Source organism: Salipaludibacillus aurantiacus (assembly GCF_900111295.1).
Classification (GTDB): domain Bacteria; phylum Bacillota; class Bacilli; order Bacillales; family Salisediminibacteriaceae; genus Salipaludibacillus; species Salipaludibacillus aurantiacus.
In genome coordinates, this window is the sequence record NZ_FOGT01000009.1 from 1 (window position 1) to 56,276 (window position 56,276).

General features: G+C 42.9%; 64 protein-coding genes (1 of these 64 running past the window's edge). 16 read left to right on the forward strand and 48 right to left on the reverse strand.

The window, feature by feature from the left end; genetic code table 11:
• Positions 1-121 precede the first annotated feature (121 nt).
• Positions 122-715, reverse strand: coding sequence for a trimeric intracellular cation channel family protein (locus BMW59_RS11835; RefSeq protein ID WP_093052218.1), 594 nt, complete (start codon positions 713-715; stop codon positions 122-124).
• Between the two features lie 144 nt (positions 716-859).
• Here BMW59_RS11835 and BMW59_RS11840 point away from each other — a divergent pair, with 144 nt between their 5' ends.
• Positions 860-1,060 (forward strand): DUF2188 domain-containing protein, encoded by a 201-nt coding sequence (locus BMW59_RS11840; protein ID WP_093052221.1) that lies wholly within the window; start codon positions 860-862, stop codon positions 1,058-1,060.
• Positions 1,061-1,119: 59 nt separating this feature from the next.
• On the opposite strand, the gene BMW59_RS11845 is transcribed toward BMW59_RS11840, so the two are convergent.
• The 8 genes from BMW59_RS11845 to BMW59_RS11880 form a co-directional block, all read right to left on the reverse strand.
• On the reverse strand, positions 1,120-1,857 hold the full coding sequence (locus tag BMW59_RS11845; protein ID WP_093052223.1) for a class I SAM-dependent methyltransferase: 738 nt from the start codon (positions 1,855-1,857) through the stop codon (positions 1,120-1,122).
• Positions 1,858-2,004: 147 nt separating this feature from the next.
• Positions 2,005-2,967: a formimidoylglutamase gene (gene hutG, locus BMW59_RS11850; RefSeq protein ID WP_425441274.1), complete on the reverse strand. Its 963-nt coding sequence runs from the start codon at positions 2,965-2,967 to the stop codon at positions 2,005-2,007.
• Entirely contained in the window at positions 2,960-4,222 is a 1,263-nt protein-coding gene (hutI, locus tag BMW59_RS11855; RefSeq protein ID WP_093052229.1) for an imidazolonepropionase, read from the reverse strand. The genes hutG and hutI overlap by 8 nt, the downstream gene beginning before the upstream one ends.
• A gap of 18 nt (positions 4,223-4,240) precedes the next feature.
• Entirely contained in the window at positions 4,241-5,905 is a 1,665-nt protein-coding gene (hutU, locus tag BMW59_RS11860; RefSeq protein ID WP_093052232.1) for a urocanate hydratase, read from the reverse strand.
• A gap of 17 nt (positions 5,906-5,922) precedes the next feature.
• A complete protein-coding gene (gene hutH / locus BMW59_RS11865) occupies positions 5,923-7,437 on the reverse strand; it encodes a histidine ammonia-lyase (RefSeq protein WP_093052235.1) in 1,515 nt (504 codons plus the stop codon).
• A 123-nt stretch (positions 7,438-7,560) separates the two neighbouring features.
• Complete coding sequence (hutP, locus tag BMW59_RS11870; RefSeq protein WP_093052239.1) at positions 7,561-8,004, reverse strand: histidine utilization transcription antiterminator HutP; 444 nt, start codon at positions 8,002-8,004, stop codon at positions 7,561-7,563.
• Between the two features lie 228 nt (positions 8,005-8,232).
• Entirely contained in the window at positions 8,233-8,688 is a 456-nt protein-coding gene (locus BMW59_RS11875) for a spore coat protein (RefSeq protein WP_093052242.1), read from the reverse strand.
• 93 nt (positions 8,689-8,781) lie between these two features.
• Positions 8,782-9,096, reverse strand: coding sequence for a hypothetical protein (locus BMW59_RS11880; protein WP_093052245.1), 315 nt, complete (start codon positions 9,094-9,096; stop codon positions 8,782-8,784).
• Between the two features lie 198 nt (positions 9,097-9,294).
• Here BMW59_RS11880 and BMW59_RS11885 point away from each other — a divergent pair, with 198 nt between their 5' ends.
• Both BMW59_RS11885 and BMW59_RS11890 read left to right on the forward strand, forming a co-directional pair.
• Positions 9,295-9,816: a DUF3231 family protein gene (locus BMW59_RS11885; RefSeq protein WP_093052248.1), complete on the forward strand. Its 522-nt coding sequence runs from the start codon at positions 9,295-9,297 to the stop codon at positions 9,814-9,816.
• Between the two features lie 138 nt (positions 9,817-9,954).
• Positions 9,955-10,935 (forward strand): acrylyl-CoA reductase family protein, encoded by a 981-nt coding sequence (locus BMW59_RS11890; RefSeq protein WP_093052251.1) that lies wholly within the window; start codon positions 9,955-9,957, stop codon positions 10,933-10,935.
• A 23-nt stretch (positions 10,936-10,958) separates the two neighbouring features.
• On the opposite strand, the gene BMW59_RS11895 is transcribed toward BMW59_RS11890, so the two are convergent.
• Together BMW59_RS11895 and BMW59_RS11900 are read right to left on the reverse strand one after the other, a co-directional pair.
• The gene (locus tag BMW59_RS11895; RefSeq protein ID WP_093052254.1) at positions 10,959-11,669 is read right to left on the reverse strand and encodes a YwaF family protein; all 711 of its coding nucleotides are present in this window, start codon (positions 11,667-11,669) and stop codon (positions 10,959-10,961) included.
• Between the two features lie 45 nt (positions 11,670-11,714).
• A complete protein-coding gene (locus tag BMW59_RS11900) occupies positions 11,715-13,142 on the reverse strand; it encodes an amidohydrolase family protein (protein WP_093052257.1) in 1,428 nt (475 codons plus the stop codon).
• 162 nt (positions 13,143-13,304) lie between these two features.
• Between BMW59_RS11900 and BMW59_RS11905 the strand changes: the two genes are divergently transcribed.
• The gene (locus BMW59_RS11905; protein ID WP_093052260.1) at positions 13,305-14,336 is read left to right on the forward strand and encodes an outer membrane lipoprotein-sorting protein; all 1,032 of its coding nucleotides are present in this window, start codon (positions 13,305-13,307) and stop codon (positions 14,334-14,336) included.
• 138 nt (positions 14,337-14,474) lie between these two features.
• Here BMW59_RS11905 and BMW59_RS11910 read toward each other — a convergent pair whose 3' ends face one another.
• From BMW59_RS11910 to BMW59_RS11925, 4 genes are all read right to left on the reverse strand, one after another.
• Positions 14,475-14,984: a type 1 glutamine amidotransferase domain-containing protein gene (locus BMW59_RS11910; RefSeq protein ID WP_093052263.1), complete on the reverse strand. Its 510-nt coding sequence runs from the start codon at positions 14,982-14,984 to the stop codon at positions 14,475-14,477.
• Positions 14,985-15,156: 172 nt separating this feature from the next.
• Positions 15,157-15,339 carry a hypothetical protein gene (locus BMW59_RS11915; RefSeq protein WP_093052266.1) on the reverse strand — a complete coding sequence of 61 codons (183 nt, stop codon included), beginning with the start codon at positions 15,337-15,339 and terminating at the stop codon, positions 15,157-15,159.
• Positions 15,340-15,548: 209 nt separating this feature from the next.
• Positions 15,549-16,256: a Na-translocating system protein MpsC family protein gene (locus BMW59_RS11920; protein WP_093052269.1), complete on the reverse strand. Its 708-nt coding sequence runs from the start codon at positions 16,254-16,256 to the stop codon at positions 15,549-15,551.
• Positions 16,257-16,344: 88 nt separating this feature from the next.
• Positions 16,345-16,548: a hypothetical protein gene (locus BMW59_RS11925; RefSeq protein ID WP_093052272.1), complete on the reverse strand. Its 204-nt coding sequence runs from the start codon at positions 16,546-16,548 to the stop codon at positions 16,345-16,347.
• Between the two features lie 284 nt (positions 16,549-16,832).
• On the opposite strand from BMW59_RS11925, the gene BMW59_RS11930 reads away from it, so the two are divergent.
• Positions 16,833-17,240, forward strand: a complete 408-nt coding sequence (locus BMW59_RS11930; RefSeq protein ID WP_093052274.1) for a VOC family protein — start codon at positions 16,833-16,835, stop codon at positions 17,238-17,240.
• 130 nt (positions 17,241-17,370) lie between these two features.
• Here BMW59_RS11930 and BMW59_RS11935 read toward each other — a convergent pair whose 3' ends face one another.
• The 4 genes from BMW59_RS11935 to BMW59_RS11950 form a co-directional block, all read right to left on the reverse strand.
• On the reverse strand, positions 17,371-18,291 hold the full coding sequence (locus tag BMW59_RS11935; RefSeq protein ID WP_245733086.1) for a superoxide dismutase: 921 nt from the start codon (positions 18,289-18,291) through the stop codon (positions 17,371-17,373).
• Positions 18,292-18,417: 126 nt separating this feature from the next.
• Complete coding sequence (locus BMW59_RS11940; RefSeq protein ID WP_143051234.1) at positions 18,418-18,615, reverse strand: hypothetical protein; 198 nt, start codon at positions 18,613-18,615, stop codon at positions 18,418-18,420.
• Between the two features lie 237 nt (positions 18,616-18,852).
• Positions 18,853-20,262: a Glu/Leu/Phe/Val family dehydrogenase gene (locus BMW59_RS11945; protein WP_093052279.1), complete on the reverse strand. Its 1,410-nt coding sequence runs from the start codon at positions 20,260-20,262 to the stop codon at positions 18,853-18,855.
• Positions 20,263-20,577: 315 nt separating this feature from the next.
• Positions 20,578-22,071, reverse strand: coding sequence for a BCCT family transporter (locus BMW59_RS11950; RefSeq protein WP_093052762.1), 1,494 nt, complete (start codon positions 22,069-22,071; stop codon positions 20,578-20,580).
• A gap of 216 nt (positions 22,072-22,287) precedes the next feature.
• Here BMW59_RS11950 and BMW59_RS11955 point away from each other — a divergent pair, with 216 nt between their 5' ends.
• Positions 22,288-22,629 (forward strand): YuzC family spore coat inner layer protein, encoded by a 342-nt coding sequence (locus BMW59_RS11955; protein ID WP_093052282.1) that lies wholly within the window; start codon positions 22,288-22,290, stop codon positions 22,627-22,629.
• A gap of 67 nt (positions 22,630-22,696) precedes the next feature.
• On the opposite strand, the gene BMW59_RS11960 is transcribed toward BMW59_RS11955, so the two are convergent.
• Both BMW59_RS11960 and BMW59_RS11965 read right to left on the reverse strand, forming a co-directional pair.
• A complete protein-coding gene (locus BMW59_RS11960) occupies positions 22,697-23,404 on the reverse strand; it encodes a hypothetical protein (RefSeq protein WP_093052285.1) in 708 nt (235 codons plus the stop codon).
• Positions 23,405-23,589: 185 nt separating this feature from the next.
• Positions 23,590-24,465 (reverse strand): SMP-30/gluconolactonase/LRE family protein, encoded by an 876-nt coding sequence (locus BMW59_RS11965; protein ID WP_093052288.1) that lies wholly within the window; start codon positions 24,463-24,465, stop codon positions 23,590-23,592.
• A 104-nt stretch (positions 24,466-24,569) separates the two neighbouring features.
• On the opposite strand from BMW59_RS11965, the gene BMW59_RS11970 reads away from it, so the two are divergent.
• Positions 24,570-24,983 carry a potassium channel family protein gene (locus tag BMW59_RS11970; RefSeq protein WP_093052291.1) on the forward strand — a complete coding sequence of 138 codons (414 nt, stop codon included), beginning with the start codon at positions 24,570-24,572 and terminating at the stop codon, positions 24,981-24,983.
• A 19-nt stretch (positions 24,984-25,002) separates the two neighbouring features.
• Here the strand turns inward: BMW59_RS11970 and BMW59_RS11975 are convergent, their stop codons facing one another.
• Together BMW59_RS11975 and BMW59_RS11980 are read right to left on the reverse strand one after the other, a co-directional pair.
• Positions 25,003-25,662, reverse strand: a complete 660-nt coding sequence (locus BMW59_RS11975; protein WP_093052294.1) for an HAD family hydrolase — start codon at positions 25,660-25,662, stop codon at positions 25,003-25,005.
• Positions 25,663-25,706: 44 nt separating this feature from the next.
• Complete coding sequence (locus BMW59_RS11980; protein ID WP_093052297.1) at positions 25,707-26,066, reverse strand: SpoIIAA family protein; 360 nt, start codon at positions 26,064-26,066, stop codon at positions 25,707-25,709.
• 220 nt (positions 26,067-26,286) lie between these two features.
• On the opposite strand from BMW59_RS11980, the gene BMW59_RS11985 reads away from it, so the two are divergent.
• On the forward strand, positions 26,287-27,192 hold the full coding sequence (locus BMW59_RS11985; RefSeq protein ID WP_093052300.1) for a manganese catalase family protein: 906 nt from the start codon (positions 26,287-26,289) through the stop codon (positions 27,190-27,192).
• Positions 27,193-27,286: 94 nt separating this feature from the next.
• Positions 27,287-27,997, forward strand: a complete 711-nt coding sequence (locus tag BMW59_RS11990) for a superoxide dismutase family protein (RefSeq protein WP_093052303.1) — start codon at positions 27,287-27,289, stop codon at positions 27,995-27,997.
• Between the two features lie 656 nt (positions 27,998-28,653).
• Here the strand turns inward: BMW59_RS11990 and BMW59_RS12000 are convergent.
• The 8 genes from BMW59_RS12000 to BMW59_RS12035 form a co-directional block, all read right to left on the reverse strand.
• Positions 28,654-30,255 carry an ABC transporter permease gene (locus BMW59_RS12000; protein WP_093052309.1) on the reverse strand — a complete coding sequence of 534 codons (1,602 nt, stop codon included), beginning with the start codon at positions 30,253-30,255 and terminating at the stop codon, positions 28,654-28,656.
• Between the two features lie 5 nt (positions 30,256-30,260).
• A complete protein-coding gene (locus tag BMW59_RS12005) occupies positions 30,261-31,169 on the reverse strand; it encodes an ABC transporter ATP-binding protein (RefSeq protein ID WP_093052312.1) in 909 nt (302 codons plus the stop codon).
• Complete coding sequence (locus tag BMW59_RS12010; RefSeq protein WP_245733089.1) at positions 31,166-31,804, reverse strand: TetR/AcrR family transcriptional regulator; 639 nt, start codon at positions 31,802-31,804, stop codon at positions 31,166-31,168. The genes BMW59_RS12005 and BMW59_RS12010 overlap by 4 nt, the downstream gene beginning before the upstream one ends.
• Before the next feature lie 160 nt (positions 31,805-31,964).
• Positions 31,965-32,594: a TetR/AcrR family transcriptional regulator gene (locus tag BMW59_RS12015; protein ID WP_093052314.1), complete on the reverse strand. Its 630-nt coding sequence runs from the start codon at positions 32,592-32,594 to the stop codon at positions 31,965-31,967.
• A gap of 41 nt (positions 32,595-32,635) precedes the next feature.
• Positions 32,636-33,043: a hypothetical protein gene (locus tag BMW59_RS12020; RefSeq protein WP_093052317.1), complete on the reverse strand. Its 408-nt coding sequence runs from the start codon at positions 33,041-33,043 to the stop codon at positions 32,636-32,638.
• Positions 33,044-33,070: 27 nt separating this feature from the next.
• On the reverse strand, positions 33,071-33,508 hold the full coding sequence (locus tag BMW59_RS12025; protein ID WP_177174329.1) for a hypothetical protein: 438 nt from the start codon (positions 33,506-33,508) through the stop codon (positions 33,071-33,073).
• 578 nt (positions 33,509-34,086) lie between these two features.
• Positions 34,087-35,148: an acyl-CoA dehydrogenase family protein gene (locus BMW59_RS12030; protein ID WP_093052322.1), complete on the reverse strand. Its 1,062-nt coding sequence runs from the start codon at positions 35,146-35,148 to the stop codon at positions 34,087-34,089.
• Between the two features lie 30 nt (positions 35,149-35,178).
• Positions 35,179-35,703, reverse strand: coding sequence for a DUF4242 domain-containing protein (locus BMW59_RS12035; protein ID WP_093052325.1), 525 nt, complete (start codon positions 35,701-35,703; stop codon positions 35,179-35,181).
• Positions 35,704-35,844: 141 nt separating this feature from the next.
• Here BMW59_RS12035 and BMW59_RS12040 point away from each other — a divergent pair, with 141 nt between their 5' ends.
• Positions 35,845-36,297 carry a winged helix-turn-helix transcriptional regulator gene (locus BMW59_RS12040; RefSeq protein ID WP_093052328.1) on the forward strand — a complete coding sequence of 151 codons (453 nt, stop codon included), beginning with the start codon at positions 35,845-35,847 and terminating at the stop codon, positions 36,295-36,297.
• Positions 36,298-36,320: 23 nt separating this feature from the next.
• On the opposite strand, the gene BMW59_RS12045 is transcribed toward BMW59_RS12040, so the two are convergent.
• The 6 genes from BMW59_RS12045 to BMW59_RS12070 form a co-directional block, all read right to left on the reverse strand.
• Positions 36,321-37,085: an ABC transporter permease gene (locus tag BMW59_RS12045; protein WP_093052768.1), complete on the reverse strand. Its 765-nt coding sequence runs from the start codon at positions 37,083-37,085 to the stop codon at positions 36,321-36,323.
• Positions 37,086-37,090: 5 nt separating this feature from the next.
• Complete coding sequence (locus BMW59_RS12050; protein WP_093052331.1) at positions 37,091-38,053, reverse strand: ABC transporter substrate-binding protein; 963 nt, start codon at positions 38,051-38,053, stop codon at positions 37,091-37,093.
• A 23-nt stretch (positions 38,054-38,076) separates the two neighbouring features.
• A complete protein-coding gene (locus tag BMW59_RS12055) occupies positions 38,077-38,874 on the reverse strand; it encodes an ABC transporter ATP-binding protein (RefSeq protein WP_093052334.1) in 798 nt (265 codons plus the stop codon).
• A gap of 214 nt (positions 38,875-39,088) precedes the next feature.
• The gene (locus BMW59_RS12060; protein WP_245733091.1) at positions 39,089-40,174 is read right to left on the reverse strand and encodes an acyltransferase family protein; all 1,086 of its coding nucleotides are present in this window, start codon (positions 40,172-40,174) and stop codon (positions 39,089-39,091) included.
• A 199-nt stretch (positions 40,175-40,373) separates the two neighbouring features.
• Positions 40,374-41,753 (reverse strand): sensor histidine kinase, encoded by a 1,380-nt coding sequence (locus tag BMW59_RS12065; RefSeq protein ID WP_093052340.1) that lies wholly within the window; start codon positions 41,751-41,753, stop codon positions 40,374-40,376.
• Positions 41,734-42,444 (reverse strand): response regulator transcription factor, encoded by a 711-nt coding sequence (locus BMW59_RS12070; RefSeq protein WP_093052343.1) that lies wholly within the window; start codon positions 42,442-42,444, stop codon positions 41,734-41,736. The genes BMW59_RS12065 and BMW59_RS12070 overlap by 20 nt, the downstream gene beginning before the upstream one ends.
• Positions 42,445-42,602: 158 nt before the next feature.
• On the opposite strand from BMW59_RS12070, the gene BMW59_RS12075 reads away from it, so the two are divergent.
• Positions 42,603-42,959 (forward strand): hypothetical protein, encoded by a 357-nt coding sequence (locus tag BMW59_RS12075; protein WP_093052346.1) that lies wholly within the window; start codon positions 42,603-42,605, stop codon positions 42,957-42,959.
• Positions 42,960-43,018: 59 nt separating this feature from the next.
• Here the strand turns inward: BMW59_RS12075 and BMW59_RS12080 are convergent, their stop codons facing one another.
• From BMW59_RS12080 to BMW59_RS12130, 11 genes are all read right to left on the reverse strand, one after another.
• Positions 43,019-43,354 (reverse strand): hypothetical protein, encoded by a 336-nt coding sequence (locus BMW59_RS12080; RefSeq protein WP_093052349.1) that lies wholly within the window; start codon positions 43,352-43,354, stop codon positions 43,019-43,021.
• A gap of 166 nt (positions 43,355-43,520) precedes the next feature.
• Positions 43,521-43,850, reverse strand: a complete 330-nt coding sequence (locus BMW59_RS12085) for a four-helix bundle copper-binding protein (protein ID WP_093052352.1) — start codon at positions 43,848-43,850, stop codon at positions 43,521-43,523.
• A gap of 360 nt (positions 43,851-44,210) precedes the next feature.
• Positions 44,211-45,653: a sensor histidine kinase gene (locus tag BMW59_RS12090; protein ID WP_093052355.1), complete on the reverse strand. Its 1,443-nt coding sequence runs from the start codon at positions 45,651-45,653 to the stop codon at positions 44,211-44,213.
• The gene (locus BMW59_RS12095) at positions 45,625-46,341 is read right to left on the reverse strand and encodes a response regulator transcription factor (protein ID WP_093052358.1); all 717 of its coding nucleotides are present in this window, start codon (positions 46,339-46,341) and stop codon (positions 45,625-45,627) included. Before BMW59_RS12095 ends, BMW59_RS12090 begins: the two co-directional genes overlap by 29 nt.
• A gap of 165 nt (positions 46,342-46,506) precedes the next feature.
• Positions 46,507-47,877: a cell wall-binding repeat-containing protein gene (locus tag BMW59_RS12100; protein ID WP_245733093.1), complete on the reverse strand. Its 1,371-nt coding sequence runs from the start codon at positions 47,875-47,877 to the stop codon at positions 46,507-46,509.
• A gap of 415 nt (positions 47,878-48,292) precedes the next feature.
• A complete protein-coding gene (resA, locus tag BMW59_RS12105; protein ID WP_093052361.1) occupies positions 48,293-48,823 on the reverse strand; it encodes a thiol-disulfide oxidoreductase ResA in 531 nt (176 codons plus the stop codon).
• A gap of 141 nt (positions 48,824-48,964) precedes the next feature.
• The gene (locus BMW59_RS12110) at positions 48,965-50,215 is read right to left on the reverse strand and encodes an MFS transporter (RefSeq protein ID WP_093052364.1); all 1,251 of its coding nucleotides are present in this window, start codon (positions 50,213-50,215) and stop codon (positions 48,965-48,967) included.
• Between the two features lie 191 nt (positions 50,216-50,406).
• Positions 50,407-50,634, reverse strand: coding sequence for a sulfurtransferase TusA family protein (locus BMW59_RS12115; protein ID WP_093052367.1), 228 nt, complete (start codon positions 50,632-50,634; stop codon positions 50,407-50,409).
• A 54-nt stretch (positions 50,635-50,688) separates the two neighbouring features.
• The gene (locus tag BMW59_RS12120) at positions 50,689-51,822 is read right to left on the reverse strand and encodes an MBL fold metallo-hydrolase (protein WP_093052371.1); all 1,134 of its coding nucleotides are present in this window, start codon (positions 51,820-51,822) and stop codon (positions 50,689-50,691) included.
• 49 nt (positions 51,823-51,871) lie between these two features.
• Positions 51,872-52,267, reverse strand: a complete 396-nt coding sequence (locus tag BMW59_RS12125; RefSeq protein ID WP_093052373.1) for a DsrE/DsrF/DrsH-like family protein — start codon at positions 52,265-52,267, stop codon at positions 51,872-51,874.
• A 47-nt stretch (positions 52,268-52,314) separates the two neighbouring features.
• The gene (locus BMW59_RS12130; protein WP_093052375.1) at positions 52,315-52,887 is read right to left on the reverse strand and encodes a sulfurtransferase TusA family protein; all 573 of its coding nucleotides are present in this window, start codon (positions 52,885-52,887) and stop codon (positions 52,315-52,317) included.
• Positions 52,888-53,347: 460 nt separating this feature from the next.
• On the opposite strand from BMW59_RS12130, the gene BMW59_RS12135 reads away from it, so the two are divergent.
• The 5 genes in view from BMW59_RS12135 to BMW59_RS12155 are tightly spaced (at most 34 nt apart) and all read left to right on the forward strand, a layout consistent with a single transcriptional unit that may run on beyond the window.
• The gene (locus BMW59_RS12135; protein ID WP_177174330.1) at positions 53,348-54,076 is read left to right on the forward strand and encodes a hypothetical protein; all 729 of its coding nucleotides are present in this window, start codon (positions 53,348-53,350) and stop codon (positions 54,074-54,076) included.
• A complete protein-coding gene (locus tag BMW59_RS12140; protein ID WP_093052381.1) occupies positions 54,064-54,807 on the forward strand; it encodes a cytochrome c biogenesis CcdA family protein in 744 nt (247 codons plus the stop codon). Before BMW59_RS12135 ends, BMW59_RS12140 begins: the two co-directional genes overlap by 13 nt.
• A gap of 19 nt (positions 54,808-54,826) precedes the next feature.
• Complete coding sequence (locus BMW59_RS12145) at positions 54,827-55,420, forward strand: redoxin domain-containing protein (protein ID WP_093052774.1); 594 nt, start codon at positions 54,827-54,829, stop codon at positions 55,418-55,420.
• Positions 55,421-55,454: 34 nt separating this feature from the next.
• Complete coding sequence (locus tag BMW59_RS12150; protein WP_093052384.1) at positions 55,455-56,135, forward strand: response regulator transcription factor; 681 nt, start codon at positions 55,455-55,457, stop codon at positions 56,133-56,135.
• Positions 56,095-56,276: the beginning of a sensor histidine kinase gene (locus BMW59_RS12155; RefSeq protein ID WP_177174331.1), read on the forward strand. Its footprint extends 937 nt past the window's final position; the window shows 182 of its 1,119 coding nt (coding positions 1-182); its start codon is at positions 56,095-56,097; its stop codon lies beyond the right edge, outside the window. Before BMW59_RS12150 ends, BMW59_RS12155 begins: the two co-directional genes overlap by 41 nt.

A 56,276-nucleotide genomic window follows, 5' to 3' on the forward strand; every position in this document is an offset into this window, starting at 1 on the left:
GCCCCACGGAAAGCGTCCGCCGGTAGTGATGAGATCGTGAGATATCTTACTTTTCTTTTAAAAAAGGCTGTTGAGAATACTTTCTCAACAGCCTGGCGGCCTCTTTTCAGAGGCCGTTTTTTTAAATCGAACGGTTTGGGAGCCGCCAGCCATAATACACTGAGCACAGTCTCAAGGCAACGACAAGAGCGACGACTGCAAGCAGTTCCACTGGTCCTGTCAGCCAGCCCAAACCCACAGTAATACCCGGAAGCAGCGTCCACGCAATATAAATTTCCTTCTGTAAAAACAAAGGCTTTCTGCCTGCAAGCATATCGCGGATCATCCCGCCCCCTGTTCCTGTAAGGGCAGCTGCCGCAATACATGCACTGAGAGGATGCCCCATGGAATAAGCGTAGAGGGCTCCCTGGACTGAAAAAGCCCCCAGTCCAATCGCATCAAAAAAGACGCCGCGGCGGAGCAACGTCCAGCGCACAATCCGCGGGAACACAAAAGCTATTGTCATAACAACAAACGCGACGGTAAACAGAGCCCCTTGATCCCAAAGTTCGGCAACCGGCACGCCAATCAGCAGGTTTCTCACTGCCCCTCCTCCAAATGCCGTAATAAAACCCAGTATATAAACACCCATTAAATCATAGCGTTCTTCCATCGCTACCAGAACACCGCTCAAGGCAAAAGCGATTGTACCAATGACATTTAATAATTCCCACACATTTATTCCCTTCTTTCACTGCCATCCAATTAAAATACTAATCAATTTTAGAGTACGCGGTTAAAATGATCAAGTGATAGTTTACGTCCTCCTGTAAATGGGAATTGAAAAATACAGTTAAATGATATAAGGAGTGTTGAACCAATGAAAGAATACACAGTAAGACCTAATAAAGATGCAGACGCATGGTTTTTAAAAATTGAAGATGTGGCGCCAGAGCAGGACTTCGATAAGAAAAATGACGCCATAGAGGCAGGCGAAAAAGTGGCACAGGAAAATAAACCAAGCCGCCTGGTCATTTATAACCACTTAAATGAAGTTGAAGACGAAAAGAATTTTAAATAGTTACTGAAAAATGACCGCTCTGGGCGGTCATTTTTTTCTTTGCCTTTCGCCGGAATCTGTCAGTCTTTTCGCAGTACTGCCACTAAAGCCGGAGAGTCTTCTGTGAATGTGGTTTTATTGAAACTGCCGTACACCTTAAAACCGTTGAAAGGCGACGCTTCAACTAACGATTTAAAATCTTCTTCCTTTAAAGGCAAAAGAGACGTCTCACTGCGGTACACCTTCTGCCCGCCGTTTTTCTCAACCATCAGTTTCATTTGAAAGAGGAACTCCTGAGCATTCCAGTCGTAAAACCTCTCAAAAATAATTCCTTTTTCCTTATTTCTTATCACGGGCAGCTGACAGATTTCCCGGGCAAAAATCCTGTCATAATTAACTGTTTGCAGGATAAAAACACCGCCTTTATTTAATCTCTCATAGACTCCTTTAAGTACATTCACCATTTCAGTCCGGCTTTCTATATGGACAAACGAGTTTCCTATACAATAAATCCCTTCATAACCTGGGCCCGGCAACTCGCCAAGCTCCTCCATAGCCATTTGTATAACTTTCATTGGAAGGTTATTCCGCTCATTCTTATCCCTCAGTATTTTCACCATGTCTTTGTTCATATCTACCGCTGTTATGTCGTAACTTGCTTCAGCAAGAAGGATAGCCTCTCCTCCGGTGCCGGCGGCTAAATCCAGAATGCGTGTGCTCTGTCCGGCTGGTATCTCCTCTTTTATAAGCGAGACTGCTTCTTTTTTCGGTTTGAAAATATCATCATAATAAGTGCTTAATACATCATAAAATTCCATGAGAATTCCCTCCCTCGTCCTTATTTCACCACGTGGCGGGATATTTTGCTGTGAGGCAGGTCACTCCCCCGTTTTACAGCAGGTTTTAAATCCGTTGCCCCTTCCGAAGTCTCTTAACGCAAAAAGCTGAGGTGTGTTACCCCAGCTTTATTTGTTTTCTTTCATTTTAGCTTTTAAAAAATAGAGAATCACATGGGCCGCGAGCCGGCTTGTCATGTCCCTGAAATCGACGGTCGGATCAATTTCTACGACTTCGATCCCTTTCACCTTTGGTTCTGCGCCCAGAAAGGATACCGCATCGAACAAATCAACCGCATCCATCCCGCCCGGTCCAATGGCCGGACACCCCGGGGCCTGAGCCTGGTCAACCACGTCCATGTCGACCGACACATAAATCGCATCCACCCGCTCCCGCATGCGTTCCACCGCTTCAGCAAGTAGACCGGTTACAGGCTTGTCACGGACATCTTTCATTGTATATATGGCAACTCCCTTTTCCTCCGCGTATGCTCTGTACGCTTTACTGTTTGAAAAATTCCTAATGCCTACTTGCACCAGATTTTGACCTTCAATCGTTTCAGTCTCCAGCAGACTGCGAAAAGGAGTGCCATTCGTCGGGCCGCCGTCCTCCAGATTCCTGACATCGTGGTGGGCGTCAAACTGGATCACCCCGACAGACCCTTTATGTTTAGCAAATGCCTGAATACTCGGAAAAGAGACAGAGTTGTCTCCTCCGAGTACGATGGGCAGCCATTGCGGATTACTTTTATACACATGGTCAAAGGCTTCAAATACACGGCGCTGAGACTCCTTAATATCTGTCACATGCATGACAACATCGCCTAAATCACTTATAGTCATCCTACTGAGATCGGTATCGTCTTCAATCGCATACGTACTGAATCCTCCCAGTGCTTTACGGATTGTCCCCGGAGCAAAAGAGGCGCCTGAATGGCTGATAGATGATTTAGATAAAGGGGCGCCGATCAGCCCTGCTCCAGTAATTTCTCCATTGTCTCTGTCTGCCTCTTTAATGATTTCCGCCACTTTTGTTATCTCTGTATCTTTAAAAGGCGTGCCGGCTTTTTTCAAAAAAGGGTAATCAGTCACTAATCTTCCCCCTTTGGTAAACGACCTTGCCATTCTTCAATACGGTATTTACATGATTCACCCCGTAATGATATGGAATGTATTTATAATTTGCCGCATCCCAAATAACGATGTCTGCGTTTCGTCCTTCTTTCAGCTGCCCGGCCTGTTCCGTTCTTCCAATGGCATGAGCCGCGTTGACTGTCACAGCGTTCCAGATTTCTTCAGGAGACATCTTCAGCTGCAGGGCGGCTATTGTCATAATAAGCTGCAGGTTTTCTGTCGGCGAACTGCCCGGATTAAAGTCAGTGGCCAGAGAGACAATGACGCCTTCTTCTATCATTTTCCTTGCTCTTGCATACGTGTGCTTTCCTAAATAAAAGGTCGTCCCCGGGAGAAGGACAGCAACTGTGCGCGACTCAGCCATCTTCCTGATCCCTTCATCGGTTGAGCCTACTAAATGGTCAGCGGAAACAGCTCCGAGTCCTGCGGCCATCTCTGTCCCCCCGAGCGGATCGATTTCATCGGCGTGAATTTTCAGTCCAAACCCGTACTCCTTTGCTTTCCTTAAATACTTTTCTGACTGCTCCACTGTAAATACGCCTGTTTCGGTAAAGATATCAACGAACTCAGCCAGTTTTTCGTCTTTGACTTGCTGAAGCATGCCCGACATCTCTTCTAAAAAAACGTCCGAATTATCTTTATGTGATTTTGGAATAGCGTGAGCTCCTAAGAAAGTGGAAACGAGATCCACAGGGTGCTTATCCTGCAATTTTTTAGTCACATAGAGCTGCTTTAGTTCAGTGTTAACATCAAGGCCGTAGCCGCTTTTAACTTCTGCCGTTGTCGTTCCTAACGAAAGCATCCGGTCGAGGTAAAAAGAAGATTTACGGACAAGCTCCTCTTCTGAAGCGGCCCGTGTCGCTTCTACGGTAGACAGAATCCCTCCGCCCTGTTTCAAAATATCCAGATAGGGCACACCTTGCTGTTTAAGTGCCATTTCATGTTCCCGGGAACCGCCGAAAACTGCATGTGTATGGGGATCAACCAAACCCGGGGTAACAAGTTTTCCCCCGCAGTCAATCGTCTCACTGGCCGTCAGCCCTGCCGCTTCATCAGCCGTGCCTGTAAACGCCACTTTGCCGTCTTTAATGCCTAAAACTGCCCCTTCAATTACTTCTAATGTCTGCATCTCTTTGCCTGCTTTAGGCCCTGAAGAAGCCATCGTTAATAACTGGCCGATATTCGTCACCAGCACATCCATTGTTTCAGCCATATCTATCGTCCTCCCGTTTTATTTGTCATCCATAGGAATGGATACATTCTTCTCTTTTGCGACCTCTTTTGCTTTGTCGTAGCCTGCATCGGCATGACGGATAATCCCCATGCCAGGGTCTGTCGTCAGGACTCTATCCAGCCTCTGGCGGGCTAGATCTGTGCCATCGGCAACCACTACCATGCCTGCATGAAGAGAATAGCCCATCCCGACACCGCCGCCATGGTGGACAGACACCCAGCTTGCACCTGCAGACGTATTTATTAAGGCGTTTAATACCGCCCAGTCGCCGACCGCATCACTTCCGTCAATCATGCCTTCTGTTTCCCTGTTCGGGGAGGCAACTGATCCGCAGTCAAGATGGTCACGGCCGATCACGACCGGTGCTTTCAGTTCACCTTTTCTGACCAGTTCATTCATCGCCAGCCCCATTTTACGGCGGTCTCCGTATCCGAGCCAGCAGATCCTTGATGGCAGTCCCTGAAAGGCTACTTTTTCCTGTGCCATATCAATCCAGCGGCACAATGCCTTGTTTTCAGGAAACAGCTCTTTAATTAATCTGTCAGTCCGGTATATATCTTCAGGGTCGCCAGATAACGCCACCCAGCGGAAAGGCCCTTTCCCTTCGCAGAAGAGCGGGCGAATGTAGGCCGGCACGAACCCTGGAAATTCAAACGCTTCTTTCAGCCCTTCATCTTTTGCTTCCTGCCTGATGTTATTTCCGTAATCAAACACGACGGCTCCCCGCTTTTTAAACTGGAGCATCGCTTCCACATGTTTTTTCATACTGGCCTTTGCAAGTGTTGTATACCGGGATGGATCATCCTCACGCAGTTTGCCTGCTTCTTCTACAGAGAGACCTTCAGGTACATACCCGTTTAAAGGGTCGTGAGCAGAGGTCTGGTCTGTGACGATATCTATCGGATAGTTTTTTAAGAGGAGCTCATGGTGGACTTCTGCCGCATTGCCAACCAGTCCGATCGACAACGCCTCTCCTGCCTTTTTGGCCTCAGCGGCCCATGCCATAGCTTGGTCCAGTGAATGCGTCATTTTGTCACAATACTTTGTTTCAAGACGCTTTTTAATCCTGTTCTCATCTACATCAACCGCTATCATTACCCCGTCATTCATCGTTACCGCAAGCGGCTGTGCCCCGCCCATTCCGCCAAGGCCGGCTGTCAGCGTAATAGTCCCTTTCAGACTTCCTCCAAAATGCTGGCGGGCTAATTCTGCAAACGTCTCATATGTGCCCTGTAAAATCCCCTGTGTTCCGATGTAAATCCAGCTTCCAGCCGTCATTTGCCCGTACATCATCAATCCTTCTTTTTCAAGCTTATTAAAGTGATCCCATGTCGCCCATTTTGGCACAAGAACAGAATTAGACAGCAGGACCCGTGGGGCCTGTTCATGAGTACGGAATTTCCCCACCGGCTTGCCGGACTGGATAAGCAGCGTTTCATCTGCTTCTAAAGCTTTTAAACTCCTCACTATTGCATCAAATGACTCCCAGTTTCTTGCTGCTTTGCCTATCCCGCCATAAACAACGAGATCTTCAGGTTTTTCTGCCACTTCAGGGTCAAGGTTGTTATGAAGCATCCGGAGAACGGCTTCCTGTTCCCAGCCTTTACACTCTATTTCAGTTCCTCGTTTTGCATGGAGAACACGTTTTCCCGTTGAATTCATCTGTTTTCTCTCCTTTATTAAATTTGTTTAATTCTCCCCGGCTCGAACACCATCTTTTCCTCTTTCAGCCAGGATGACATAGCTTCTATATCCTTTGAAAAGACCCTGTCTTTCCGGATGGAAGGGACGATTTTTCTTCCATCATCAAAAAATTTTTTCGTGAGGATAGCCATCTTGTCTGTTCCTCTGTATTCGACGGCCTGCATTGAACAGATGGCTTCAATAGCCAGTACACGCCTCGTATTTTCAACGACCTGGTAAGCATGCCTTGACGCAATCGTCCCCATACTCACATGGTCTTCCTGGTTTGCGGACGAAGGAATAGAATCCACGCTCGCAGGATGGGCCAATGTTTTATTTTCGGACACTAGAGACGCGGCAGCATATTGCATAATCATCGCTCCAGACTGCAATCCCGGCTCCGGACTTAAAAACGGCGGCAGATCGTTTAACTGCGGATTGACAAGCCGTTCAATCCGTCTTTCAGATATATTGGCAAGCTCCGCCACCGCAATTGCCATAAAATCCATAGCAAGTGCAATCGGCTGCCCGTGGAAGTTTCCGCCTGAAATCACTTTTTCCCCGTTATCAAAGATCAACGGATTGTCTGTCGCCGCGTTCATTTCTATTTCGAGCTTCTCTTTTACATAATTGAGAGTCTGCCATGTTGCTCCATGTACTTGGGGAATACAGCGAAGCGAATAAGCATCCTGGACTCTTACTTCTCCTTGATTTGTTATGAGCCTGCTGCCTTCCAGATAACCGCGCATTCTTGCCGCCACATCCATTTGTTCCTCATAACCTCTTGCTTTATGGATGTCTTTATCGTACGCATCCCTTATCCCTTGCAACCCTTCCATTGTTACTGAAGCAATCAGCTCGGCCTGAAAGGCAAGTGTTTCCGCCTCCATATAACCGACGACTCCCATAGCCGTCATGGCCTGTGTGCCATTAATTAAAGCCAGCCCTTCCTTTGCAGTAAGCCGGATCGGGAAGACTTCTTCTTTAGTAAGAACATCCAGCGCAGGCAGCCTCTCGCCTTTGTAAAATACTTCGCCTTCACCTAACAACACTAAGGCCAGATGAGATAAAGGAGCCAAGTCTCCACTCGCCCCCAGAGAGCCTTTTTCAGGTATAACCGGGTGAATCTCTTTATTAACAAGGTCAATCAGCCGTTCAATGACAACAGGCCGAACACCGGAGTATCCTTTTAACAATGCATTGGCTCTCAGCAGCACCATCGCTCTCGACACCAGTTCGGGAAAGGGGGCTCCTATACCGCACGCATGTGAATGAACGAGATTCAACTGAAGCTCTTCTGTATCATTTTTATTTATAAAAACATCGCTGAACTTGCCAAATCCTGTTGTAATTCCGTAGACCGTTTTCCCTTCGCGTACAATCTTCTCCACGGCCCGTCTGCTCTGCCTCACTTTTTTCATGCTTTCTTCAGAGGCTGCTACTTGTTCTTTTTTATAAAGAATCCTTTTCATCTGGGTAAAATCAAGCGTTTCTCCTGTCAGTGTGATCATTATTCCGCCTCCTCGCTTCCTTGCTCTAATGTACAAAAGTACACAAAAAGGGGGCTGCATCAAAAAACGTTGACGTTTTTTTGATACAGCCCCCTGAACTCTGCTAATTACTATAGGCTGTTTCTATATATGATTTATGCCCAAACCAATTGTCTCGTGTTCTGCCCCTTTCATAGGGGCTCCGATCGTGCCGTAAAGAGAGACTGCAATCCATTCCCCTTCTTCACTGCTGTCATAAGGCTCACCGCGAACAATAGCAAAACTTAAACCGACTGTACGAAGAACTGAGCCGAGCTGCACCTGTCCTCTCGTCACCCCATGCAAAGCTTCGATAATCGCATGATAAAGGGCATGCCCTTCCCTGTATACACCGGTTTTAACAATTTCATTTTTCCTCGCTGCTGTTTCGATCGCAGCAACTACTTTACTTGCTTCCATTGAGCCTACTTTGCCGGTACACGTCGTCCAGCCCAGCTCTTTAACAATTTCTAACGTTCTTTCCTTATCGTCATCAAGCAGCATCATCACTGCCAGACGCCCTATCCTTCTCTCTTTATTTAATGACATTCAACCCCATCTCTTTCCTGCCTTCTAATAGCTAATATCTGAAAGGTCTCACTTACTTTTATTGTAAGCGCTTACCGGAAAGGAGTCAATTATCATTTGCTGGTTCATTTAGATCCAGCCTTCCGGGCATATGTGCATTTTTAAAATATAAGGTGACTTTCATGCCCTTAACAGAATAAAGATAACTATAGCCCTGATAAAAGCTATAGTTATCAGTGAATGGGGATATTATAAGATGTCAAGCTTGGCAATCAGGGCTATAAGAAGCTGTAATAGAACCTGAATATTTACGGCTGCCTGAGTGTCCGTCGTCTTCACGTCCACATTTCTTGAGTTTTCAATGACTGTTTTCTGGAAAGACAGCTGCTTTGTTTTAGCTGTCTGCAACAGATCCTGAGTCACCTTTTCGGCTTTACTGCTGTCTGCAATAGAGATATGAATAATTAGTGCTATTGCCGCCTGCAGCGCTGCCTGAAGAGAAACAGCTGCTTTTGTATCTGTGGTTGAAACTGTGATGTCACAGGAATCTTTGACAAAAATATAATCTTCAGAGACCTGTAATGTTTTATTAACCTGGTCCCCGCTTTGAGTGTCATCATCCTTCATAGGATGGCATCGCTCAGGATCAAGCGCAGACCACTTAACTGACTTGTCATTTCCTGAATAATGAATTTCCTGATTCATTTTTTATATTCCTCCTTTCTGTTTACTTCAATGTATTCGTTTTATTTCCATCTGATTGGACAAACTGACTAAGTCAGGTTACTCAATTTTGATTTAAGGTAAATATTTTTTAATATTTCTGGGATCGTTTTTACTCCTTCTTATTATTCTGCTTTTTCTTTTTGGTTCTGGCTGGTGAACAGGTTCTGATGATACAGAAGGTCTGCTCCCGGTTTTTTCTGTGTTCCCTTCTGTTACTTTTTGTCTGCTGTTTTCCAGAAATGCGTTTGCCTCTTCCGTTAACTGATCTACTACTTCTCTCAATTTTTTCCTGTCTTTTACAGAAAGATCTGCACCTTCATCAATTTCATGTTTAGCAAAAACCCGGTCAACCATGAGTTCAAGCAATTTTTCCTGAGATTTGTTCATTTTTATCATCCTTTTTTAATCTTTTAATATTACACTATGTCCAAAGTGATTTACTGTGTTATGGAGGATGCGGATTTTTCCATTATTAAAGGTAAGGAACCATTTTTTTCAGCGGATAAGACGTCGGGGAAATCACAAGATAATGGTGTGGTCATACGAAAGACGACCATCATTTGTAAAAGACTGAGGAGGATGAATATGGGAATCTTAAGCGGAAATCAGCAGAACGAACCATTGCATTACGGTGAAATATTTAGTACATGGACATATTCTCATGCCATGAAGGCGGCCATTGCCACTTATCAGGTTTACGAAAACCATTGCGGTGACGTCGACCTTAAAAAATTTATCCGTGATGTAATCAATACAGCACGTGATGAGGAAACACAAGTTGACCAGGTTCTTAAAGCTAACGGCATCGGACTGCCTCCAAGCCCTCCTGAACGCCCGCAGGCGTCTGTAGAGGAAATTCCTCCAGGAGCGCGTTTTAACGATCCTGAAATTGCGATGCACATTTCAACAGACATGGCTGCCGGGCTTGTATCCTGCAGTCAAGCAATGGCTCAATGTACGCGTGAGGATATTGCCATTATGTTTGGCCAGTTTCACCAGCAGCGTTCTCAGCAAGCTCTTAGACTCCTCAAACTCAACAAGGAAAAAGGCTGGTTAGTACCTCCGCCATTAGAAGTGGAAAGACCACATCAAATGCAAACCACCTGATTTTCCTCCTCCCGTTTCATGCGGGAGGACTTTTTTATAAAAAGTGTACATATTGAGAAAATGCCATTATTTACTGGACATGCCTTCTCTCCGCCTTCACAATGAACAGTAAAGACACTTTAAAGGAGGAACAAACAGATGACTGACCAGTTTAAAGCTTTTTTAGCAAATGGGAACGGTGAGGGAGAGATTGTAAGCCGTACCTTTGACGATCTGCCTCAAGGAGAAGTGACAATCCGGGTACATTATTCCGGTGTAAATTATAAAGACGGCTTAGCCATGAATGCTAAGACAAAAGTCGCTAAAGGCTATCCCCTTGTGCCTGGTATTGACTTAGCGGGTGAAGTCACGGCGTCTGAAGACCCTGCTTTTACTGCGGGCGACCTTGTGATTGTGACAAGTTATGAGCTCGGCGTTGGGCATGATGGAGGGTACAGTGAATATGCCCGTGTGCCTGCTGAATGGGTCGTTCCTCTGCCTGAAGGGCTGACCACAAGGGAAGCTATGATTATCGGTACAGCCGGATTTACTGCTGCCCTGTCTGTCCACAGGCTTGAAGAAAGAGGGCTGACTCCTGAAGACGAACCTGTATTAGTGACAGGTTCAACAGGCGGAGTGGGCAGTATGGCCGTGGCTATGTTAAGCAGGCGGGGCTACTCGGTAACAGCCAGTACCGGAAAAGAAACAGAACATGACTATTTAAAAAAATTAGGTGCAAAAGACATTATCAGCCGGGAAGAAGTAACACCGGAGAAACCACGGCCATTACAGGCACAAAGATGGGCCGCAGCCGTAGACCCGACAGGCGGAAAACCTTTGGCTTCTATTTTAAGTGCCGTTAAACAAGGCGGGGCTGTCGCGGCAAGTGGCCTGACAGCAGGAACAGAACTTCCTGCCACAGTCATGCCGTTTATTTTAAGAGGGGTAGACTTGCTTGGAATTGACTCAGGATTCTGTCCTATGGAAGTTCGAAAAAAAGTCTGGGAAAGAGCAGCCACCGACCTGAAGCCTGATCATCTGAACGAAATTGCCTCAGAAATCAGCTTGGAAGAATTATCAGGAGCTTTGAAAGACATCCTTGAGAATAAGGTAAGAGGACGGGTATTAGTTAAACTTTAACGGATATGCGAAGAGGACAGCCTTTAAAAGGCTATCCTCTTTTTTTCTCCGAATAAAAGCCATAAGACTGTAAAAAAGATCAAGGCTGCTGCCTCCATTCCTAACAGGTACCAAGGGTGAGGGCCGAGAAAGTCCAGAAGACTTGCGCCTGATGGTTTTCTCATAATAAACCAGTAGTTCCCTCCTGTCGCCAGGTTAACTGCATAAATAACCGGCAGAAGCACATTTAAAAAAATTAAGGATTTCCATACACTTTTAAACGTTAAGGAGTATTTTTTCATCCATAAAAAATAAAATGCTGCCCAGATCACCATCATGTGGGTGTAAAAGAAATGCCAGAAACGGAAATGGGGCCAGCCGTAATCCAACACAGGTGTCACAAGCGCCTGAAGCGCCCCGCCGATCCCTGCCATGAACACCAGCTCAAATAAATGCCTGTTTCCCGTCAACAGCAGAACAATAACGAGGAGTACACTGATGTTGCTCAGTTCAAGAGGAAGTGCGTGGCTTACATTCCAGTTGCCAATACTTATAAGCCATCCATGATAGCCTAACTCAAAAAGGACGAGAGAAAGGCCGAGAGCTATCTCTGTTTTCCTGTAAGATGCAAAAAGTTTTGAACGGCCTGCTGCGTATAATGCCGCTGTTATAACGAAAAGAATGACAATCATTATTCCGTGCTGCAGTGAAAACATTGTAAACGGCGCCTCGGCAGCATCTCCGCTAAACCACATAGCTCTAATCCTCCTCTGCTGCTAAATCTGGATGTCGGGCAAAAACTACAGCTCACCGCGCTCCATCATTGCTACCAGCGGAGAATGTTGAGCTGTGAATTGGGAGGCTGCCCTTTCGCTTAAACCCTCCGCTGCCTCATTTGCCTCTTTTATCTTCGCTCGTTCATTCAAAGTGAGAATTTGACGGTCTTTCATTATAAACTTTCCATCGACCATCACATCTGCCACTTCACTTCCATTAGCTGAATAGACAAGGTTAGGTACAATATTTCTAACCGGCTTGCTGATAACAGGAGACATGGCAGGTGATTCGAGGTCGATAAAGACTAAATCCGCTTTTTTCCCTTCTTCAAGAGAGCCGGTTTCATGGCCAAGTCCAATCGCTTGGGCAGCCTCAATTGTTGCCATCCTTAGCGCTTTAGTGGCTGTAAAAACAGCCGGGTCTTTTCTTTTCACTTTATTTAAAATGGCTGCAAACTTCATTTCGTTAAACATATTGTTACAGTTATTTCCCGGAGCCTGGTCTGAGCCGAGAGCAGCAAGGCCTCCTGCTTCAGTAAATTCCAGCACAGGCGGGACGATCCCATCAATAATTCCGATGCTTCCAGAACAATTAACCATAGAAGCACCTGAGGCTGCGACCATTTCAGTCTCCTTTTTTGTAGCTTCTGTTAAGTGAACAGCTAATAAGCGGTCATTTAAAAACCCTTCTTCATGCAGGAAAGGTATCGAACGTTTCCCGTACCTTTTTTCCATCTGTAAAATTTCCCGGTCACCCTGACATACATGCATATGCAGCTTTGTATCGTATTTCTCTGCAAGGCTCTTCGTTTCTTTAAGCAAGTCAAGGCTCATCATATCCGGCCCATGGGGACCGAACAGGCATGTCACTTTTCCATTGGCTGCCCCGTGCCATTTATCCATTAACTTAATATTATTTTGAAGTTTTCTTTCCCCGATCGCAGGGTCAAACGGATAAAGTTCTCCTGCCGGAAGATCACCAATATCTTTGGGAATTTCATTGACCATTTCAGCAACCCTCGCCTTGGCGCCAATCTCAGCATAGTTCTCTGCAAGCTCATTCATATTTGAATCATAATCACAAAATGTAGTGGTACCTGCTTTCACTCCTTCAATGATATTTAGCATAGAACCTTTAAGATGATCGTCATCGGTCACATGCTTCATAAACGGCCAGAGGCCTTCCTCCATCCACCCCGTAATATCCTGCGCTACTCCCCGAAGTATGGCAAGGCCTGTATGAATGTGGGCGTCTATGAGTCCCGGCATAATGAGTTTCCCTTTAGCATCCACTTCTTCTTCAGTCTGGCAAACCTTCATCACTTCTTCGTGTGTGCCTGTTTTTATAATACGATTCCCTTTAACAGCAACTGCCCCGTCTTCTATCATTCCAACTCCCTCGCCTTTCATCGTCAGGACATAAGCATGAGTAAATACGACATCTGCTTTCATTTTATCCTCCTTAAAACTAGTATTATTTTCCTTTAAATTTTCGTTCCACACTACTTTTATTCCTGTTTTTTTGTAAAAATAATGTTCTCACTGCTTTAATCAAGTATAATAAGATTACTAAACAATGAAAAACATGTAACAAAGTTTTACAGGGGGATAACAATGAGAAAAAGGAGTTTGTCTTTAGCCGGCTTACCGATTGTACTCTTATTGCCAGGGTGTGCCGTTGAAGACACAGACCACATAATTGAAAATGCTGTGGCCGCTCAGGAAAATCTGGAGAGTTATTATGCTGAAGTAGTCAGTACTTACTCATTTGAACAAGAGGAAAACACAATAAATTATCAGGAGTGGCATGTGAGGCCTGAAAAACATCGCATGGAAATGGATGACGGCTATATCTATGTATCTAACGGTGAACAGTCCTGGTCATATAATGAAGAGGAAAACACGGTTTCGGTATTTGAGAACTTAGGGGAAATGACAGAGGACCTTCCTGACGAGTCAGATATGATGCGTGAGATGCTGACAGAGATGATGAACTCCAACAAGGTGAAGGCTGAGGGAAAGGAGACGGTTGCTAACCGTCCCACTATCCACCTTTCTTTAAGCCCTAAAGGAAATGAAGCTGCAGAAAAGATGAACGGCCACTATGAGATCTGGATTGATGAAGAAACGTATATGCCTCTAAAAATGGTCTGGGAAGACGAGAACTTTCATTCTGAAACTGTTTATGAGCATATAGAATTCAATATTGATCTGGAAGAAGACTTATTTACTTTTGAAATTCCTGAAGGAGCCGAAATAGAATCTGTCGATCACACACCAGAATCCCTTACTCTTGAAGAGCTTCAGAACGAAACAGAGGACGAGATTCCTGAGCTGACTGAAATTCCTGAAGGCTATGAATTTCAGGACGCCATGCACTTTAAAGATTTCGGTGAAAGCATGATAGAGTATATGAACGATTCAGGAGAATACTTAATTTTATCTGTATCTGAAGAAAAACGCGGGATAGAGGAAGAAAAGGAAGATGAACTGCTGGAAATAGGCCGGTACGTAGGGACCTACTCAGATATGTATGATATGCAGTTTCTTTCCTGGAACACCGGTAAATTCCATCTTGAACTCATCACATCAAGTGAAGAACTATCTAAAGAGGATCTGCTCGGGATCGCGGAAAAAATTGAGTAGCAGAAAAAGGCTTTACTATAAGGCTGCTAATTAAATCATTGTACCGCCCCTCCTTATTTCCGTTAGGAATTTGGTGGGCTTTTATTTTTGGCAAAAAAAATCCCCAGCCGGTAAGGCTGGAGACTGGTATATTTCCATTTATTTTAACTGGTTTAAAGACTCTCTGTTAAATGCTTCAAGGTCATCAGGGGTACGGCTTGTTACGAGGTTGCCGCATACAACAACTTCTTCATCAAACACATTAGCCCCCGCATGGCGTAAATCCATTAATATAGACTTAAAGCCTGTCACTTTTCTGCCGCGAAGGACGTCAGCTGTAATCAGCAGTTGAGGCCCATGACAAATGGCGAATACAGGCTTGTCCTTTAAAATAAAATGCTTTGAAAATTCTACGAAACGATCGTCAGTCCTTAATAGATCCGGTGAAAAGCCTCCTGGGATAAACAGAGCATCGTAATCTGAAGGATCAGCATCTCCAATTCCTACGTCAACTGTCTCTTTCGCTTCACCGTTTTTGCCTTCTACTTCTTTCCCCTGTTCAGGGCCAATCACTGTAACTTCGTGACCTTCACCCTTCAAGGCATCTAATGGGGAAGTATATTCTGAATCCTCAAACATACTTGTCATTACACATGCTACTTTACTCATATCAGACAGTCACCCTTTCTGTAAAATTCATCAATTAATGTATACCCTTAGGTTTTTAACGTAAAACGTTACTGAACTATATTATTACCTTGGCTTACCGCCAGGCTTATAACACAGCAAAACTTTCTCACATATAAAAGAACTGCTTGTCAGCAGCTCTTTTATAACACAGTTATTGGCACATCATCATTTTAATTGAACAGTCAGGATATTTTTGCTTCATATTTTCATAATAATAAATACGGCTTTTTTCGGATTTAAAATTAATTTCCAATAATTGCTCATCATTTTTTTTCTCGTCTAAAGGCTTTTCATTCCCGTGCCGGTCTAACACGATCACTTTATATTTTTTCACGAATGACCCTCCCTTGTATTCTCTTTGTAATATTCTTTTACCCCGCACCTATGAAAATTAATCTCACACTGTGAAGATTTTGTAAAAAATATAATAAAAACTAAGGCTTATAGCCGATAGATCTGGCGAAAAGCCTTAGTTTCTCCCTGTACTTTAATCCTTTAAACGAGATAAATGGGTAAAGATCAGCCTTAATACCAGGCTGGTCTTCAGGAGGGTTTATTGACTGAAGAGGTAACAAATACAAAGTAACCGATATCTTCAGCGAAATTCCAGTCTACAAATGTTTCAATAATCTTCCGGTTTAAAATTTTTTCAAGTTTTTCCTGGTCAATCAATCTTTTTTCCATCGGGCGTTTCGTTAATTTCAGTTCTTCGGTAAAATTATTTTTAATCAGTTCTTTTTCAACATTCACTAATATTCCCGATCTTTTAGTAACGATTGTCCTGTCGTTTAACCAGTAGACTTCTGTTTTTTCGGGCATCTTCTGGCCTCTTTTACTTGCTTCATTTATCTCTTTATAAAATTTTTCCTCCAGAGAAGAAGCCAAGCCGGAAACATTCGGTTCTTTTTCCCCTTCAGGCAGCCAGCCGAATATCATGCCTGACCGGTTTTCAAGGTTCCAGTCGTAATGAAGATCCTTCACATTAATGTCAGCTATCTCTTTCAGTTTAAATATAATATCGTTTAACAGTTCCTCCATTAACAAATCCCGCGTTTCTTCTACCCTTTTTCTTTCACCTTTCTCAAGAAGGACCCGCTCCATGGACGCCAGGAAATCACGTAAATAAATCGTAATAAAGGGAGGTTTGATCGTTACGAAAACAGACGTCGGACCTTTTCCGAACTTGTCCCTGATCAGCCTGCCAATGTAACTTGAGATTTTAGAGTACGTCTGAGAGTTGTTTGTTGGCATAATATCACACCCTTTATTATACTTATCTGTTGTTTTACCTTATTATAACTTAATTTACGGTCTTTAAACAGTCCTTCTGCATCTTCAATCAATCTATAAACTCTGGTTTAACGGCCTTCAAATGACAGTGCCTGCATTCTTCATATCCGTCTTCTGAAATTAATTTTTCAAGGTATCCTGCGTTATGAGTGAATTCCCTTTTTTCTACTTGAGTTTCGTGAAAGCGGCACTTGTCATTAGCGAAAGTTGTTCTGTGAATAAGTTTCTGTTTGTGGTCAATTAAATAATTCATTTCTGCTCCCCTTTCCGAAAATAAAAAAGCCGAAAAGGATGCACGTCACGTGTACATCCTTTTCGGCTTATGTACGGCTCTTTGGTCCGAAGCATTTCCACCTGTCTATTTGTATCTATAGAATATATAATAATATCGAAAAATCTATTCCCGGAAACCCTATTGTTTTCCAAGCAAAGACAATTTTACTATAATAGATAGACAAGTTCAAGCAATTAACAGACTGATAAACTAACAGAAGTATCCCTTATGAAAACAAACTCACAATTAAAGGAGCTGATAAGATGATTAAAGGGCTTGCACATGTCGCCTTGACTGTTGAAGATATGGAAAAATCATTACATTTTTATACCGACATCCTCGGCTTGAAGCACGCGTTTCAAGTAAAAGATGATAAGGGCCAGCCATGGATTGAGTACGTTCAGACCGGTCCCCGCCAGTTTATCGAACTTTTCCACGGTGGAAAAAACAAGCACGAGCCGGTTGACCGGGAAATTGGCGTTCATCACCTATGCCTCCGGGTTGAAGACGTTAACCTTGTCGCGGATGACCTTGAGGCGAAAGGGGTCTCCTTGGATGTAAAACCTAAACGGGGAAAAGGCGGAAACTATCAATGCTGGGTGAGGGACCCGGACGGAAATAAGATAGAATTTCTTCAGCCAGATGCGGATTCTCCACACATGGCTGACTGATTTTATATGATGGCGCCCCCCCTGACGGACGGAAATCACTCTTTTTCTGAAAAAAAAACAGCCGAACAAAATTCGAAAATTTTGTTCGGCTTTCTTTATGATTACTCTTCTTTTCTCCCAGCCTGTTTGATTAATACGGTTCCCACTTAACTTGGCGTGCCTGCTTAAACCTTGCAGCAACATTATCCCAGTCAATGACTTTCCAGAAATTATCCACGTATTCTCCCCGGTTATTTTTATATTGTAAATAATAAGCATGCTCCCAGACATCAAGGCCTAACAGCGGGATCATATCCTGCTGACTCAGCAAATGATGGAATTCTGCCTGCAGAATTTCCAGACGACGGGCTCTCGGTGCCCAGACTAAAAGGGCCCAGCCGACTCCCTGTACTTTATTTGCTGCTTCGCTGAAATGCCTTTTAAAAGCCTCAAAACTTCCAAAATCCTGTGTAATTTGCCTGAGGAGCTGACCAGACGGCTTCCCTCCTCCTGCAGGACTCATATTTTTCCAGAACATCGTATGAAGATAATGACCCGCTCCATGGAAGGCCGCTTCTCTCTCCCAATGCCTGATTAAATCAAAATCATCTGTTTCACGTGCTTTTTTCATTTCCATCTCTGCTTTATTTAACCCGTCTACATAGCTCTGATGGTGCTCCTGATGATGCAATTTCATAATTTCTTCCGCAATTACCGGTTCTAACGCATCGTAGCTATAGGGCAGGGGCGGGAGCCTATGTTCTCCAGGCGGAATTCTTCGATTATTTCCGCCAGTCACTTCAGCTCGGCTGTTGCCGTATAAGGACCGCCAATGTTCGTAAGATTGGGAGAGACGGCTGACTTGCTGTGTGAAAACGTGTTGGAGCTTCTCGTTTTGCTCATCTTCCAGAAGTTTCCCTCTAAATTTTTTTAAAGTTTCCAGCTCCTCCATAACCTTTTCTTTTTCATGTGAAAAAGGATCTTCTGACCGGGTACTCACTCCTTTTTCCAGCCTCGTCATCCATTCATCAACTTCACTAACATATAAATTCCAATTATTATTTACGTCCACTCATTTCACTCCTTCATTTCCTGATAAATTGCCCATCCTTCTTATTCAAAGATATCCTATGAAGGAGCAAAGTTTCGGGTGCCTGCCCTCACCTGCCTTTAAACGTCCACAAAAAAGACCGAAGCCTCAGCTCCGGTCTTTATCTGTAGATGAACGGTCTTTCGTCTTGTCTTTATTTTTGCCTCTCTGCTCTTCCTCTTCGTATTTTATATCTTCGAGAGGAAGTTCATCGATCGGCATCTGTTTCTGATCCCGTTCCATTTGCTTTTCTTTATTGCTCTTAAAAACACTATCTTTTTCATTCTTTTCGTGTTTATCCGGCATGCTGACCCTCCTGTCCATTGTTTCTTTTTAAAGAACAAGAAACACAATCATAATCAACCGGTATCTTTCTTAGTTAGAGCAGGCTTAATAAAAGACTCACTACTACAATTGCACCTATAATCATTAGAATAGTCCGTAACATATTTTCAGCTCCTTCTTAATTGATCATGTTAATTAACCGGTTCCCATTACAGAAAAAAATTAAACAAATCTAATGAATTTCTTTATAATTTAACCTTAATATAGCTTCCCGTGTTTATATAAAAGAAGAAATAATTGCTTTAAAGCCTTTAAATAACACGTATTTCTGATTCCAGGGAGTCTGTCGTTAAAATAATCGGGAAATACTTTTTCACAGCTTTTAGACATCTGATCGTACATTTCAATCAGCACTTCATCTTCTGTATAAAACTTGGTAATCCGGTCCTGCTTCCATTCAAGGTAAGAGACCAATACACCTCCTGCATTAGCAAGAATATCAGGAATAACAACCTTGCCTGCTTCGTGTAAATAACTGTCGGCTTCAGAAGTAATAGGTGCATTGGCTCCTTCCACGAGAATATCCGCTTTTACTTCCTTCATATTTTTCTCTGTTATTTGATCTTCAATAGCCGCTAATATAAATACGTCCATATCAAGTGTAAGGATGTCATCCCTGTTAAGAAGGGCGGCCTCCACTTCTGCCTCCAATAGTTCCTCTTCTGTTGCAGGCAGCTGATGATGCTGCCGATGATAGGCGAGAAGCCTGTCTATATCAAGCCCATTTTTATTATATAAAGTGACAAGATGATCGCTGACCGCCACTACATGGTGGGCGGAATGACGGCAGTGATAAGCCATGTAAGCTGCCACTCCTCCAACATTCCCGAAGCCTTGCACTGCAAGCCGGACCGGCTGCCTGTTTTTATGCTGTTCGTAAATTCGTTTCAGAACATTAAATTGCTTCCTATGGACTCCGTCTTCAAGTTTCAATTCCTCTTCCTGCTGTTTTCCGGCCCATTCATTTACAAGCCATAAATAAGTATGATAAACCCCTTTCCCGGTTGCTTCCCTTCTCCCAAATGCCCCGCCATTCTCAATACTTTTACCTGTAAACGCCCCTAAGTAGTTCTGCCCGGGGTGAATCGTTTTATATTCTCCTATCATCCAGTCCATAACTCTCTCATCAGTCCCCATGTCTGGAGCGGGGATATCCCGTGTCGGGCCTATATCCGGGGCAAACCGCTGGACGTACTTTCTCGATACCATATTTAATTCTCTTGGTGAAAAATCCTTTGGATTTATATCAACTCCGCCTTTTGCTCCTCCATAAGGAAGGCCGTGGAGCGCATTTTTCAAGGTCATTAGAACAGCCAGGTTTTCTACTTCTTCTTCATTTACCCCTTGGCTGAACCGGATCCCTCCTTTATAAAATCCGGCAATGTTATTATGCTGGATTCTGTAAGCAGGAATTCTTACAATTTCCCGATTATCCTTAGGGACTCTTATATAACTTTTAATTATTTTATCTGTCGTGGTGAGAACTTCTTTTCCTGAATCAAAGACTTTTTGGCGGCTTTTCCCTTTTTCCTCAGTGAGAAATTCTTCCTCTTTATACAGCTGATCCATTATGGCTTCAATTTTATTCTGGGTATCCTTAATGGACATAGACTCATTCCTTTCTATATATTAGTAAGCGCTATCATTTCTTTTTTCCGCGTTTACAGGAAATTTAAACCAGACAATTAAGCATTTCGGACACTATCAAGGGGCTGGGTAAAAATAAAGACAAAGACGAACAATAATTTTAAGAGATTTTATAAGGTGGGTTACTAAAAGGACAAGCCCCTGGGCAAGCGTACGCATGGCGGACTGAAATCACTTCTTTTCTCAAAAAGAACAGCCGAACAAAATTCGAAAATTTTGTTCGGCTGTCTTTTTGAGTACTATTCTTTTGTCCCAGCATCAGGTATGCTTATAACCTTATCTATTTGGAGAAAACCCCTGGTCCCGGGCCATTGCTCCTGCCACTCTCGGTGCAAGCCAGAGCATTGGCAGCAGAATAAGCGAAACAGGAACAGCCGTAAAGACGATAAAGGACTGAAGGGCCTCGATACTCCCCTCGCCGATAAATAACAATACAGCAGCCACAGCACCCATAATAACGGCCCAAAAGACACGCAGAACACTTGAAGGGTTTCCCCCTCCGGTTACCGCCATAGAAATGGTATAAGACATTGAGTCACTCGTCGTGGCAACAAACACCACCGTTACGAGCAGGAAAGCTGCGGCAAGGGCTGTTCCAAACGGAATTTGCTCAACAATAGCAATCATTGCCGCCGGCATCCCGCCTTCATTCAATGGATCCGAAACAGAACCGGCATTTTTAAGTTCATAAAAGATACCAGAGCCTCCTACTACAGAAAACCAGAAGTTGGTTACAATCGGCGCGATGATAGCAACAGCTGTAACAAGCTCGCGAATCGTCCGTCCTCTGGAGATCCTGCTGATAAAGATAGCCATCATCGGCCCGTAGCCTATAAACCAGCCCCAGAAAAAGATTGTCCAGAAAGACAGCCATTCACCGTCGCCCCGGTACAAGCTGTTTACAAAGAAGTCGCGCATATACAATCCAAATGAGCCAATAAATGAATCGAAAATAAATGCTCCAGGTCCTAATAAGAGTACGAGTACAATGAGTATAAAAGTAAAAATGATATTAAATCTGCTTAAGATTTGAATACCCCTGTGTACCCCGGTCACTGCTGAAATCGATGCAATAGCAATAAGTCCGAATATAATAATCAGCTGAGTCAGAAAAGTATTAGGCACTCCGAAAAGGACGTCCATCCCGTATGCAGCCTGCAAACCTAAGAAACCAATTGGCCCGATCGTTCCTGCAGCAACTGCAATTATTGAGAAAGCATCCACCATCGTACCGAAAACACTTTTCTGCATTATTTTCTCACCGAAGATCGGGTAAAGGAGCGTCCGCGGTTTAAGCGGCATGCCTTTATTAAAGTGTCCGTACATAAGCACAATAGCGCTCAGGGTACCTAAAATTGCCCATGCTAAAAATCCCCAGTCTAAAAACGATTGTGTGAGTGCTGGAACGACCGCTTCTGAAGTCCCCGCGCTTACATCGTCATACATAGGAGGTGTGGTTAAAAAATGGTACATAGGTTCAGCCGCTGCCCAAAACACACCACCTCCCGCAAGCAGTGTACACATAATAATTGAAATCCATTTAAATGTACTCAGTTCCGGCTTGTCCAGGTTACCCAGTTTAACTTTTCCATTTTTAGAAAATGCTATAAATAAAGCAATTAGAAACGTAAGCAGCATTAACACTTGCCAAAAAGCTCCGAAATAATCTGTAGAAAACTGAAATGACGCGTTTACTATGTCCCCTACTAACGTGGCATTTATCACAGAGGTAATGACAAAGACTAGAAGCAGCCCTCCGCTAATGGCCATAACCGGCCAGTCAATTTTATTTTGTGTATCCAAAATTAGCCTCCTAAATAATATATTAATAGTTTAGTTTTAATAGTGTTTTTAGCACACAAGTCGCAATTATAACAGAGTGAATACAAAAAGCAATGGAAGTAACTTGAAGAATGAGGAGGCCTGTAATAATGCACACTTCCAGGTTATTGGGCATAGGGTGGGATAAAAAGGGGGCGATGTGCGATGTATTGGCGTAATAATCATTGGAGGCAAAACTGGACCAGGCAGTATCCGCCGGTAGACCCGTCCTTATTCCACCAGTCCTTACAAACGTATGCTTCTCTTACTGCTCGAGGAAACCTGTTAATTGAACGATTACTTGCATCTCCGGAGAGAATGCAGCAATTAATGGAAGCCGCGCAGGCAGGCCAGGACGACACAGTCAACCGGATCGTTCATGCAGCGGCAGGCACAACAGACATAACCACCTCATACACACCGATGTCTGTTACTTTCAATTTAACTGCGGATACTCCACAACTCTCTCCCTGCTGCCGCATGACCATGAACCTTAGGTGGGGATAAGCAAGGGGCCGCCAATAAAAAAGAAAGCCACCCCTTAAGGGATGACTTTCCAGAATAAGGTTTATTCTTACTGCTCATTTATACCCATAAAGACATCAGTCGAAAACTCAACCATCCATTCATCAGGTTCAGAGAGGGCGACCTCTGTCCCTTCATATTCTCCCAGAAGGTCCCACGATCCAGTCACGAAAATCTCAGCCACAGTCCCTGCTCCAGCCGTGTCTACTTCTACGTTATCTGTATTCCACTTCAGGATCCCGTCTTCTTCCATTGCCGGCTCTACATCAGAGACATCTCCGAATGTCGGGTATCTTTCTTCATCTTCCAGATCTCCTTCTAATTCATATTGGAAGCTGACCTGAACAGCACTAATTTCATCTGTTTCAACACCAGGCGCCTGATAGAGCCCGGATGCCGAACCGGATTCCTCCATTTCCCCTTGTTCAGGCGATTCTATAAACTCCAATCGTTCTGTATCCTGAGCCGTGGAAATGACTTCAAATGCTTCTTCTAATTCATCAAGAGAGACATTTTCCGCTTCTCTGTCCTGTTCGTCTGACATCTCTTCTGCTTCATCAGTCGATACAGTGAGGCCATAGTCGCCAGCAAGTTCGTCAACTTCTTCCGAAGCGGTGCTCTCATCATTGTTTTCATTATTCAGCAGGTTATTATTCTCGCCGTTTTCTCCGCCTTCTCCGTTATTGTCTGTTTCGCAAGCCATTAAAACGAGCGGAACAGTCAACGCTAATCCCGCAGTTTTCATATAAGTTTTCATGTGCAACACCCTTTGTAAGTAATAGTTCTTCACCTATGCTTTAACCCAATAAGCAATCAATTAATCATGTTTTTAATCTCTCATTTACTAATTTGTTAAAAAGGGAAAAGCCCAACAGCTATTAAATCATAACTAAAAACGGCGGTCAATCCGCCGTTTTTCTTCTGCCTTTAAAAGCTTCGCACTTAACCTTGGAACGTATATGACGGGGCACCTTTTACTCCGGGTTTTATTCTGAATATTCCGCCAGCATGAGGCTGTCTGTCCAATTCCTCTTCAGTTAATCCTTCCCTTGCTGTTGTAATATAAAGTTCATCGAGATTTTCTCCTCCAAATGCGCACGAGGTGACATTGCTGGCAGGCATTAGAACTTCAGAAAGACTATCGCCATTATCCGGGTTAAAACGTACAACCTTTCCTCCATGGAAAAAGGCGATCCATAACATGCCTTCTTCATCGATTGTCATTCCGTCAGGACTGCCCATATCTTCCGGTATAGTAATAATCGTGCGTTCTTCATCAATGCTGCCTGTTTCCCCATCGAATTCATAAGATCTGATTTTTTTAGATTTCGTATCAATATAATACATTTTACTTTTTTCAGGATTCCAGGCTAAACCGTTAGAAACAGTGACATCGGAAATCATAAGATTGACTTTTAAGTCATGGTCCAGCCTGTAAAGGTTGGCTTCTCCAGGTTCACCCTCCATTACCATTGTTCCTGCCCAAAACCTTCCTTGAGGATCGCACTTCCCGTCATTAAACCGGGTACCCTTAAGGTGGGCCTCGGGGTCCTCTACAGGTGTTAGTTCTTTAGTCTCCTTACTATACGTATAAAAGCCGCTTTCCATAGCCAGAACCAGTCCGCCATTTTCTCTTGGCACAACTGCTCCGACCTTTTCCCCAACATCCAGACTCTCATTTCCCCCTGTTTCCGGGTCGAACGCATTAACCGTATGACCGTTAATATCTACCCAGAGAAGCTTTTGGGATTTTGCATTCCAGCTTGGACCTTCTGCCAAGGCAGCTTTAGAATCCAAGACTAATTCCGGTTCAAACAATCTAATTCACCTCTTAGTAATAATTTTTATTGTAGTGCTTTTCGCTTTCTTGTTTTGCACAAAAAATAATAGGGTAGCTAAAAGCTGTAGAAAGGAATGATAGTATGTTTTCTACTCTTTTAATTAGTTTCACTCTCCTATTTCTAATAGCAAATGTCTATTATTTTTTCACTAATAAATCCTATAAAAAGAGTTACATGGATTCCGCTCTTTTATTTAAACTTTTTTTAATACTTACGACTCTGACATTCGGTTTTGCCTGCCTTTACTATTTACTGTCTTTAGAACAGCCGATCCTAAGGATAAATGACCCGACAGATGAACTGGTCGATATGACGTTTGGAGACGCCCTGTATTTCAGCGGAGTCACAATGCTTTCTGTCGGTTACGGTGACCTTGTTCCAATTGGAAGTGCCCGTTTTTTCTCACTTATTCAGGCCGCTCTTGGATTACTGCTTCCTGCTTCTTACTTTTTAAAAGCGATGAACAATTCGAATTCGGAAGAGGAGGATGGATAATTCCTCCCTTCCTTAAATGTTAACGGGTATCTTCAATATGAAACTCCTGCTTAATATACTCGATAAAATCAGTCACTTGACTGAAGTTTTTATGGGGACTGTCAGAAAATGTTTCTGCCTGAAAGTAAGGCAGCCACTGAACTCCTATTGTGAACACTCCAGCTTCTATCCCTGCTTGTATATCTGCGTCGCTGTCTCCCGCAAAAAGTGCCTCCTCAGATTTTACGCCTAATTGTTTTAAAGCTGCGTACACCCCTTCAGGAGCCGGTTTTACTGCTTCTACGTCCTCACCTGTGATGAAAACATCGAAGAAATCACTCATATGAAGAAGTTCCATAGAAAGATGCAGGCTTTTGGCGGCCTTTCCTGTCACAATTCCTAATTTCATATTATTCTGTTTTAACAATTTTAATAAATCATCAATGTCTGAGTTTCTCTCTACGTATTCGTCATGCTTTTCTTTATAGACCGAATAATACAAGTCAATGGCTTCCTCTTTATCCGGGTGGCTTAGATTGTCTCTGATAATGTCTGTTTCGGGCGGCCCAAACATATCTTTAATTTCTTCTTCAGAAAGCTCTTTTCCATCAAATTCCTTAAACACGCGGTAAAAAGAGTGAATACATAATGGAAGAGTATTAGCTAAAGTTCCGTCAAAATCAAATATAAATGCTTTCATAACCATCACCTTCCGATAAGTTTATACGGAGTCAGAAAGCACCTTTAGTCCTCTCTTACCCATGACCTGGCCATCTCTTCTTCGTCTTTCGCAAACTGGCGTACATTAATGCTGGTCAGTTTATCAGCAAATTTTCCGATATATTCTGCGGCATCATAGTCAGTCACCAATGCGTATTTTTCTATTTGCGACATATGCTCTTTCGCGAATTTAAGCCTGTCATCGATCGCCGACAATTCTGTATGCGGCATATCCTTAAGACGCACAAGGAATCTTACTTTTCCATACTTCCTGATACATTGCCTGACTTCGTCCAGTACCTGTTCATTCTCTTCCTCTGTCAATTTATCGATCACTTCATATTCGAGAATATTTTCACGCGATGTCTCAAGTTTTCTAATCATCTTAACACCTCCATAAGGTCTCTATAAAGACTCTATTACCAAAACAGTCTTCTGGGAAACTTTCGAATAAAAACCGAAGCGGGAAGCAGTTTTCTACAAGTATTAAGACATGGGTAAATTGGTTTGTTTTTTCTTTTTTTCCTGTAATCAGTTTTAGGAAATCCCTGGCAGGGAAGCGCTTTTAATGGGTGCACCGAATCTATTATAGGAGGTTTTCACTTTGTTTAAACGAATTGATAAACTGCAAATCAGCCTGCCCCAGCCAAGCAAGCCCGATCCTGAAGCAGCAGGTGTTGTTCAGGAGTTATTAGGAGGACGGTTCGGTGAAATGTCAACGTTGAATAACTACATGTTCCAGTCGTTTAACTTCCGGAGCAAAAAGAAGCTGCGGCCTTTTTATGAATTAATCGCTAGTATTACCGCAGAAGAATTAGGACACGTGGAGTTAGTCTCTAATACCATTAACCTTAACTTAAACGGATCAGTTGGAAACGGAAACACAAATCCGGACGAGACTCCTCTTCGAGAGGCATTAGGTATCCCGAATATGTTCCAGTTTTTGCTGGGGGGACAAAATTCAGTGGCAGCTGATTCCGCGGGGAAACCATGGTCAGGAGATAATGTGTTCTCCAGTGGAAATTTAGTCAATGATTTACTCCATAACTTTTACCTTGAATGCGGTGCACGTACACATAAAATGCGCGTCTATCAAATGACTGATAATGAAACAGCCCGTGAGCTCTGCGGCTACCTGCTCGTGCGGGGAAGTGTCCATGCAGTGGCATATGCCAAAGCTCTTGAAAAAGTGACAGGAGTGGACGTACAAAAGATGCTTCCTGTGCCTGATTTGGATAACTCTAAGTTTGACCACGCCAGAAAATTTGAAGAAGAAGGTTCCCACCTTAAACTATATCGATTCAGTGACCAGGACTACGGATTGCTTAACAGAATTTGGACGGGCCCTACTCCGATCGGGCCTCCAGGTGAACTGGAAGTCGTCGATGGAACACCTGAAGGCGGCGAAATTCCTGACTTGGAGCATATTCCTGAAGAATTTGCACCAGGTTTTGATGAAGAGCAGTTCAGAGAATTGTCCAAACGTCTTCAATATGAAGCCGGCATGTAAACTGACTGAAAATTAATAAAGGACTGCTTCTTTAAAAGAAGCAGTCCTTGCTGGCTTTTAAAACAGCTTTTTTAATAAGAAAGGAGTTTTAGTTATGAAACATTACACATATAAAATGCTTACACCTCTTTTAGGCGCTGTGTTACTGGCAGGCTGCGGAGAAAACGGCGAAAACCAGGAAACTGCAAACAATGCTGCGAACAACAGCCCTGACAATAATACCACAGGAACAATTCAGTCCCAGAATAATAACGATGAGAATAATAACGAAGATAACACTAATGAAATCAATGGTAACAATGAAGTAGATGAGGAATCAGAGGCCGCGGCTCAAGCTGAAATGAATAATACGGATGGTGAATTTTTGGGAACCATTCTTTTTTACGAGGATGAGGACCGCTTACGTGTTGAAGCAGACGTAGAAAACCTTGAAGAAGGCTATCATGGTTTTCATATTCACGAAGAAGCGATTTGCGAACCTGATGAGGATGAGCCTTTCTCATCAGCAGGCGGGCACTATAACCCTGATGGTGGGAATCACGCCGAGCATGCTGGAGATATGCCTTCCCTATATGTGAACGAAGATGGGACCGCAAAGATGTCTTTCAAAACAGATAAATTCACTGCTGATCAGATCCTTGAAGATGAAACCGTCGTTATTATCCATGAAGACCCTGACAATTTTGGTCACATTCCTGAACGTTACCAGTCAGAGGAAAGCGATGAACCAGGTCCGGATGAAGAAACTCTTGATACCGGCGATTCTGGTGCCCGATCTGCGTGCGGAGTGGTAGAAGAGGGATAAGAGCATCAACCAGCTTTTCACAGGGAAAGCTGGCCTCTTTTATTTCTCCCTGTATTGATTTTCGAAAGGATTAGACATTTCCCGGGAAATTACTTACCGCTTCAACATCGCCCGACTTTTTGTGAAAGCTGAAACTGGATTTTTCTGCATTAAGCATCTATTTGCTTACCGAGTCAACAAGCCTTCTCAGGAATATGTCTGGCGGCGAGCAGGATGTACTCAGAGCATAGGTATATATTCCAAATGTCGTGCGGGTGAAGAACTCACAGGAGGCGATTCCTGCGATAGATCACTGTCTGGTATGCTTTAAACAAACGTTCATTTAAATCTGTTTTCCTAATTTATGTTATGATAATTCCATCTCTGGCTGCATATTATCCGGCTGGAAAGGACGGATGTTAAATGAAAAATTACCACTGCTGTGCCACCTGTATTCATTTTGCAGTTTCGAAAACGCCACAAGGCACTAAATATTATTGTGCCAGATTAGGATTTAAAACAAAGTCCCACTACCAGTTCAACTGCTGGGAACCAAAAGACCATATTAAAAAATTAATAGAAAAGGAGCGTCCTTCTAAGTAAAAAGCACGCTCCTTTTTCAACCTATTTCCCTCTTTCGTTAAACCATTCTTCCGCAAAATCCACCGACTCTGGTTTTATCCATGGATATCCCGTTTTAAATACCCAAAGAAACCGGCAGCGCCAATAGTAACGGCCACAATTATCATGACAGCAGCAGACATAAAATTGAATTCATCCACCGGCATCCCCGGAACATGGTCAAAAGGAGTTAACCCTGTGAGCCAGCCAGGCATCTGAAAAAGGTCTCCAAAATATACTGTCATAAAGGAAAAACCTAAATAAAGCCAAATCAACCCGGTGTATTTCGGCAAAAAACCGATCAATAAGGCGGTGACTGCGAGCATTACCCACACTGCAGGCAAGTAGACCAGACTGGAGGTTATAAATGGAGCTAATTCGGCCTCTTCAATGACTGCTACTCCCATACTTCCCATAGCCAAGCCAGATACAAGGAGTAAAAAGACACTGCTAAGCATTGCTAATAATAAATAGCTTCCCATCATTCTTATTCGGGAGACTGGCAAACTGAAAAGAGACTCGAGCCGCTGATTTTTTTCTTCTCCTTTCAGTTTCAGTATCATTAACAAGGCAGGAATAGTAATAATAATAGCCATTACTGCCATTAACACAGCCAGAAACTGGTCTGTTAAACTGACGCCTTCCATCACAGGAAGAAATTCTTCCATAAACTCAATATCTTCAAAGTAGATTTCAGTTTCACCTAAAACCGATCCATAGGTGACAGCTAACACCACTATACCTAATGTCCAAAAAACCAGCGAGCTGCGCTGAAGCCTCAAAGCAAGGCCAAACGGGCTGCGAAGAAATAGAGAAGCCGTCATCCTGCCAGGTTTGGACGGAAAAAAGCCTGCCCCCACATCTCTAATTGTATTTAAGTAAAAGGCTAAAACAGCTATACATAAAGTGGCAGCGAGCGTTAATATGATCGGCCACCAGTAGTTATTTACGTAAGTTTCAGTTCCAAGCACCCACCCGATTGGGGAGAACCAGGACAGCGTTTCATTACTTACATCGCCGGCTGCCCGAATAAGATAAGCCCCACCGAGTACAGCAATTGAAAGTCCTATCGTCCCCCGGGTGCTTTCCGTTAACTGGGCGCACAAGGCAGTCACCGCTGCAAAAAACAGTCCTATTGCTCCGATTACAGCGCCATATAACAGTGATCCTTCCAAATCAAGGCTCTCTATTCCGGTAGAGAATAATCCTAATCCAACGGCAACAGCCATAATACTATTCAAAACAGCCATCACTGCCATAGAAGCCCCCATAGTTGAAAGCCTGCCTGAAGGCAGAGAGAGAATCATCTCTGTCAGTCCTGCTTCTTCGTCGGCCCGGGTATGTTTTGCGACTAGAAGGATATTCATCAGACCAGCAATGATGGTCGTCATACCAAGCATTTGATGAGCCATCATAGCCCCGTACGTATAATCATCCAAGCCGTACCCTCGTCCGACGAGGGCTGTAACAGCGGGGTTAACCATTGATGCTGCCAGCTGCTGACGCTCGGCAGCTGTGCGGTATAAATCCGGGAAAGCCACCGCTACAGCCAGTGTAAATCCAACGATCCCCACAATCCACAACGCCATTTTAAACCTGTCTTTTTTAAAAATAAATCTGGAAAGTGTGGATATGTTCTTAAAAAGCCGGCTTTTCATCAGGTTCACCCTCCCTCTCCAACAGGACCGCTGTTTTCCCCTTTATAGTGGCGCATAAACAGGTCTTCAAGTTTCGGCGGCGCGCTCTCCAGCTTTAACACACCGTATGAACTGAGATAGCTGATGACATCCTCAAGTTTTTCAGAATCCACCTGGAAAGTAGCAGCCCGGCCGTTTTTCTGCAAATTATGAACTCCTGGAATTTTAACCAGGCCAGGCGAAGGTTCTCTCGTTTCAACGTGAAGCTGCGTTCTTGTTAAATGACGCAGTTCTTCCAGAGTACCTGATTCAATCATTTTTCCTTCGCGGATAATACCTACTTTGTCACAAAGCCTTTCTACTTCTGAAAGGATATGGCTGGAAAGTAAAATACTTTTACCTTCATTTTTTGCTTCCTTAACACATTCCTGAAACACCCGTTCCATAAGAGGGTCCAGTCCTGAGGTAGGCTCATCCAGTATATAAAGATCGGCTTCTGAAGAAAAGGCTGCTACAAGCGCTACTTTCTGCCTGTTCCCTTTAGAATACGTCCGGCATTTTTTTGAAGGATCCAGTTTAAACCGGTCAATAAGCTCTTCTCTCTTTCTCCTTTGGCTGCCCCCTCGTAATTTAACGAACAGGTCAATAACTTCTCCCCCTGTTAAATTCGGCCAGAGATTGACATCCCCGGGTACATAAGCGATCCGCTTATGGATTTCCACAGCCTCTGACCAGGCATCCATTCCGAATATTTCTGCTTTCCCTTCTGTTGCTTTTAATACCCCCAGCAGAACGCGGATTGTCGTTGACTTGCCAGCCCCATTAGGACCAATAAAGCCGTAGACTTCCCCTTTATCTACCTCAAGGTTAACACCATTTAATGCTTTAAATTTGCCGAAATTTTTAGTAAGGCCTTTTGCGCTGATTACACTCATTTTCCCTCCTCCTTTTTATAAAAAGCACTTTTCAGCATATCCAGATACTTATAAAACTCCTTAAAATACGGTTCCATATTAAGTTCAGAGAAAGACTGCCCTTTCAGAGAAGCTTTCAATTCTCTTTCATAGCCTTCTATCACCCAGTTGATCATTTTAAAAGCTTTTTCCACATCTGTATTTTCCCTGAATAATGAATAATCGATATTACTGTAAATCTTTTCGTAACCTTCTTTTTGAAGCTGGGTATATTTCGCCTGTATATCTTCGGGCAACTCTTTAATATCTGCTAAAAAAAACGTACCAAGAAAGTTCAGTACATTCGGATGTTCAGCAAACAGTTCCATTTTCAGTTCTCCTGCTTTTTTAAAGCGTTCAATAAAATCCCTTTCAGTGATGTCTATCTGCTTAAGGTAGTCATTGATCGTTTTGTCTAAACAGTAGTGAAGTAAATAATGATAAAGGTCTTTTTTAGTATTAAAATAATGGAACAGCATGCCTTTGCCTATTTTGGCATGTTTGACAATTCTGTTCGTTGAGGCCCGCTCAAAACCATGGTCAGCAAACTCATTTAAAGCCGCATTTAATATCCGCTGCTTTTTCTCTTCCTCCAGGCTTTCAAAGAGGTGTGTCACTCTTTAATCAGCCCCCTCTCCTTTAACGATTATCATTTAGACCAATGTGGTCGATTTAAGTATACCTCTGGACGACCAGGATGGTCAATATCAATTTGTGTAAATATTTGTACATTTATTTAAGGCACCAGGGCGGGAAACCCTGATGCCTTTTAGTCTGTTACATTTTTCCTATGCCATACTGAAACAGCTTAATTGTCTGCTCGACTATATGATCATACTCTTCATCTTTTATTTTACTCAAATCCTCATACTGATTTCGGAAATATTCGCCGAATGAAAGTGAAACTGATGTTAAGATGTGGGCCATAAACCGGACATCTAGGTCAGAGGATAATTCGTTTGCAGCCTTCCGTTCATGGAGAATCTTTTCCAAAAATACGTTACTGGCATTGATACCTTCTCCCATGACACCTTTTTTGACTGCCTCATCTGCGCTTGCCATGAACCGGTCATAGATCACCGCCTGCTTAGGATGGTCTCTCAGAAAAGCCAGTCCCCCTTTGAGCAATTTCCTGAGAAGGGCAAAAAAATCACTTTTAAATTCATCCGCACTTATTGTTTCCAAATAGGTCAATTTTTCCTGTCTCATGACATCTATCATATATTTAAACATATCCTGCTTATCATTAAAGTACTGATAAAAGCTTCCTTTAGCAATTCCGGCACTCGCGACGATTCTGCTGATACTTGCATTCTCATACCCATGCTCGTAAAATTCATCAATCATCACGTTCAGGATCCTTTCTTTTTTGTCCTTAGAAAGGTTCATAAACGTTTTCTTTGGCATCTTATTTCCTCCTATTTATTTTGATCTAAATTTCGCTTATCTTAATAAACCATTAACCCCAGCCATAGAAACAGGAAGCCAATCACTGCTACAAACAGATCAACAAACCATAGTTTTTTCCCAGATTTGTCTATAAAGGCTACAAACTTGGGCGATGTGTGCTCCCAATTAAATAAAAGGGTTACTGTTTTTAAAGAAGCCAGTGTGATAAAAACAGTTAAAATCCATCCGTATGCGATATATCCGGTTAAAGTGGCGTACCATACTAATAAAAACAGAGCTACCGCATAAATGAGAAGCCCTTTTACAGGTGTGGACCATTTTTCCTGTGAGTAATGTTTTTTGGCCCAATCATACAATTGCTCATGATAAAAAACGCCAAAGAATACTTTTATAAAGGCTGAAAAAGCTAATATGATGCTGACGAACGCAAACACATTTAAATCCATTATTCTCCCTCCTCCATAAAAAAACTATTAATAGACCCAAACACCTAACACGATTAAAAGCACTCCAAGAACGGTAGTAAAGATATTAATTTTAATAATGATTGTTCTGTCTTCTGTTAAAGCTTTTATGGCGAATGCCCTGAATTGATTGTAATTAAAAATGACTTGCCACACTTTCACCAGTGTCAGACTAATGATAAGAGTAAAGGCAATAGAAAAGCTGACCTCTGTGGTGACCTGCTTGTACCAGGTAACGCCTGTGATGATCATCGAAATAAATCCTCCCAGCCAGACCCACTGAGGCCTTTTTTCGGTATAAACCCGGTTTAGTTCAAACTGATTCCATTTTTCAGGGATTACGTGCATAGTCAGCCTGACTGTAATTAAGATTATCCCAAAAACGATACTGCCTGCCTGGAAGTAATTCATATCTACGCCGCCTCTCATATGTGACCATAAAGTCATATGACTCTATAGTCACATTATAAATTACTGTCTCACACTGCTCAATAGCTGTTAACCGAAGTTTGTTACAAACTTCAAAACTTTATTAAATAACTTGGCTGACTCCCAAGTCCTGTTGACAGCTTTATTACTTTACTTCTATAACAGATTTAACTTTTATAGCGCACGAAAAAACTGAGGCTGCCCCAGAAGTTTTTTTATTAATTCCGGTATTATACTCTCTTCCATATTTTAATTAGAATAGGAAGAGTTTAAGTTTATTGATAAATATTCCATTATAAAAAGGCCACTCACCTGCCGTGCCGTCTGCTGAGTGGACCTTATTTTCGATATATCGTCCGCTCGACTGCCTCAGCAATGCCTGAGCAGACCTTATTTCCGTTTTATTATCCACTCACTTGCCGTACGGCTTTCTGAGTAGGTCTTATTTTCGATATATCATCCGCTCGACTACTTCAGTTATAGCTGAGTGGGTCTTATCCTTATTCTTACCCTTATCCTTATCCGCCCGCTCACTTAATAAAAGGAAAAAGGGCTGTCCTCAAAAGTTTTCCTTTTGGGACAGCCCCTTCAATTAGTTATAAGGTTGATAGCATTTTTTCGAGATGTTTGACTGTTGGTGTAAGGTTTAGAAAGAAGTAGGTTTCACGGAGTCTGCGTGCGTCCGGGCTCGTTTTTAAATAAGCGCCTCCACCAGTATGAAGCATCGCTGTATTTACAGCCTCGAGGGTCAAATACGCTGTATCTTTTCTGATTTTCAGCATATCCTCCCACCGCAGCTCATCTTTTGAATGAGAAAAAATAACTTCCAGTTTGTCTTCCTGTCCTTTAAGTCTCTCTGACACATCTTCTGCCTGAACAGGTAAATAACTGTTGCAGCCGCTTTGTTTAGACTCGCATCTTTCAATTGATGATACGGCTGCCTGAGTGACGCCCAGGCCTAATGGAATCTGGTAAGCTACGAAATAAGGGCGAATCTGCTTCACAAATGAATCTGCGTCCTCGGAAAGAATTTGGGTTTCAGGAATAAACACCTCTTTGAAAGAGCATGAGTAAGTCGCGCTGCCGTTTATGCCAAGGTAGGATACTTTTTCTTTCAGTGTCAGACCGGCCTGGCTTCCGGAAATAAACAGCATAACACGGCGGTCCTCATCTGTATCGGCAATCACTCCAAACCAGTGACCGGGCCCAAGGTTGGAAACGGCAGGCAGCACACCGGAAAGAAGGTATCCTCCGTCTGTCGGTTCAGCTTTTAAATGAAGCTTTTCAAGTCCGGCATAATACTTCATAGGATTTGACAGTCCTGTACCGCCCAGTATCTCTCCATTTTCCAAATCCGGCAGCATCCGTTCTCTAAGTTCACGATTTGGAGTATGGCGGAGGTAAGTGAGTGCGGCTAAATGGCACCATAAATTAAAGCCTGTCGTCATACAATACTCTGATATTCTCTTTACTACCTTCATTTCCTCGAAAGCCTGCTCTTTAAGCTTACCTTCTGAAGAGCGCAAAAATCCTTTTTTACCAATCGCCTGCAAAACGCCTTCCGGATAAAGGGCCTGCTCATCTATTTTTCTTACGAGCGGTTTTAAGTCATTATCAAGCAGCGTATCCAGTTCGTTCTTGTTGCCGGTAATCACCACTTCTTTCCCTCCTCGCCAACAGTCTTCAATTTATTTTTTCTTGAGTTGTGTGATTTGGTCAATTGGTGCTTTGACCGCATCACGGGCCCGAACAACCGCTTCATCGTCCGGCGCATCATAAAAGCAAAGGCATTTTGACATATCTTCACACACATACGTGCGGGAGAAAGAGACTTCAGGAACTTCCGCATAATGAACGGAATTCTTTTTCTTTCTCTCCAGGTACTGGTCCATTGTTAAGTTCTCCGGGAGGTTCCATTCAACGAGATAATTAATCTTCTCTTTTTGCTGTTTTGCTTCCTCCAGATCCTGCCCTACAATTCTTACTTCTTTAGTTAAGGCTACAGGCAGGCCGAGCAATTCCAGCGATGCTTTTAAAGACGCTTCTTTTTCCGCTTCAAAAATAAAGAATGCCCGCGTAAAATCACTTGCTACTTGAACTTCAATCAGTTCACTCGTTTGAAGCTGGCTCTGAAGCTGCTCCACTTTCTTTTCAAATGATGCCTCATCCTTAATTGATTCATTTAAAGTTGATTCCACTAAATACAGTCCCAACTGAATCCCTCCTGAAAAATTATATTTTCGAACTTTTAAGTTATTTTATTATACTAAGTTTAAAAAATCAACTTAGTTGTTTAATTTAGTCATGTTACGTTATAATATCCACAGACTTTTCCTTAAGGAGCTATGATCAAGATGAAAGAACGTTACAAACTGCCATGTAATATTGCTCAAACTCTCAATATTGTCGGGGACCGCTGGACGTTGCTGATCCTCCATGACATTCTTATCGGCCACCAGACATTTAATGAACTGAAAAAAAATCTGGAAGGCATTTCAGCCAACTTATTATCAGACAGGCTGAAACATCTGGAAAAAGCCGGGTTGGTCGAGACCGAAGTTTATACAAAGCACCCTCCCCGCTACCAGTATAAATTGACCGAAAGCGGCAGAGACCTCGAACCTGTATTTGATGCTTTGCTCTTATGGGGCCGCGATCATCTGGATCACTGCTACAAGAAAATGGTTCATTCAGACTGCCAGCATGAAGTCGAACTTAGCTATTACTGCCCTTCTTGTAAAAAAACAGTTGATAAATCGGAAATCAACACGATCTCCACTGTAACCTCTGACCTCTACACCCGCTGACAGTGACGGGTGTTTTTTATATATTAATTGCTTTGCACGCCCCACTGTTTACCGACCCATTTTTCAAACAGCCCTACGGCCTTATCAAGAAGAAGCCCAAGGACACCGATAAAGATAATTCCTGCCAGTACAAGATCCAGGTCCAAAGCATTTCTTGAATCAACAATCAAGTATCCCAGCCCTGACTGGGCTCCGATCATTTCTCCAGCCACAAGGAAAATCCACGCCGTGCCTACCGCTATATGGAGACCATTTGCAATGAAAGGAAAGGCAGCCGGAAAAATAATTTTATAAAGCAGAGACATTTCTTTTATTTCAAGGTTTTGAGCAAGCTTCAAATATGTCTTATCAATTTTTTTAACCGCCGAAACGGTCGAAAGCAAAACAGGAAAAAAAGCAGCAATAAATATGATAACGATGGCCGGCATATTGCCGATTCCGAACCAAAGCACAATAAACGGTGACCAGGCTACAGGAGCCACAGGCCTGAGCACTTGTACAATCGGTTCAAAAACTCTCCAAAGTTTAGTCATCCGGCCCAGCACCAGCCCCAAAGCAATAGCTACCACAACGGCACTCAAGTAACCTGTGAAAAAACGAAACAGGCTGACCCTGACGTGCTCAAATAAGGTGCCGTCCTGTATAAGGGTAATGATCCCGTAAAAAACCATTAAGGGGGACGGCAGAAGCGCCTCAGGATAATCCCCGATAAAAATAACGAGCTGCCAGACGGTTATCACTAAAACAAAAGCTGCTGTTACATAGAAGGCTGTCGATAAGTATTTCATCTGCATCACGTCTCTTCTTCAAAGTAAGATTGGTCTACAAAATCCTCGTATGAAGGCGGGTCATCAGCCAGCCCCATTTCTATAAGGCGTTCTCGCAAAAATTCATATTCTGTCTCGTAAATTCTTAAGTTATCGTATGAAATCCAGTCTAATGAAAGTTCGAGGGCCTCATCGGTGACATTTAAATAATTTTTATGTGCGGCCAGTGATTCTTCGGTCTGCTCTCCCGCTCTTTCCCCGGCATCCAGGTAACCTTTCACAAACTGCTCTGCCAGTTCAGGGGAATCTTCCATAAAATCATCACGGAGCACAAGCGCGCAGCATAAGCAGTTATTCGGACAAAACTCGTGTGACTGGTGAAGCACATGTCCTGTATCCAGCGTGACGCCCAGCGCTCCGAAAGGCTCCGCTACAATATAACTGGAAATCCTTCCTTCCGACAGCGCCGAAGGCATTTCAGGAGGCGGCATTTCTACGACATTCACGTCCTCATAGTCCATCCCTTCGCGCTTTAGCATTTCATCAAGGAGCAGGTTATGGGCAGATAGGGTGTGGGGGATAGCGACAGTCTCTCCTGCCAGGTCAGCAGGACTTTCGACATCATGCGCCGCCATAATGGCATTGCCTTCCCGGTGTCCTAAAGCCACTGCACTGATTCCGATTCCCCTTTCTTTCGCTTTCATTGCAAGTTCGAACAGGACTGAGGCCCCATCAATTCTGCCTGCATTCAGCGCATCCATTAATTCAATCCAGCTTCCAAACCTTATAAGTTCAATTTCAGCTCCGTCTAAATACTCCTCTTCAAATTCCTTTGTAAAATAGAGAGGCGCTGCATGAGTAATCGGTAGATGCCCGAGTCTGATAACATCGTTTTTATTGTCATCCGGCCCAGATACAGGCGTGGCACAAGCTGACAGAAACAGAGAACTTATCAGCATATAACTGCTGAGTGTATGAGATTTTTTCATGCTTCCCCTCCTTTAGGAATTGTTTAAATATTAAAATCAAGCTGGTCCTGTGTGTAACTGAAATTGAATTCATCCAGTATCCATTTCCGGTAATATTGGAAATCGCTATGTGCCCTGTCCCTTGGTTTAGGGAGTTTTACTGTGATTTTTTTCCTTACTGTGCCGGGGTTGGCGTCCATAATGAAAACCCGGTCTGAAAGATACACAGCCTCATCAATATCGTGAGTCACAAGAATAATATTAGTTCCTTCCTGCTGCTGGATCCGGAGCAGTTCATCCTGCAGATAATATCTGTTAAATGTATCTAAAGCCGCAAAAGGCTCATCCATTAATATAAGTTCCGGACGAATTGACAGAGCCCGGGCGATGGCGACTCTCTGCTGCATTCCGCCTGACAGTTCAGAAGGAAACTGATCCATGCTTTTCTCAAGGCCGACGAGTTTAATATATCTAATGGCTCTTTCTCTGCTCTCTTCTTTAGAAAGCCCTTCCGGTTCAAGGGCAAGTTCTACATTTTTCAAAACCGTCCGCCAAGGGAGCAACGCATAATATTGAAACAGCATGATCGCTCGTCTGGACGGTTTCGTCACCTGCTTGCCATCAAAGAACAATTCGCCTCCAGTAGGACTGTCAAACCCTCCGATCAAGTTTAGCAGCGTGCTTTTACCGCATCCGCTTTGGCCTAATATAGACACGACTTCTCCCTTCCTTATGTCAAAATCAATGCCGCTCAACACTTTCTTTGAATCTCCCTGTTTTGAAAATTCTTTTTCCACGCCTTTTAACTCAACTAAAGGGTTATTTTCAGCAGTTACACTCACTTTTTCGCCCACCTTTGTAAGAACATTAAATTTATAATTCTTACCTGTTTACTATGTTTTAATCATTTTATGATACTTAGTTAAAAAAAACAACCTAAAATGATAATTATTTTTAGAAATTCTGTCTATTTCGACGAATGGAACTCAAGAAAGTCCTTTGCGTGGATTACTTACACAAAAAACCCCGTAAATTAATTACGAGGTTTTGATCAAACTAAAGATTTAACTGAAAAATTTTATTTCTCCTAATAGAGGGTTGCTGCCTGGGAATCGGCAGCGTTTTTCCTATTAAATAAGGGCTTAGTGCTGCGGAAGAGGTGAGCTTCACGACCAGCACCGACGCTGCAATACTAAAGGCTACTGCCATAATAAAGTACAGGACAGGATGGACATTTGCCAGTGGAGGCAAATAGTAAAGAAATACAGTATGGAGCAAATAAATATTAAAAGAATATTTACTTACCGACAAAATTAGTGGGGGAGTTCTCTTAAGTTTATAAGTCAGCAGTAATATAACCGCAATTAAAGCGGGCGTATACAGCAGATAGTCTATTCTTTTAGAGGAAACGACTGTGAGAATGTCATACCTTACCAGGAAAAAGACAAGACCTATACTTAAGAAAGGCAACCCGTAAATAATTTTTCTGTACTGAAGAAGCTGCTCCATTACTGCATGATAATGCCTTCCACAATAGTAACCTAATGTAAAATAAAAGAGCCATCCAAACACCGGGAGCCAGTGGCCCCGCTCCCAAATATATTCTCCCAGAAACATCGCCGGTGGAGAAGTCATATGGAAAAAACCAAGATATATGACGTTAATGACTAAGGAAAAACCAATGACTTTAACCGGAGATGACCTTTCTAAAAAGCGTTGGGCAATCATATGCATGAGATAAAACTGGAAAATTATTAATATAAAATAGCCTGTATAACCGCCTATAAAGAGATTTAGTGCCAGTTGCCGGGTGAAAGCCTGCAACGTATCTGCCGTTATAAAAGCAAATACCAGGCCCATAAAGGCAAACGGAGCTAGCAGGAATTTGACCCTTTTGATCAAAAAACCTTTAGGCACCCCATTCGGATACGAATGAGCTAAAAGAAATTCCGAAATAAATATAAATACCGGCGTACCAAAAAAAGCGATAAACCTAAACGCAATCAGTAAATATTCTTCATATTGGCCAATTGAATATTCATAGTTGGAAAGCGTTGTGTTCACAGCATGGGTCACAACCACTGCCAGACAAGCAAGCGCCCTCAACCAGTATATTTCTTTTATAACCTTAGATTCTTTCACATAAATACTTCCCTTCTTACATAAGAGCATGCCTATAATCATTCGTTCTATAAGAGATATTTTAGGGGCAAAGTCAACAAAACTTTCCAGTCAGGCTGAAGAGTCTGTTCTGATTTGAATCTATTTTTCATCTACAGGCACGCTCATCCTGGTTGCGTAGTTCCCGGGATATCTCTTCCAGACTTGAAGCTCTTTGCTTTTACCTCTGGTCCTGATTTGGGAAAGATACAGAAATAGTTGTCCCTTTTCCCGGCTCACTTTTAACGTTTAATTTTCCCCGGTGAGCTTCAACTAACGCCTTAACAATGGAGAGGCCGATGCCAAGCCCGCCCCTTTCACGGTTTCTGGATTTTTCGCCGCGGTAGAAACGCTCGAATGCGTTTTGCAGTTCTTCTTCCGACATCCCTTTTCCCTCATCCATAATATTAAAGGTAGTAAAGTTCTCATCCTGGTCAACTGTTATCTCTACTTTTTTTCCCGTATCCGTAAATTTCCATGCATTATTTAAAAGATTGGTCATTATTTGAGTAAACCGATCCGGATCGGCAGCAAACACGTACGACTTCTCAGTGTCCACTTTCAGGTCAATTCCTTTTTCCTCAAAAGAAGGGTTAAACCTCTCGTATAATGATTTAAGAATTTGTGCTGAATGAAGCTTTTCAATATTAAGCTTTAACCTCGGGTTTTCGGCAGCATGTAATTCTTCCATTTCATTTACAAGCCTGACGAGACGCATTAATTCCAGATAACTTTGTTCCAGCCGTTCAGGCGTGACTTCCAAAACCCCGTCACGAAACGCCTCAAGCTGGCTTCGGAGTGTAGACAGCGGGGTACGCAATTCATGAGCAAGGTCACTTGTGAACTGCTTCCGCAGCTTCTCGCTTTTCTCAAGAGACCTTGCCAGTTCATTCACTCCTTCAGACAAGTCTCTTATTTCCTGTATACTGTGGTCAGTTGAAAGGGCCAAAGCATGACGGTGATTTTTCAGCAGTTTCATGGCACCGCCAATTTGTTTAATTCCTTTGGATAACTGTTTTGAAAAAATAAAGCTGAACAGAACAGCTAAGCAGGTCATAACAACTAAGGCAAGAAGTAAATAACGACTGAAATCAGCAAGAAACTGATTATCAGTACCCGCAAATGTCGCAGGGTAATAAACGAACATTGTGCCGATCGGTTCGCCCTCAGCAAACAGCTCAAAGCTTTCTGAATCCATATGATGATCACCCATCATCACTCCACTACTCTCGCGCCGCATTTGTCCCCTCTGATGCTGATTCATATGGCTGCTGTCTATTAATAGCTCCTCTTCAGCAGAATAGACCTGAAAGTGAATATCTTCATGCATCGTCAAACGATGAAGAGTCATTTGAGACTGGTTCGTAAATGCCCCATTTTGGATATAATCATTTTCTACTTGCTCCACTGCCTGGATAATTTGTTCTTCCCGGCGGGTTTCCACATAATCACTGAATGTCTCCTGAAAGCCGAAAAAAACAGCAATCCCGACAAATAAGATTCCTCCGAGCGACAATACTAATGAAAAAACCAGCAAGCGGCTATACAGGGTTTGAAACATCGCGTTTCCCTCCGAATTTATATCCCATGCCGAATACTGTGACTATATATTCTGGTTTCCTTGTGTCCTTTTCAATTTTTTTTCGTAAATTTTTAATATGGACGTCTATGCTTCGTTCATAACCTTCATAAAAACGATCCTCCTGAATTTTTTCCAGCAGGTCTGTTCGGCTGAATACTCTTCCCGGCTCTTTAGCCATTGCTGTTAATACGTGAAATTCCAAAGGTGTCAATGTCACTTCTTTATCATTCACGGTAACTAGTTTTTTCTTATCATCAATGACTAACATGCCGCCATTATATGACTGGACACTTTTCTTACTCGACAACCCGGCGCGCCGCAGAATAGCTTCCATTCTCACTATTACTTCTTTCGGGCTGAATGGTTTAGTCACATAATCATCCGCTCCGAGTAATATCCCCTGGATCCTCTCATCTTCAGCAGACTTGGCACTGAGCATAAGGATTGGCGTATCAGTGTGCTGGCGGATACGGGTACATATTTCTTCACCTGATAAATCAGGAAGCATTAAATCCAGGATGAGAAAGTCAGGCTGAATTTTCCAAAACAAGTCCAGGCCTTCTTTTCCATTTGGTGATGAAACGACATCATATCCCTCTTTTTCCAGATAAGCCGTTAACACATCAACCATCATTGGTTCATCTTCAATTATCATTACTTGAACAGGCATAGTGCCACTCCTCTTTTTATATTGAAAAAATTATAGCACAGGTTCTTGCTCCTTTTCGTATTCCCTGGAAAAACTCATAACTTCTTCATAACTTCTTTATTAGCTCCTCATAAGTGCGGTTTATACTGTAATTAGAAAGACAAAAGGAGGAGATTCAAATGAAAAAATGGTTAATGGCTGCTTTGGCAGTACTTGTCCTTACCGCAGTAGGCGGAACGGTTATGGCCTCTGGGGATAATAACTGGAATTTCGAAGACCACCTTCCATTTATGCAGGAAAGACATCCTGATTTAACAGATGATGAACTGGAAGAGAGGTTTAACCAATGCCAGCAACGGCATGAAGAAAGAGGTTTCGGCCAGCGTATGATGCATGGGATGATGCATGGCGGCATGATGGGTCAAGGAAATGGTCCGGGCCCTGGGAATGGTCCTGGTAACGGTCCTGGGAATGGTCCTGGCAACGGAAACGGCCAAGGCCCGGGGAATGGATTCAATAACGGAAATAATGATTAATACAGCGGCTTTTAAGAGTGCTTTCAATGAGAGAGCACTCTTAATTAGGTCATATCCTTCTATTTGCTGATGATTTTGAATACTATTCCATTAAAATCCTTAAAGACGAATACTCGGAGAATATCCCCTGCTGTTAAGTCTGCAATCCTCTGAATTTCACTGGGGACACGAAACCCTCCGCTTTTATTTATTATCATCCGATTTTCCATTGTGTCTTTAGTATTCCGCGATACAACAATCTCCCCCAGTGCTTCCCTAAAGCTGACAGACACTTCATCCCCCGGGAATAAAGCCGTTTGTTTACGCACAACAGAAGGAATTAACACCGTCTGGTTCTTTTTAAAGGTACAAATAAAATGAGAATCAATTAATTCAGTTTCATATTTAGCAATCATTTAACACACCCCAATGACTACACTTTTCCATTATTTTAAAGGTAACAATTGAAGAAAGTTTGAAGTTCCATAATATGGGGGGTCAGACCCGCAAAATATTGGAAATTAAATTTGCCATGATAAAAGGGATGGCTGGTCAGCCATCCCTCAGCATACAACTTTTTCATTAAGACGCCAGTTTACGGCACTCGTCTGCACATTTGAAGCAGGCTTCTGCACATTTTTGACAGTGATCATGGTCATGTTTTTTACATTCATTTCCGCAAGCTTCACAAATCTTGGCACAAACCTCTGCAAGTTCAGTAGCAAACGGGGTTCCCCGGCTAAGAGCTTGTTCAAGAAAACTGCAAATATCAGCACATTCACGGTCAAGACGGATACATTCAGTCATCATCTTCACATCATCTTCTCTAAGACAGGCATCGTAACAATGGTTACATGCCTCCGTACATTCATGTAACGTTTTAATTAAATCAGCATGTTGTTCATGGGACATAAATGGAACCTCCTTTAAAATGTGTTCATTACCCCATTACCTATATACTTGGATATTAAACGGATCAGGATTAAATTAGGAGGTTCGTCGGTAATAGCATTGTATAGGGGGAGACCGAAAGTCAGGGGAGCCTCCCGAGTGTGCAAATTTAGTCGAAAATTGTTATACGGTAGAGCTGGGAGTTTATACGGTAGAGTCCGCTCCCTATACGGTAGAGTTGGGGTTTTATACAGTAGAGTTCGATCTTTATACGGTAGAGTTCCCCATTCTTATGGTAAATTTCGATCCTTCTACAGTATAATCCCCCATTTATTCAGTCGCCCCCGCTTTTATGCAGTCGCACAATACCTATCTGCCTCCTCAGTTTGCAAAAGGAATATACAGATAGAACGTTGTGCCGCGGTCTTTCTTACTTTCTACTTTAACCGAACCACTATGGGCTTCTACAATTTCTTTTACAATGGCCAGCCCGAGTCCGGTGCCGCTGTCGTCCCGCGAACGGGCAGGGTCTGCTTTATAAAACCTCTCCCAGATGCGGTCGAGTTCTTGAGAGTCCATTCCTTCTCCGGTATCAGCTATTTCAAAAACAATATTTTCATCCTCTTTATAACATGACAGTCTGATCGATCCATTCACGTCTGTAAACCTGATCGCATTTTCAAGGATATTAATAAGTGCCTGTTCCATTCTGAATGTGTCCAGAGAGATTGTTTGGTTTTCCAGTGACCGGTCAACGTTAAGCGTTCCTTCGATTTGTTTCTGGTCAAACATTATAGCACGGCTTTTAAATAGGGAATTGAGCCACTCACTAACATTTACCTCTTCATAATGAATTTGTATCTTTCCTTCTTGAAGTTTAGTCAGTAAAAATAAGTCGCTCACAAGGCTTTCCATACGTTTAGCTTCATCATAAATGACCCCAAGGTGCCTCTTCCACCCTTCCTTGTCCACGTTTTCTGCGTCCTTCATTAAGGCTGAGTATCCTTTTATATACGTAATCGGAGTTCTCAAATCATGAGAGACGTGAGAAATAAACTCTCTTCTTGAATCCCTGTATTCTTTAAGCTGCCTTGTCATCTGCTGAATATTTTTGCCGAGTGTGCCAACTTCATCCTCACCTTTAACATTCAGTTTAATGTCAAAATCTCCATCTGCAATATCCTGTGTTCTTTGGCTCATCTCATTTAAAGGGTTAGAAATTCTCCTCGTCAAATATCTGATAAACAAATAGCCTACTAAAAGAGTAAGCGTCCCCATTAACGCTAATAATTTGAGCAGGTTGACCCGGGCCACGTTCAACTCCCCGGTATCCTGGTCTATAAATACATACCCGGCTGTTTCCCCGTCTTGATTATTAATAGCTGCTGTACCCCATACATGCGGGATGTGAAAAGTCATTGTGTCAACTTCATCTGTATAGGTGACCTGGTGATGCGTCATAATCTCCGATCTGTTTTCCTCAATAAATTGGATATAGCCGCTGATTTTCTCGCTGGAAATATTATCACTTGTAAAAACCGGTTCACCTTCTTCATTTACAATGAGCAGAACACTGTGTTTTCCTGTTTCGAGGACATTTATATAGTCCAAAATCTCACTGCTTTGCTCTGTCTCAAGTAAAGCCGCATGAGCGGCAAGTCTTCCTTCCACCTCATGTGTAAGGTGCTCCTGATAAAAGTTTGCCGTAATCCAGTGGGCACCCGAAATAATAAAAACAATTAGTACTATTAATGAGACCATCACCCAGGTCGTAATCTTTTTGGCTAAACTTTTTTTAATTTGACTGGTCAGCTGCCGAAACATCTTCATCCACCTTATAACCAACGCCCCATACCGTATCAATCGCCGTTCCCTTATAACCTTCTGATTTCAGTTTCTCCCTGATGTTTTTAATATGAGTATCTACCGTCCTTAAATCCCCTTCATAAGCCATCTCCCACTCTAAATTTAACAACTGCTCCCGGCTGTATACTCTTCCCGGGTTTGTCGCTAGCCTGTGAAAAATTGAAAACTCTTTTTTGGTTAACGGCAAGGCTTTGTTATTGTAAAAAATTTGATATTTATTTGGATAAAATTGAAGTCCTTTCATCTCAAACGACAAGTCGGCATTTTTTTGAAAGAAAGACCTTCTCAATACCGATTCTACTCTGGCTGTCAATTCTCTTGGCTCAAAAGGTTTAACAATATAATCATCCGCCCCAAGCTGGAGGCCTTTCACTACCCTTTCCGTATCTCCTAAAGCGGATAGGAGAATGACGGGTGTTTTCCTGTTTAATTCCTCGCGCAGCATTTTCAATAATTCAAATCCGTCAACTTCCGGCATCATAATATCCAGCAGCACTAAATCAACCTTTTCACCCCTGATCACTTCCATCGCTTCCGTGCCGTTTACTGCTTCAGACACTATGTAGTTTTTATCAGCCAAACAAAGCTTTAACAAGGTTCTCATTTCCTGCTCGTCGTCTACAATTAAAATTCGTTCTTCTGCCATTTTGTCCCCTCCTGCGGTTTAATTGTATGAAAAAAACTTGGCTTACCGGTCACATTTCGTCGGAAGCCTTAGATTCTTCTTTTTAACCTTTTAATAAGTTACACTTTCTTAAAGTATAATAAAAAAAGGGACTCAAAGCTTTGCTTGAGCCCCTCCAGATACAAATTAGTGACCTCCATGGCCCTCACCATGTTCTCCGGCAATTTCCAGTTTTTCATCTAAAATTCCCTGAATTTCAAATGTGACAGTATCTGTATCTGCCAGCAAATAGGTGTGATTGTAAGGACCGTCCATTGGATCATCCTCAAATGTAGGGCGGATGTCGGCCAAATAGTCATACAAACCGTCACTTATTTCCCCGTCTTCAAGCCAGACTAGCGGCGCGTGTTTTCCCAAGTGTCCTAAAGCAGAACCTGTAATAGCCATTTCCGGAGTTTCAGTTGAGATAAAGCTCAACCCGTGGCCTGGTTCTTCCTGACCCCAGCCTACTGTAGTCTCTTCGTCTCTGTACTTGGCAAACTCAATGGACATTTCTTCAGGAGAATCTCCGTCGATACGCTCTGCTTCTCCATACTCCTGCAAGGCGTCAATCGTGTCTTCCCCAATGACTTCTTCAGAGCCTAAAAGAAACATTTTTGCTTCGCCGTCACGCTTTTCCAAAGCTCCAGCCGTTTCTTCCGGAACCCCGTTATCATCCACGTACAATAACGATTCATTCATATGTGCGATCCAGTTGCTTGCAATGAGAGAGTAAAGCTTAGCATCTTCTTCTGATGAGGCAATCAATACTGCTTCCGGAACCTCATCTACTAATTCTGAAAAATACTCATCAATCTCAGCAGCAAAGGCAGCGGCATTATCCGCATCAAATTCTTCTATACTGTATTCATCCAGCTGAGACAAGGCGTCATCCTGTACTTCACCGATGACCATTACTTCAGTCCCGTTATCATTCCCTTTTGGATTGAGCCTTTCAAGTTCTGTCAAAACCTCTTCAGAAATATCGCCGTCTTCCATAAACAATACCGGTCCGTCATTTGGATGGTGGATCAGCGTCGTACTTACTAAAGATTTCTGCCAGTCATCAACTGGAGCAAGAATGACTGTTCCCGGCTGATTCTCTTCATGTGTAGCAGGCCATACAAGCTGAGAAGTATAAATGGACATATCTACAGGCGAATCAGCCTCTAGACGCGTCACATTTTTTGTTTGAAAATGCATAAGGTTATCGGACGCATTCTCATTCATATTTTCCGGGGCAGAGGCAAACTCTTCGTGCTGCTCCTCGCTGTGCCCGTGATCATTCATCTCATCATTGCTTCCTTCTTCATTTTGATCATCCATATGATTATTGTCATGACCTTCTTCGTTGTCCTCATTCATATTGTGATTGTCTTCAGCGTTGTTTTCTTCCATGTTATGATTATTATTATTATCCATTTCGTTACCTGCAGTATTGTTATCTTCACCCTCTGCACAGGCTGTTATTAAAAAAGCTGCTGACAAAATAGTGATAAAACTGTACTTTTTCTTCATAATGGACCTCCTTATAATTATAAATAAGACACTTCCGGGAAGGGCGTCTCTCGTAAAAAAGCGCCGGTATAACCTGTCTCGCTTTCTCCATACCCGTCTACCTTTCGTCAATAACAAAAAATTATCACTGTTTTTTGAAGAATGTATGAAGTTTTTAACAAACAAGAAAATCACAAGTACAGACTTGTGATTTTTGGAAATTTATATAATACAACAGATTTTTTAGTTTGTCGAAATTTGTTATACGGTAGAGTTGGGAGTTTATACGGTAGAGTCCCTCAGTTATAAGGTAGAGTTCCACTGTTATACGGTAGAGTCGATACTTTCATATACCCTCATCCCCTTTTCTCAGCAAAATGCAAATAAAAAAAACTTACAAGCCATAGACTTGTAAGTTAGTGAAAGGCCCCCATTTTTAGCTGCCCTCTGGGACAATCTTATCCAGAGCTGCAACTACATCAGCCTCAGTTTTTCCGCCAATGGTTCTTTCTATTACCATACCGTTTTCATCAATTAGAAGCGTGTGAGGCAAGGAAGTTACACCGTAGGCATTTCCAACAAGCATATCCCTGTCAATCGGGTTGGGGTAAGGCACGTTGTGCCGGTCTATAAACCGCTGAACCTGAACGGTAGACTCATTCACATTGACCCCAATAATTTCGACGCCCTTTTCTTTATATTCGTCATAATGGTCCTTTAAATATTCCATTTTATTTCGGCAATAGCTGCAGTAAGTCGCCCAGAAAGTTAAATAGACGCCTTGTCCTTCATAGTCTTCCAAATGGACTTCTTCGCCATTTACATCTTTCAGGATGAAGTCAGGGGCCTCGTCTCCGGCGTTCACGAGCCCTCTGTCTTCTGAAAAATGTGAGTAAAACGTATATCCGATCGCTGCCACCATCACTAACAAAATAGTGGAACGAATAATTAATCTGCGCTGTTTCATTTACATCCTCTCCTAAGGAAAAATGGGTCCGATTTAATAATAGTCTATTTTGCTGTAATTTTTCAATATGAAGACCTTGTAAACCACTTCATTTTGAACAAAGAATATGAAGATTGTATGAAGTATTGAAGGTTTAATAAATCAATCAAGACGCCTGAAGGATGAGCTGAAGTAAACGAGGGCACCGCTGAATAACAGCCCCGTACTCCCTGCGATCATGAGGATCGTCTGAATCGGAAGCTCAGCTGCTACAAGAAAAGAAATAAGCCCGAATGCCAGCGGCTCGAACCCGCTCGCTGCCAGCGTAATAATACTCATGACTCGTCCAAGTTTGTTTTTATCCGTCCGTTCCTGAACAAGTGTCACTGTCGGTAAGTAAACAAACATAGCCATAAAGCCTGTCAGCCCTGCAAGCAAAACAAGGGGCGGCAAAGCTGTCACTTGGCTGAACACAATGAAAAAGGCGAAGCTTAAAAGGAGGGAGCCAAAAACAAGCCGGCCTCTCTTCCTTTTCAAGTTCCATATAACTAGTAAAACACTGGCAAGGAAGGTCCCTGCTGATAATCCGGCTTCCAAAAGACTCAATTCAAACGGCGAACCGCCAAGTGAATCGACCAGAATCGGAAAGCTTATTATCAACGGACCGATCATAAACAGGTTAATTATAACGATGGCGATAGTGCCCGTCCTGTGAACATGGGACTGCCTCACATACGTCAGCCCTTCCTTTAAATCCTCCAGCGCTGACGGACTGCCCTCCCGTTTCTCCGGTTTCGGATCCTGTATAAATGCCGGGAAGACCAGGACGGTAGAACTAAATATTAAAATAGCCGCGGCAGAAAAAGTCAGTGTAAAATCGCCAATGGTTAAAAGCACACCGGCTACTAAAGGCCCGATAATAAACATCATTTCAGTCGATCCTTGGAATAGCGAGTTTGCCCGTTGCAGCTGTTCATCCCTGACAATAATCGGAATCATTGAGGACACAGCCGGGAAAAAGAAGGCATCAAGAAACCCGAAGACCAGCGCAATAACTATAAGCGAGCCGACATGGAGCCAGTCATTAAAAAATAATATAATCATAGTGACCATTACGAGGCCCTGGAGAAAATTTGTTACAAACATGATCAGGGACTTGCGGATTTTATCAGCGAGAATCCCTCCGTAGATCATCATGATCACTCGCGGGATGGACACGGACATCAGAACGGCTCCGAGCACGGCTGGCCGGTTAAGAACATCTACAATAAACCATGAGACAGACAAAAAGAACATGGAGAAGCCAAGCATGATCGCGAGCCCTGACATCCATACAAGCATAAATGAACGGTTCCGCATCAAAGAAGCCGGCGGAGTATTAGTTAGGCTGGTTTCAGTTTCAGTCTCAGTCATATCCCGGCCCTCCTTTCAGCACACGAAAAGCCAGACTTCAACTGTATGAAGCCTGACTTTAAAGAATCTACAGCTATTATCTTAGAAAAGCACTGGAAAGGCAACTATAAGAGACTTACTGATATATCCGGACTGCCTGCCTCCCTGTCATTTTCAAAAAAAGCCCGGCCACACGCGGCCGGGCTGCACTGTTATGCTTTTTTAAACCAGAATTTAAGAATACCATCTTCTTCAGCGTCCTGAAGCAGTTCATTTCCTGAAGATTTAGCCCATGCAGGAAGGTCGGCTTTAGCCCCTTTATCCGTTACATGCACTTCGAGTATCTCTCCTTCGTTCAGCTGGTCCATTTCTTTTTTCACCTTAACTACAGGCATTGGACAAGCTAATCCTTTAGCGTCTAAAATTTTAGTACTTTCCATATTAAAATTCTCCTCTCTCTTTTCAAAAAATATAATTACCTGTACAGGAAGTTATCAGCCGCTCACTGCACAGCGGTTAGGTCCGATTTCCATTTCCGTTTGTTCATCCGCATCCGGGTTTATTTTACCCATATTTGTCTGGCGGATCTCCTGATAAGCGTTTGGCTGTGGCGGAAGGTCTTCTGTGACCGTCTTGCGGAACTCTTCTTCATCATTGATATTTAACCCATGGTTCTTTTCAAACAGAACGCTCAGCTTTTCCATGACGCGGCCTTGGGCATCTAATTCTTCATGTTTCCCAAAGTGGGCCGGTAGGACGTATAAGTCGCCGCTCAGGCCTGCATAGATGCTGTAAAGGCTGTTGCGAAGGTCAGCCACCCAGTCTTCTGCCTTACCTGCCAGGTCAGGGCGTCCGATAGAGTCGACAAACAGAATGTCACCAGAGATCAAATACTGGTCATCAATTACCATTGAAGTGCTTCCGATCGTATGCCCCGGAGAATAAATCGGGTGGATTGCCACTTTCGTTTGTCCGACTATAATATCGTTCCCGTCTTCGAGAGGTTTAAAATCAAAGGTGACTTCTTCTGCGTCTTTTGGCGGCAGCCAGTATGAAGCCCCGTGTTTTTCACGAAGTTTGCGCCCTCCGGAAATGTGGTCAGCATGCAGGTGCGTATCGATCACGTGCTTTAATGTCAGATTGTTCTCCGCCAGGAACTCATTATAAGGTTCAATTGTACGGGCAGAATCGATAATTGCTGCTTCACCGTCAGATGCTACAAGATATGAGAGGCAGCCTTTACCAAGACGGACAAACTGATAAAGTTCCCCGCCGTCTTTTAAGTCGCCTAGTTTCACTGGTTCAAGGTGCTCACTCCAGGTTTTCATACCGCCAACAAGGTAGTGAGTGTCGCGGCCTGTCGCTTCTACAATCTGCTCAGCTACAAACTGGGAAGAGCCTTCTTTTGCACACACCACCAGCAACGGCTTATCTTCAGGCAGCTGGCCGACAATGTCATCCACACCGTCGATCAGGTCGAAGTAAGGCTTGTTAATAATTTCCACGCCTTCACCTTCCACTTTCCAGTCATCAAAAGCGTCTGTGTTCCGCACATCCAAAATAAATATTTCCTCGCGGTTAATTACCATTTTACCTAATTCTTTGGCTGTCATTGGTTTTAAACTCATTTATTTATCCCTCCATCTGAATATTTTAAAGGTAGTTTTTAAAAATTTATTAAAATGTGAGTGTGGTGTTCGCATCATTAGCAAAATCAAGGAATGATGCGGCGCCGCCTACTTCGACACCATCAACAAAGTCTTCTTTCTCTAATCCCATCACATCCATTGTCATTTGACAGCCGATAAATTTAACACCAAGTTCCTGAGCTGTCGTGACAAGTTCGTCAATTCCCGGCACATTCGCCTTTTGGAATCCTTCCTGCATTTGTTCTGCCCCTTCAGGCATTGGCAGCTGTTTATGCCCATCTTTGTGAATCAGCTGCAGCCCTTCGAAAGTAAAGAATATGGCTACTTCTGATCCTCCGGCTGCCGCTGCTGTTGCAAGATTGTACACTTTGTAAGCGTCAAATAAACCGCCGTTTGCTGCAATAATCGCTACTTTGTTACTCATTTAAACACCCTCCTGGTTAATTTTTTCATCTATTAAAGTAATATTTGTTATTCATCAGATTCTGTTTCATATTCCCATTCGGACATTCCGGGCTTCACATTCGTGACATTTTTATATCCTTTTTCGTCAAGAACTTGTGCTGCCATGTTGCTCCTGTTTCCAGTTCTGCAGACAACATAGATCTCGTCGTCTTTGTCTAACTCATTTAGCCGCTCTTCCAGCTCTCCCATTGGAATGGATTTAGCTCCCGGAATACGGGCGAAGGTATACTCAGCAGGCTCTCTTACATCGATCAGCTTTATGTTTTTACCTTCACCCAGTTTTTCTTTCAATTCGTCGTTATTTACAACATGCGGATAGTCCGTTTCTTCCTGTGTTTCGTCGGGATGTGCTTTACGAATATAATGGTAAAAGACCTCTCCATCTTCTCTCGAGCCAAGGTAATGATGACCTGTGTTTTTAGCCCATCCTTTCATATCTGCTAATGAGCCTCTGTCAGTCGCTTGAACTTCTAATACGTAACCCGGTTCAAGGTCATCTATCTTTTTCTTCGTTTTAACCACCGGCATAGGGCACGCTAGCCCTTTTGCATCTAATATTTCATTAACCTTAATGCTCATTCTTCCATTCCTCCATTCGTTTATTAATGACGTTATTAAAATTCCCTGCATCACCTCGCTTTCCCTCGCAGAGGACAGGCCTCGGGCGTTTCGCGAGCCTCCTCGGGAAATTCATCCTCCGGGGTCTCGCCTGAACCGCTTTTCCCGAAGGAGTCTCGGTGATTCCGGGAATTAACCTTTATTAATAAAAGGTTACAACTCGATGTTCTCTGTTTAGTGTGTGTACCTGCAAACTCTTTATCCTTACACTGTTATACCTCCTAGGGTATTATTTTAATTAAAAAAATAATTTGTTACTGTTTAATTACCCCTAAGGGTATATTACAAAACATTTTATCCTTTGTCAACACTTTGTCACACATTCTTTATATACCCTTATAGGTATATACTAAACATTATTTTTATTTTCATCAAATTTTCATAAATGAAACGTATGGTGTTGGAGGAAAGGGTGATTGTTATGTATGACGTTTGGATGCTGGGGCCTCTTATGATCCCGGTTATAACAGTCGTGGTTCTGTTATCCGTTATTGGCGGTCTTTTGTATTTGCGCTACCTCTCCCCTTATAAGCATAAGAGGGATAATCAGGTAAGAGATTTGACTGCAAACACGGTCATTTTAACTGCTGTCATTTATTTTTTCGGTTCTGTGCCGTTAAACTTTTCTGCTTTTGTGAATGACCCTGTGTCAATTCTCAGTTATCCCAGCGGCCAGAATGAATTTTTTCTCGCAGTCACAGCAGCAATAATCTATCTTGTTTTTAAGCATAGCCGACAAAAAGTGAAAGTGACTGACACTCTCGCCGGGGTTTTTTACGTTGTTCTCGTTGCTGATTTACTCTTCGCTTTCGCAGTAACGGAAACAGGAAAACCATTGGAGGGCGGCCTCTCAGGATTATTGCCTTTCACAGAGCACCCTGTATCCCTTTATACCATGGGGCTGTCGCTGATTTTACTTATATGGCTCCACTATGCAGGGCGTTTATCAGATGAGCCGGTTAAACTGATGGCTATGGTGCCGTTATGGGCTGCGGGTAAATGGGTGATTAGTTTGACTAATCAGTCGGCTGCCTTTTTGACTATTTACTTAGAGGAACACACTTATTTGGTTATCGCTGCCGGGGCAGTTGTTGCAAGTTCTATTTATTATATTTTACGAAAGAAACAGGTGATCTTATGGAAGAATTAAGTCAAATTACAATTTGGGCGGCATTTGCTGCAGGGTTTATCTCCTTTATTTCGCCCTGCACTCTCCCGTTATTTCCTGCCTATTTATCATACATAACAGGCATGAGCGTTAAAGATCTTGAGTCAAACAAAGATCAGAAAGTCAGGAGGTCGTTAATGATCCATACTTTTTTCTTCCTGGCTGGTGTCTCTTCGATTTTCCTGGCGTTAGGGGTGGGAGCTACTTATATGGGACAGTGGCTGCAGGATCTTCTGATTGGTTCTTCAGGAGATCTTGTCCAGCGGTTAGCTGGTATTTTTATCGTTTTTATGGGATTATTTGTAGCCGGCATTATTCAGCTGAATGGCTTAATGAAAAATAAACGGCTGACCTTCAGCAAAAAACCTGCAGGCTTTGCAGGCACCACTTTTGTGGGGATGGGGTTTGCTGCAGGATGGACCCCATGTATCGGACCGATATTTGCTTCTATTTTAGTGCTGGCAGCTAGTGATCCATCGCAAGGATTCTTTTATACACTCCTGTATATTATTGGCTTCTCACTTCCATTTTTTATATTAACATTCTTTATCGGTTCTACCCGGTGGATTGTTAAATACAGTGGAAGGATTATGAAAATAGGCGGCGGTGTGATGGTATTTATGGGAGTGTTGCTGTTCACCGGCCAGTTGAATGATATATCTATTTATATTCTGCGTTTAATCGAAGGAACCTGGTTTGAAAATCTAGGGTAATGAAGGAAAGGTGATGGAGATGAAAAAGTGGCTTCTTATAATAATTTTTGCAGGAATGGTCGGCTGGACGCTCTATGAAACAGTAGAGTGGAACAGCACTTCTGAGCCCGCAAGTGAGACAGAAGAAGGATCAGTAAGTGATGCGGAAGACGAAAACCTGGAACAGCCGTCAATTAGTGAAGAGGATATCGGGCTAAATGAAGGAGACTATGCCCCTGATTTCACACTTGAAACATTAGCAGGGGAAGAAGTTTCTCTTTGGGATTTCCGCGGCCAAAAAGTGATGGTCAACTTTTGGGCAACCTGGTGTCCCCCTTGCCGTGCGGAAATGCCGGATATGCAGGAAATGTATGAAGAATATGATGATATTAAAATCTTAGCCGTCAATTTAACTGAGACCGAACCTGGTGTGGATCAGGTTGAAGAGTTTACAGAGGATTTCGGTCTTACGTTCCCTATCCTTCTGGATCATGAGGTTGAAGTCGCCGGTATTTACGATATTCAGCCTATTCCTACGTCGTACATGATTGATTCAGAGGGCAAGGTCCAAAGTATTGCCTTCGGTGCCTTAAATAAAGACATGATGGTTCAACGATTTGATAATATGGACTAAAATAAAAATATCATGTCTTTAAAGGGTGATGTTAATGACACAGTTAGTTCTCGTTGTAGAAGATGATGATATGATCAGAGAGTTAATTGAAATATATCTAAATAAAAATGGCTACGAAGTCATTACAGCGGCTGACGGCGAGGAAGCAATGGAGAAATTTACACTTTACTCTCCGTGCCTCGTCCTCCTGGACTTGATGCTGCCTAAAGCGAGTGGAGAAGACGTTTGCCAGTGGATCAGGGAACAGGAACGAAATGAAGTATCACTTATTATGATTACCGCAAAAACAAGCAGTGACCAGAAAATTAAAGGATTAAAAATGGGTGCTGATGATTATGTGACAAAACCTTTCAGCCCTAATGAATTAATGGCCAGAGTAGAAGCTGTCTTGAGACGGGGCGGCCAGTTTTGCCAGAAGATTAATCATCGGGGGCTCGTTATAAAACCCCGAAAAGGTGAGGTTCTTCTAAACGGCCGGAAAATTCAGCTGACTAAATATGAATTCAACCTGCTCTTTTATTTCATGGAGAATCCAAATTTAGTCTTAACGCGTGAACAGCTTGTTCAGCAGATTCATCCGTACGCTGAGAGCGACATTCTGGACAGAACCATTGATGCCCATATTAAGAAGCTCCGGGAAAAAATTGAAAGCGTCCCTTCAAAGCCCGCACGTATTGTCACTGTCAGAGGAATGGGGTATCAGTTTGTTCCTTAATTTAAGTGCTAAGAAAACGTCACCTGGTATGCTGTTCCAGTTGATGGCTGTTAATATCGGAGTTGTCACATTGCTTGTAGCAGTGAGCAGCTATTTAATATATACAACAGCCTGCTTTCTTGTGGACCAGATGCCGACGGT

Bases quoted from the DNA above. Each gene is read 5' to 3' on its own strand.
- resA (WP_093052361.1), bottom strand. From the start codon at position 48,823: ATGAAACAGCGCAGATTAATTATTCGTTCCACTATTTTGTTAGTGATG.
- BMW59_RS12110 (WP_093052364.1), bottom strand. From the start codon at position 50,215: ATGACTGAGACTGAAACTGAAACCAGCCTAACTAATACTCCGCCGGCT.
- BMW59_RS11840 (WP_093052221.1), top strand. From the start codon at position 860: ATGAAAGAATACACAGTAAGACCTAATAAAGATGCAGACGCATGGTTT.
- BMW59_RS12140 (WP_093052381.1), top strand. From the start codon at position 54,064: ATGGAAGAATTAAGTCAAATTACAATTTGGGCGGCATTTGCTGCAGGG.
- BMW59_RS11900 (WP_093052257.1), bottom strand. From the start codon at position 13,142: ATGAAAGCAGATGTCGTATTTACTCATGCTTATGTCCTGACGATGAAA.
- BMW59_RS12045 (WP_093052768.1), bottom strand. From the start codon at position 37,085: ATGAAATACTTATCGACAGCCTTCTATGTAACAGCAGCTTTTGTTTTA.
- BMW59_RS12065 (WP_093052340.1), bottom strand. From the start codon at position 41,753: ATGTTTCAAACCCTGTATAGCCGCTTGCTGGTTTTTTCATTAGTATTG.
- BMW59_RS12005 (WP_093052312.1), bottom strand. From the start codon at position 31,169: ATGAGTGTAATCAGCGCAAAAGGCCTTACTAAAAATTTCGGCAAATTT.
- BMW59_RS11920 (WP_093052269.1), bottom strand. From the start codon at position 16,256: ATGCCAACAAACAACTCTCAGACGTACTCTAAAATCTCAAGTTACATT.
- BMW59_RS12050 (WP_093052331.1), bottom strand. From the start codon at position 38,053: ATGAAAAAATCTCATACACTCAGCAGTTATATGCTGATAAGTTCTCTG.
- BMW59_RS12000 (WP_093052309.1), bottom strand. From the start codon at position 30,255: ATGAAAAGCCGGCTTTTTAAGAACATATCCACACTTTCCAGATTTATT.
- hutH (WP_093052235.1), bottom strand. From the start codon at position 7,437: ATGATCACACTGACAGGAGAAACGCTTGATTTTACCCAGATGAAAAGG.
- BMW59_RS12085 (WP_093052352.1), bottom strand. From the start codon at position 43,850: ATGTCCCATGAACAACATGCTGATTTAATTAAAACGTTACATGAATGT.
- BMW59_RS11845 (WP_093052223.1), bottom strand. From the start codon at position 1,857: ATGGAATTTTATGATGTATTAAGCACTTATTATGATGATATTTTCAAA.
- BMW59_RS11890 (WP_093052251.1), top strand. From the start codon at position 9,955: ATGACTGACCAGTTTAAAGCTTTTTTAGCAAATGGGAACGGTGAGGGA.
- BMW59_RS12020 (WP_093052317.1), bottom strand. From the start codon at position 33,043: ATGGATTTAAATGTGTTTGCGTTCGTCAGCATCATATTAGCTTTTTCA.
- BMW59_RS12120 (WP_093052371.1), bottom strand. From the start codon at position 51,822: ATGAGTTTAAAACCAATGACAGCCAAAGAATTAGGTAAAATGGTAATT.
- BMW59_RS11880 (WP_093052245.1), bottom strand. From the start codon at position 9,096: ATGAACAAATCTCAGGAAAAATTGCTTGAACTCATGGTTGACCGGGTT.
- BMW59_RS11895 (WP_093052254.1), bottom strand. From the start codon at position 11,669: ATGTGGTTTAGCGGAGATGCTGCCGAGGCGCCGTTTACAATGTTTTCA.
- BMW59_RS11955 (WP_093052282.1), top strand. From the start codon at position 22,288: ATGTATTGGCGTAATAATCATTGGAGGCAAAACTGGACCAGGCAGTAT.
- BMW59_RS12075 (WP_093052346.1), top strand. From the start codon at position 42,603: ATGAAAAAATGGTTAATGGCTGCTTTGGCAGTACTTGTCCTTACCGCA.
- BMW59_RS12150 (WP_093052384.1), top strand. From the start codon at position 55,455: ATGACACAGTTAGTTCTCGTTGTAGAAGATGATGATATGATCAGAGAG.
- BMW59_RS11960 (WP_093052285.1), bottom strand. From the start codon at position 23,404: ATGAAAACTTATATGAAAACTGCGGGATTAGCGTTGACTGTTCCGCTC.
- BMW59_RS12015 (WP_093052314.1), bottom strand. From the start codon at position 32,594: ATGCCAAAGAAAACGTTTATGAACCTTTCTAAGGACAAAAAAGAAAGG.
- BMW59_RS12100 (WP_245733093.1), bottom strand. From the start codon at position 47,877: ATGAAGAAAAAGTACAGTTTTATCACTATTTTGTCAGCAGCTTTTTTA.
- BMW59_RS11930 (WP_093052274.1), top strand. From the start codon at position 16,833: ATGATTAAAGGGCTTGCACATGTCGCCTTGACTGTTGAAGATATGGAA.
- hutI (WP_093052229.1), bottom strand. From the start codon at position 4,222: ATGGCTGAAACAATGGATGTGCTGGTGACGAATATCGGCCAGTTATTA.
- BMW59_RS12025 (WP_177174329.1), bottom strand. From the start codon at position 33,508: ATGACTTTATGGTCACATATGAGAGGCGGCGTAGATATGAATTACTTC.
- BMW59_RS11905 (WP_093052260.1), top strand. From the start codon at position 13,305: ATGAGAAAAAGGAGTTTGTCTTTAGCCGGCTTACCGATTGTACTCTTA.
- BMW59_RS12095 (WP_093052358.1), bottom strand. From the start codon at position 46,341: ATGGCAGAAGAACGAATTTTAATTGTAGACGACGAGCAGGAAATGAGA.
- hutU (WP_093052232.1), bottom strand. From the start codon at position 5,905: ATGAATTCAACGGGAAAACGTGTTCTCCATGCAAAACGAGGAACTGAA.
- BMW59_RS11950 (WP_093052762.1), bottom strand. From the start codon at position 22,071: ATGGCCATTAGCGGAGGGCTGCTTCTAGTCTTTGTCATTACCTCTGTG.
- BMW59_RS11970 (WP_093052291.1), top strand. From the start codon at position 24,570: ATGTTTTCTACTCTTTTAATTAGTTTCACTCTCCTATTTCTAATAGCA.
- BMW59_RS12145 (WP_093052774.1), top strand. From the start codon at position 54,827: ATGAAAAAGTGGCTTCTTATAATAATTTTTGCAGGAATGGTCGGCTGG.
- BMW59_RS12135 (WP_177174330.1), top strand. From the start codon at position 53,348: ATGTATGACGTTTGGATGCTGGGGCCTCTTATGATCCCGGTTATAACA.
- BMW59_RS12130 (WP_093052375.1), bottom strand. From the start codon at position 52,887: ATGAGCATTAAGGTTAATGAAATATTAGATGCAAAAGGGCTAGCGTGC.
- BMW59_RS12080 (WP_093052349.1), bottom strand. From the start codon at position 43,354: ATGATTGCTAAATATGAAACTGAATTAATTGATTCTCATTTTATTTGT.
- BMW59_RS11925 (WP_093052272.1), bottom strand. From the start codon at position 16,548: ATGAATTATTTAATTGACCACAAACAGAAACTTATTCACAGAACAACT.
- BMW59_RS11945 (WP_093052279.1), bottom strand. From the start codon at position 20,262: ATGTCCATTAAGGATACCCAGAATAAAATTGAAGCCATAATGGATCAG.
- BMW59_RS12115 (WP_093052367.1), bottom strand. From the start codon at position 50,634: ATGGAAAGTACTAAAATTTTAGACGCTAAAGGATTAGCTTGTCCAATG.
- BMW59_RS11910 (WP_093052263.1), bottom strand. From the start codon at position 14,984: ATGAGTAAAGTAGCATGTGTAATGACAAGTATGTTTGAGGATTCAGAA.
- BMW59_RS12125 (WP_093052373.1), bottom strand. From the start codon at position 52,267: ATGAGTAACAAAGTAGCGATTATTGCAGCAAACGGCGGTTTATTTGAC.
- BMW59_RS11875 (WP_093052242.1), bottom strand. From the start codon at position 8,688: ATGAATCAGGAAATTCATTATTCAGGAAATGACAAGTCAGTTAAGTGG.
- BMW59_RS11975 (WP_093052294.1), bottom strand. From the start codon at position 25,662: ATGAAAGCATTTATATTTGATTTTGACGGAACTTTAGCTAATACTCTT.
- BMW59_RS12090 (WP_093052355.1), bottom strand. From the start codon at position 45,653: ATGTTTCGGCAGCTGACCAGTCAAATTAAAAAAAGTTTAGCCAAAAAG.
- BMW59_RS11990 (WP_093052303.1), top strand. From the start codon at position 27,287: ATGAAACATTACACATATAAAATGCTTACACCTCTTTTAGGCGCTGTG.
- BMW59_RS12040 (WP_093052328.1), top strand. From the start codon at position 35,845: ATGAAAGAACGTTACAAACTGCCATGTAATATTGCTCAAACTCTCAAT.
- BMW59_RS12070 (WP_093052343.1), bottom strand. From the start codon at position 42,444: ATGCCTGTTCAAGTAATGATAATTGAAGATGAACCAATGATGGTTGAT.
- BMW59_RS11940 (WP_143051234.1), bottom strand. From the start codon at position 18,615: ATGCCGGATAAACACGAAAAGAATGAAAAAGATAGTGTTTTTAAGAGC.
- hutP (WP_093052239.1), bottom strand. From the start codon at position 8,004: ATGTCATTAAATAAAGAGAGAAGGATAGGGCGTCTGGCAGTGATGATG.
- BMW59_RS11980 (WP_093052297.1), bottom strand. From the start codon at position 26,066: ATGATTAGAAAACTTGAGACATCGCGTGAAAATATTCTCGAATATGAA.
- BMW59_RS11885 (WP_093052248.1), top strand. From the start codon at position 9,295: ATGGGAATCTTAAGCGGAAATCAGCAGAACGAACCATTGCATTACGGT.